Origin of the sequence: Laedolimicola ammoniilytica, assembly GCF_025567165.1 — a bacterium.
GTDB classification, from domain to species: Bacteria; Bacillota; Clostridia; order Lachnospirales; family Lachnospiraceae; genus Laedolimicola; species Laedolimicola ammoniilytica.
Window position 1 is genome coordinate 34,581 of record NZ_JAOQKC010000004.1, and the last position, 57,671, is coordinate 92,251.

The window sequence follows — 57,671 nt, forward strand, 5'->3', positions numbered from 1 at the left end:
ATACATGGACGTACTGGAGGGTAATCTTTCCGTAGGTCTGGGCGGCGGAAATCCGGCACAGTGGAGAGCCGTAGCGGAGATCGCGAAAGAGGTTAAGGCGAACCACTTCAACCAGGCGTTCTGCGCAGTTGGCTGGACCAGAGCAAATCTGGGAACCGATGAGATTCATCTAAACTCCATGTGTGCTCCCTGCGGCAAGGTTGGCTATGTAAAGATTTCCACAGGCCCGCTGTCCAAGGAGTGTGCAGAGCCGGCTATCGTCCCGGTAGACACCGCTATCGCCATGATCAAGGAGATGGGCGGCAACTCCATCAAGTACTTCCCCATGGGCGGACTGAAGTGCAAGGATGAGATGAAGGCTGTAGCTGAGGCTTGTGCAAGAAACCACTTCATCATGGAGCCGACCGGCGGTATCGACCTGGATAACTTCCGCGAGATCATGGAGACCATCCTGAACGCCGGCGTAGAGAAGGTGATTCCGCACGTATACTCCTCTATCATCGACAAGGCTACCGGCAACACCCGCATTGAGGATGTGAAGAAGCTGCTGGCTATCGTGAAAGAGCTGGTATAAAAATAGTTCCATAATAAATGACCCTACATATGAGACAGAAGAGAAGGGCAGGAGGCCGTAAGACCGACCTGCCTTTTTTATGTTCCTGAGTCTCAAAAGTATAGGAAAATCGCACAAAAACGGCTCCGTGTGTATCATGCAAAATCACGAAAAACAGAAAATAGAAGAAAAAATATTAGAAAAACAGAAAATATTCTGGTAATATAAAAATATAGTAGCTAATAAACCGTTTCGCTGACCGCGCACGGTTTTTTTGTGTAAAGGAAAGAACGAATGATGATAAGAAGGAGGTTTCTCATGTTTGAAAAAGGCGGCTATATTGTGTATGGAACGACAGGCGTGTGTCAGATAGAAGATATTACAGGAATGAAGAGTAAGGGAGCCTCCGGTGAGAAGCTGTATTATGTGCTGCGACCCTGCTTCCAGAAGGGCAATACCATCTTTACCCCGGTGGATAACGGGAAGATTGCCATGCGGGCCGCTATGACCAGGGAAGAGGCGGAAATGCTGATAAAGCGGATTCCGCAGATAGAGGAGCTGGAGGAAGCCGACGACAGGGAGCGGGAGCGCCTTTACAAAGAAGCCATCAAAAGCGGTAAGCCGGGGGAATGGATCCGGATTATCAAGACCTCCTATCTCCGGAGCCGGAAGCGTGAGGCGGAAGGCAAGCGGGCCACTACGGTGGACGATCGGTATTTCCATACGGCGGAGGAGCATCTGTATGCGGAGCTGGCTGTCGTGCTGGGAATGGAGAAGGACGATGTGCGACAGTATATCGGGCAGAAAATTGATCTGCTGGAGGTATAGATAGCGGATATGGTAGTGGGACGAAAAGCCGGAAAGGTTTTTCGTCCTTTTCAGATCCGGAAAAGAAAGAAAAACTTAAGAATTGGCAGATTGACAGGTGCAGCTGTTTATGGTAAGGTTTAATTGAATAAACCGGTTTAAAGTGATAGACTATATAACATGGAAAAGATATGGAGGTGCAAAATCTCAATGGAAGATTTAAAGTTATACGACGCGGAATACCGTCTGCTGGAAATTGTATGGGAAAAGGAGCCCTTAAGCTCCACAGAACTTTACAAGGAATGCCTGCCGAGACTGGGCTGGAAGAAATCGACCACTTACACAGTGCTTCGAAAGCTGGTAGAACGGAAAATTCTGAAAAATGAGAATGGGGCTGTGACAGCCCTGGTAAAGAAGGAGACTGTGCAGCGTTACGAGAGCCAGGCTGTGGTGGAAAAATGGTTTGACCATTCTCTGCCGGGCTTTGTGGCAGCATTCCTGGGAGAGAAGAAGCTCAGCCGGAAAGAGGCTGAGGAACTGAAGCAGCTGATTGACACTTATCAGGAAGACGGGGAGGATATGAGATGACGGACTTTATGACGGTATTGGGAAATCTGACTTTGGCTGCTTCACTGGCGGTTCTGCTGGTTCTGGCGGTGCGGGCGCTTCTTGCGCGGCTGCCCAAGCGATATCTGACATTTTTGTGGCTGCCGGTTTTCTTCCGGGCGGTGTGTCCGGTTTCATTTCAGTCATCTTTCAGTCTTTACCGGATTCTGAATGGAGTGCCGGGCTTTCACTCTACAGGTGGCAGAATGACCTTTACTCTGGCCGGATACCAGAGTGCAAGGATAACAGCAGTGCTGGAGCGCATAGGAAGCGCACTGAGCGATGGAAAGGGTGCTGCGGCTGTAAATGCGGCGACGGTAACGGAGGCAGGAGCAGAGGTTATATTGGAAAATATCCTGTTTGGAATCTGGCTGGGCGGCGTGACAGTGGTGTTGCTTTACGGTCTGTTTTCCTGGCTGCGGCTGCGCAGGAAGACTGCTCTGGCAGTGAAGCTGGAAGAGGGCGTCTATGAGTCAGATTGGATAGGCTCTGCCTTCCTGATGGGCTTTTTTCGGCCGCGGATTTATCTCCCGGCAGGACTTACGTCAGAAGAACGGATTCTGGTACTGACGCATGAGAAGACCCATAAGCGGCGTCAGGATTCCCGGGTAAAATTGTTGGCCTGGCTGGTATGTGTGGTACACTGGTTCAATCCCCTGCTGTGGCAGGCCTTTATACTGCTGGCCCGGGATATGGAGATGGCCTGCGATGAACAGGTGCTGGAACAGTTGGGGACGGAGGAAAAGAAGCGTTACAGTACCTTCTTGCTGAAACTTTCCGCACCGGGCGCGTTTCTGACTGGTACGCCGGTGGCTTTCGGAGAGAATTCCGTGAAGAGCCGGATTAAGAATATTCTCCGATATAAAAAGACCAGGGCAGGAATCGCGGCGGCAGCCGTGGCGCTGGTGGCGGGCGCAGCCTGGTTCTGCCTGTCCAATCCGGCTTCGACTTTCGACGAGGACATCATCGGCGGCGCGGACGGTCCCACTTCCATCTTTCTGGCCGGAAAACTGAGCAGCGGAGATGATACGGCTTCCTTTGTATCCGGTGAAAATTTGAAGCTGGGTGGTGATGAGGAAAAAATTTACGAGGTGGTAAAAACCTTTGCGGAAGCGGCAGGCAATCGGGACGCGGATACCGTCTGGGAATTGTTGAGCCCGGTGCTGCAGCACAGTGACGACCTGGGTATCCAGGTGCTGGAAGACGGGACCAAGACCATGGGCGTATCCAGCCCATTTCTGGCAGACGGCCCGACCATCAGCCTGAGCATTGGAGACGGCAATGCAGAGGCAGAGATTACCTATCCGTCCATGACCAGCGATCCTTTGTGGTGGTCCTGGAAGGATTATATTACACTGGAAAAGAACGGGGATACCTACCGTGTGACGGCCTGGAAAACGAAATATTATGATGATATCACCAGTGCTGCAGAATTTGAGGAGGCTTACCGGATGTGGCAGCCGGATTATCTGAAGCCCACGGACGAAACGGCGGATCTGGATTCCAGCTTCGCTTCCTATCTGGTGAAGAACGATGTGGCAGAGTCCTATTATGGGGAAGCATTTTCCACACCGGTGAAGGCACTGGAGACGACTCTGCACGTGTCCGGCGGCATAGGGAAGACGGAAGACGCGGATGGCGGCGATGTATGGGTCAATTATGAGTTCCCGGACGGACCCATCCGGGTGCGGATGACCCAGCCGGGTATCGACGAGGGCAGCCGGATCTGGGTGCCGAAGGAGATTCCCATGGGGTAAAGAGAAAGTAGCCAATGTGAAAATGAATAGCGAAAGCGTACAAAAGGAACTGGAATAGAACTTGGATACAGTTCCTTTTTGCGGCCATTCTTTATGGCTGTCTATGCAGCTTTTCATCTATATCAACCAATATAATGTCCGGCCCGATTTGCCTGATCTTACACCAGGGAATCTCACACTCATTTTCTTTCCCCAGGAAGCCCCAGAGCTTTTCGCTGGTGGTGGTAAGTAACGCCAGGATACAGCCGTTTTTTGGATCAAAGACCAGATCGGATACACAGCCCAGGCGCTTGCAGTCATGGATATTAATCACATCTTTTTCACGCAGTTCGCAGAAAGTCATGAGATGCTCCTGGAAGAAAGTTTCTTAAATTATTTTATGCAATAGAAACGGAGATGTGCAGAAGCTTAAAAATCTTTTTCCGGCGATTTCTTATCATTTCCTATGACAATGATTGACATAAAACCAGAAGATGTACTATACTGGAACCATCAAAAAACCGGAGGATAATGGAATGAAGTGCCCATTTTGCAGTCAGGAAAATACACGCGTGATTGATTCAAGACCGGCAGACGACAACAGCTCAATCCGCCGCCGCCGTCTCTGCGACGCATGCGGCAAGCGGTTTACCACCTATGAGAAGATCGAGACGATTCCGGTCATGGTAATAAAGAAGGATAACAACCGGGAGCATTATGACAGAAGTAAGATTGAGGACGGTATCTTAAGAGCCTGCCACAAGCGGCCGGTGCCCTTAAAGAACATCAATGCCATGATAGACGGCATCGAGAGTGATATTTTCAACCGGGAGGAGCGGGAGATTCCAAGCTCTGTCATCGGCGAGATGGTCATGGATCGCTTAAAGGATCTGGATTCCGTGGCCTACGTGCGCTTTGCCTCTGTATACAGGGAGTTTAAGGATGTAAATACCTTCTTAAGCGAGCTGAAGAAAATGTTAGGAAATTAGTAAGGAGAAATGATTTTGTTTCAGGCATTTTACCCGAAAGAATACGTAGATTCCACCTATGAAATTGATTTTGAAGGTCTGTATCGCAGGGGCTACCGCGGCATCCTGTTTGATGTGGACAATACCCTGGTACCTCATGGAGCTCCCGCTACCGCACAGAGCGTGGAGCTCTTTCAGCGGCTTCACGAGATGGGCTTCGCCACCTGTCTCATTTCCAATAATAAGGAACCCCGGGTGCGTCCCTTCGCGGACGCCATGGAGACGCCCTTTGTATACAAGGCAGACAAGCCCAGCCGCCGGGGATATCAGGAGGGCATGGCCCGTATGGGTACGGACCGGAGCAATACGCTGTTTATCGGCGATCAGCTGTTTACCGATGTGTGGGGAGCGAACCGGGCGGGAATGTATTCGATCCTGGTAAAGCCCATCGATCCCCATGAGGAGATTCAGATTGTGCTGAAGCGTTATCTGGAGAAGATCGTTTTATTTTTCTATAAGAGAAGGGAAGCGAAGAAATGATATCGAAGATATCAGAGCTTTTAAAAGAAAAAAAGGTGGACGGGGCCCTGGTGTCCAGCCCGGCCAATATCCGCTATCTCAGCGGCTTTGCGGGCACGGAGAGTTATCTGTACCTGACTCCGGAGCGGAAAGTGATTCTGACGGACAGCCGCTATACCCTGCAGGCGGAAGAGGAAGGAAAAGGATGTGAGGTTCAGACCATGAGCCGTGAGCGGAGCTATGGCGTGATGCTCGGCGAGCTTCTTCGGGAAGATGGTGTGGAGCGCCTGGGCTTTGAGGAAAATGCCATGCTTTACGGTACCTGGAACAGCCTCTGGAAGAAATCGGGCTTTGGGCCGAAGCACTGGTTTATGCTGGGCGACAGCCTGTCGGAGCTTCGTGTGATTAAAAATGAGCAGGAATTGCAGTGGATGGAGAAGGCAGAGAGCATCGGCGACGCGGCATTTTCCTATATTTTAAATGAACTGAAGCCGGGCGTCACCGAGCTGGAAATCGCGGCCAAGCTGGAATACTATATGCGCAGCCACGGGGCCGAGAGTACCAGCTTCGATACCATTGTGGCTTCAGGATATCATTCGGCCATGCCCCATGCGGTTCCGTCTGAGAAGAAACTGGAGCCAGGTGATTTCGTGACGATGGATTTCGGCTGCCGGTATCATGGCTACTGTTCCGATATGACCCGGACGGTGGTGATAGGTAAGGCAAGCGAGAAGCAGAAGGAGGTCTATCATGTGGTGCTGGAGGCACAGAAGACCGCGCTTGCGGGCCTGAAACCGGGCATGACCTGCGCTGAGGGCGACAGGCTGGCCAGGGACGTCATAGAGAAGGCGGGCTACGGGCAGTATTTCGGTCATTCCCTGGGCCATTCCGTCGGTCTGGAGATTCATGAGAAGCCGGCCCTGTCGCCCAAGGACGGACATGTGCTGCGTCCGGGCATGATCGAGACCGTGGAGCCCGGTGTCTACATCCCGGATTTTGGGGGCGTCCGCATCGAGGATATGGTGGTTCTTACAGAGAATGGCATCCGCAATCTGACCCATTCGCCAAAGGAATTGACAGAAGTATAAGAATGGACGCAGAAAAGTCTTGAAAAAGCGACGGTTTTATTATAGAATACAATTTAGGTAATTGTGTGCGAGCAGTTACAAGTTAAATTTTCATGCGCAGAGGGTTGCGCTTAAGACATTAGGAGGAAGTTTAAGAATGATTTCAGCAGGAGATTTTAGAAACGGCGTTACACTTGAGATTGAAGGCAACGTATATCAGATCATGGAGTTCCAGCATGTAAAGCCGGGTAAGGGCGCGGCTTTCGTAAGAACAAAGCTGAAGAACATCATCAACGGCGGCGTGGTTGAGAAGACCTTCCGTCCGACCGAGAAGTTCCCGGCAGCAAGAATCGACCGTGTAGAGATGCAGTATCTGTACAACGACGGCGACCTGTACAACTTCATGAACACAGAGAACTACGATCAGATCGCTCTGAACAAGGATGATATCGGAGATTCCCTGAAGTTCGTAAAAGAGAACGAGATGGTTAAGGTATGTTCCTACAATGGCAACGTATTTGCAGTAGAGCCGCCTCTCTTCGTAGAGCTGGAGATCACAGATACAGAGCCGGGCTTCAAGGGCGATACCGCTACAGGTGCAACCAAGCCGGCTACCGTAGAGACAGGCGCGGTTGTATATGTACCGCTGTTCGTAGAGCAGGGTGACAAGATTAAGATCGACACCCGTACAGGAGAGTACCTGTCCAGAGTATAAATTTTGAATTTGGAGGAGCATTCCGCAGGAATAAAAGCTGCGGGGTGCTCTTTTTCGCTTTATAGGAAATAATATGTTACATGAAAGTACGAAGGATTCCGATAGAGCAAAAAGCCCCTCCGGGGAATCGCGCTCGGCGCAGTGGTAGATGGTTGCCAAAGCATCGTGCAGGCAAAATAAAAAGACCTGAACCGCAGGGATTCAGGTCTTTTCGTAACTGCATCTGACTAGATTCGAACTAGCGGCACCTGGCGTCGGAGGCCAGTGCTCTATCCACTGAGCTACAGATGCATATCTGCTACCTATCTATATTACAACAAAACTTGCCGGTGTGCAAGCAAAAAATAAAAAAAGTTAAAAATGAAATTTTTATAAACTCCTTGCAAAAGGAAAACTCTCCCAGTATAATGAGAACAACTTCAAAATTTCAGCAGCGCGTCGCTGCATCCTTCCCCGGGAAAGCAAAAGGGTAACTGAGAATACAAAAGCGAAGAAAACAGGACAGAGTATAGAAAGGAAAACGATGAACTATCAGGAATTTATAGGTTCCGTGACGGGCTTTCTTCGCGAATCACTGCCCGGCGGGACGAAATTACAGCTGATCCCGCTGGAGAAAAATAACGGGGTCATCATGGACGGACTTTCCATCCGGAAGGAGGGAAAGCGGGTGGCGCCGATGATTTATCTGGACGCCTGGTACCGGGAATATCTGGATGGCAGATCGCTGCGCGGAATCTGCGATCAGATCCTGGAATGCTGCGAGGAGCCGGATTTGGAGAACCGCTTTGACGTGGATTTCTTCCGGAATCCGGAACGGGTGCGCCCTACAGTGGTGTACAAGCTGATTCACTATGAGAAAAATAAGGAATTGCTGAAGGAGATTCCCCATCTCCCCTTTCTCGATCTGGCGGTAGTCTTTTACTGCCTGCTGACCGACACGCCGGTGGGACATGCCACGGTGCTGATTCATAACAGTCATCTGGAGCTCTGGGGGAAGAACACTTCCTGGCTTTACAAGGCGGCCAGAGAGAATACGGAGCGGCTGCTGCCGGGGAAGCTGGTCAGCATGGAGGATATGATTTATGACCTGTCCGGAGGGCGGCAGGAAGCGGCCTATGCGGGCGTCCCCATGTACGTACTGACTAACAGCCGGAAATCCTACGGCGCGGCCTGCCTGCTCTATCCGGGAACTCTGGACAAATGCTTCCGACGGTTTGGGGAGAGCTACTATCTGCTGCCCAGCAGCGTCCATGAGGTAATCCTGATCCCGGTCTCTGCAGTGGCGGACAGCGGGGAGCTCTCTGCTTTGGTACGGGAAATGAACCGGACGCAGGTGCGGAATACAGAGGTCCTGTCGGACACGGTTTACTGTTATTCGGAACAGTCCGGCCGGTTGGAAATGATAGAAGTTTAAGAAATGTTATGGAATTTTCACAAATTTATCACAATTTATGGTTGCCTTTTGCTCTCAAGTTTGTTACAATCGATTTGTTACGAAATTGTTACAAACTTGAAATGGCTTGGAGGCAACGATGAAATCAGATAATATAAAAGGATTTTTTGATAAGGAGAACTTCGGCGCATGGGTGACCGGACACAAGCGTCAGGTAGCAGTGGGCTGTATCGCCGCCTGCCTGGTGATTGCGGCGGGAGGCAGTGTCATCGGCAGCAGCAGGAATAAGAGCACGGAAGGCCAGGAGGGGGCTGTTGTGACCACCAGCGCAGCTGAGGACGCGGCGGCTGCAGAGAAGCAGGCAGTCGAGGAGGCCAATCCGCTGGAGCAGGACGCTTACCCGGAGGTCAATGAACTGGTGCAGAAGTACTATGAGGATATGTCCACCGGAGACGTGGAAGGTCTGGCATCTGTAGAGGATCAGATCAGCGAGGAGGAGCAGAACCGAATCCTGCGTTCCAGGGATCTGGTGGAGGGCTATCAGAATATCTCCTGCTATACCAAAAAGGGCCTGGAGGAGAATTCCTACCTGGTATTCGTGTACTATGAATTGAAGTTTGCACAGATTGATACCCCGGCGCCGGGACTTTCTCCGCTGTACGTCTACACCAATGACGAGGGCAATCTGGTCATTTTCAACGGCGAGGCAAGCGATGAGCTGAACGCTTACGTGCAGAAGGTGGCCCAGGATGACGACGTGATGGCACTCCGCGAGGAGGTCAAGACCAAGTACGAGGAGGCCAAGGCCACAGACGAAAACCTGGCGAAGCAGGAGGAACGTTACCTGAAGATCGCCCAGGAGTCCGTTGCAAATGAGGAGACTGCGGAAGAGGAGACAAGCGCCGAGGAAACGACAGAGGAGACCCCGGAGGAGAGTACAGAGGAAACGGCGCAGGAGGAGGCTCCGGCAGAGAGTACTGGCAGCGCGACGGCCCAGAACCGTGAGACCCGCTTCAAGGAGAGCGTGCGTCTTCGCGCGGAGGCCAGCACAGACGCGGAGTATCTGGGAACCGCATATCAGGGCGAGCATGTCACCCAGATCGAGAGCTACGACAACGGTTGGAGCAAGATCAGCTACAGCGGCAAGGAGTGCTACTGCAAGACTGAGTTCCTGGAGTAAGCAGAACCGAAGCAAAAGTGAATAAATTTTAAAAATCTCCATATTCTATGAGCGAAAGCCCGGGTGGCAGACGCTCATGGAAAGGAGATTTTTTTATGCTTACGAACGCAGATTTGGCGGTGCTGAATGAGGCCTACCGCAGCAGTCGCAAAGGGGTGGAGACCATCAACACGGTCATCAGCAAGGTATACGACGATGATCTGGCCCTGGATCTGAACCGGCAGGCCGTGCATTTTCTGGCCTTTGAGAATAAGGCGGCGGAGGAGATACGAAAAGCCAGCGAACGGCCGGAGGCTGCCTCCGCAGTGGGAAAGGCGGCTGCCTGGACGGCTCTGCAGGCTGCTACCCTTATGAACACCAGCACCGGACATGTGGCCGAGCTGATGATCGAGGGCAACGCAAAGGGTATCACGGATCTGATGAAGGCGGTCAAGAAAAATCAGGAAGCGAAGCGGGAATACTGCGAGCTGGCGGAAGAGCTGATGGATTTCGAGGAGAAGAACATCGAATGTCTGAAAAATTATCTGGATGAATCGGGCAAGAAGGTGTAAAAACCTTAAAAATTTAAGTGATAAATTCCAGAAGTGAAAAATTTTTTGGATTTTTTGTAAAAAACCCTTGCAAATGGAGAAAGACCATGGCATAATAAACCACGACAAAGGCGTCAAAAGGAAGCGTGAGAACAGGATTCGCGTTTCTATTTTGAAACGCCTTTTTTTGTACCAGAAAATAAAAGGGAAATACACGAGGAGGAAACGAAAAAATGTCTTATGTTGATGAAGTGATCGAAGCAGTCGTTGCAAAAAACCCGGGTGAACCGGAGTTCCATCAGGCAGTCAAAGAGGTTCTGGAGTCCTTGCGTCCGGTAGTGGAAGCGCATGAGGAGCAGTACCGCAGAGAGGCAATTCTGGAGCGTCTGGTTGAGCCGGAGCGTCAGATTAAGTTCCGTGTTCCGTGGGTAGATGATAAAGGACAGGTTCAGGTAAACGTAGGTTACCGCGTACAGTTCAACAGCGCCATCGGACCGTACAAGGGAGGCCTTCGTCTCCATCCGTCCGTAAATGTGGGAATTATCAAGTTCCTGGGTTTTGAGCAGATCTTCAAAAATTCTCTGACCGGCCTGCCCATCGGCGGCGGCAAGGGCGGCTCTGATTTCGACCCGAAGGGCAAGTCTGACCGTGAAGTTATGGCATTCTGCCAGAGCTTTATGACAGAGCTTTACAGACATATCGGAAAGGATACCGACGTTCCGGCAGGCGATATCGGAACCGGCGCAAGAGAGATTGGATATATGTATGGCCAGTATAAGAGACTGACCGGTCTCTATGAGGGTGTGCTGACAGGAAAGGGACTTTCCTACGGCGGATCTCTGGCCAGAACCGAGGCTACCGGCTACGGACTTCTGTATTTCACACAGGAAATGCTGAAGGCCAACGGCATCGACATCGCAGGCAAGACCGCTGCAGTATCCGGTTCCGGTAACGTAGCTATCTACGCCATCGAAAAGGCGACTCAGCTGGGCGTCAAGGTTTTGACCTGCAGCGACTCCAACGGCTGGGTATACGATCCGGAAGGCATTGACGTGGCAGCCTTGAAGGAGATCAAAGAGGTAAACCGTGCCCGCCTGACTGAGTATAAGAAGTATCGTCCGAACTCCGAGTACCATGAAGGACGCGGCGTATGGAGCGTAAAGGTAGACCTGGCACTTCCGTGCGCGACCCAGAACGAGCTTCTGCTGGATGACGCAAAGGCACTGGCAGAAAATGGCTGCATCGCAGTGGCAGAGGGCGCAAATATGCCGACTACTCTGGAGGCTACACAGTACATTCAGGAGCACGGTATTCTGTTTGCACCGGGTAAGGCGTCCAACGCAGGCGGCGTAGCTACATCCGCACTGGAGATGTCCCAGAACAGCGAGCGTCTGAGCTGGACCTTCGAAGAGGTAGACGCAAAGCTTCAGAACATCATGGTAAATATCTTCCACAACGCATCCGACGCTGCAGAGCGTTACGGCTACGCAAAGAACTATGTGGTAGGCGCGAACATCGCAGGCTTCGAGAAGGTTGTAAATGCTATGCTGGCACAGGGAGTTTGCTAGTTACTGCTCACAGGCACTGTCCCGCGAGGTGTTTTGGCATGGATATGCCAAAGTCCCGAGTTGTGTAAGCGCGAATTTACGCAGAATGCGTAAATTCTGTGCATCGCGAAGCGTGTTACTGGAACGCAGTGAACAGTAACATTTGCTAATCCCGTAAGACCTGGCTTGATTCTTCCTTGCTTCTGACGGAAATATCCAGTATAATAGGCAGTGGTGAATGGATTTTAAAAATCCATTTGCCGCTGCTATTTTTTCGCGGGCAACGAGCAAAAGTCCGTGCTTGCACGGGACCTTGGTGACTGCTGCGAAAACTTGGGAAATGTGAAGAGCACATTTCTCCTAGTTTATTTGCCTGTAAAATGAGGCAGGCGGGAGGAGATTATGGAAGAAATTCGTTTGAATAAATATCTGAGCGAAGCCGGCGTATGCTCGAGGCGCGAAGCGGACAGACTCATAGAGGCAGGCAAAGTGCTGATAGACGGCGAACCAGCCCGGATGGGACAGCGCGTGCAGCCCGGACAGAAAGTCCAGGTGGGCGATACGATTCTCGGCGGAGAGAAAGAGGAGCAGATTCTGTTGGCAGTCTACAAGCCGCCTGGCGTCATCTGCACCACTGACCGGCGGGAGAAGAGCAACATCGTGGATTATGTGGGCTATCCCAGCCGTATTTATCCCATCGGAAGACTGGACAAGGATTCGGAAGGGCTGATCCTCATGACCAACGACGGCAGCCTGGTGAACCGGATGATGCGCTCCACGAACCATCATGAGAAGGAATACCTGGTGCGGGTCAATAAGCTCGTGACCGACGCCTTTTTGCAGAAGATGGCCTCCGGTGTACGGATTCGGAAGGTGGAAAAGGGAGAGGTCCTGCTGGACGCTGTGACCCGCCCTTGCGAAGTGGAAAAACTTGGAAAATGCAGCTTCCGCATCGTGCTGACGCAGGGGTTGAACCGGCAGATCCGCCGTATGTGCGAGACCCTCGGCTACCATGTGGAGCATCTGAAACGCATCCGCGTCCTGAACATCGAGCTGAAGGGCATGAAGCCCGGCACCTGGCGGAAAATCAACGACCGGGAGATGGCGGAGCTTCAGGAACTTCTGAAGGACTCTAAAAATTAGGAAGACAGAGCATGAATAAGATAGAAGAAAAAAAGAAGCGTCAGAAAGAGCTGACGGAAAAGTTAAACGCAGCCAGCCGTGCTTATTATCAGGAAGCCCGGGAAATCATGAGTAACTATGAGTACGACGCGTTGTATGACGAGTTGGCGGCCCTGGAACAGGAGACCGGCACCACCATGGCCGGAAGCCCCACCGCCCATGTGGGCTACGAGGTCTTAAGCGAGCTTCCCAAGGAGCGCCACGAGAGCCCCATGTTGTCCCTGGACAAGACCAAGGATCGGGATGTTCTGGCGGCCTGGATTGGCGAACACCGCACGCTGCTTTCCTGGAAGCTGGACGGGCTGACCATCGTGTTGACCTACCGGAACGGCGGGCTCTTCAAAGCAGTTACCCGAGGTAACGGCGAAGTGGGCGAGGTCATCACCAACAACGCGAAGGTCTTCAAAAATGTGCCCCTTCGAATTCCGTTCCAGGGAGAACTGGTGCTTCGCGGCGAGGCGGTCATCGGCTATAAAGAGTTTGAGCGGATCAACGAAGAGATCCCTGAGGCGGACGCCAAGTATAAGAACCCCCGAAACCTGTGCAGCGGTTCGGTACGGCAGCTAAATAATGAAATTACGGCAAAACGGAACGTCCATTTCTTTGCCTTTGCGCTGGTGCGGGCCGAGGGTGTGGACTTTGAGAATTCCCGGGAGAAGCAGTTCCTGTGGCTTCGTGATCAGGGCTTCGATGTGGTGGAATATAAGGTGGTCACCGGCGTTACCCTGCCGGAGAACATGGATTGGTTTGCGGAGCACATCGAGACCAGTGAATATCCTTCCGACGGTCTGGTGGCCCTGTACGACGACATTGCCTATGGCGAGTCTCTGGGCAGAACCGCCAAGTTTCCCCGCAATTCTATGGCTTTTAAATGGGCGGATGAAATCCGGGAGACCACATTAAAGGAAATCGAGTGGAGCCCGTCCAGAACAGGACTTATCAACCCGGTGGCCATCTTCGATCCGGTGGAGCTGGAGGGAACCACCGTGAGCCGCGCCAGCGTCCACAACATCAGCATCATGCGGGGCCTGGAGCTGGGCGTGGGCGATATCATTGAAGTATACAAAGCGAATATGATCATTCCGCAGATCGCGGAAAATAAGACAAGGAGCGGCGTCCGGGATATCCCTGCGGTCTGTCCGGTCTGTGGTGGAGCCACGGAGATCCGGAAGGTTGGCGACGTGGAATCCCTTTACTGCACGAACCCGGAGTGCCAGGCTAAGAAGATAAAGTCCTTCACCCTGTTTGTGAGCCGGGACGCCCTGAATATCGAGGGACTGTCCGAGGCCAGCCTGGAAAAATTCATCGGCCGAGGCTTCATTCACGAATTCGCGGACATCTTTAAGTTGAGCGCCCACAAGGCGGAGATTGTGGAAATGGAGGGCTTCGGGGAGAAGTCTTATGAGAATCTGATCGCCAGCATCGAGCGGGCCAGAACAACCACCCTTGCGAAGGTCATTTACAGCCTGGGAATCCCGAATGTGGGCTTATCCGGCGCGAAGCTGATCTGCCGCAGGTTTGGGGATGAGGTGGACGAAGTGCTGGGAGCCGACGAGGAAGCCCTGGCGGCCATCGACGGCATCGGCGCAGTCATTGCCGGTAACTTTGTGAAGTATTTTCAGGATGCCGGGAAACGGGAGCGCTTCGGCCGCCTGCTTTCCGAGCTGACCCTTGTGAAAGAGGAGACGTCGGGTGACCAGGATCTGAAGGGCAGGGTCTTCGTGGTGACCGGAAGCCTGAATTATTTCGCCAATCGGAATGAGCTGAAGGAACAGATCGAGAAGCGTGGCGGCAAGGTGACCGGAAGTGTCACCGGCAAGACAGATTATCTGATCAATAACGACACGGCTTCTTCATCGTCAAAGAATAAGAAGGCCAAAGAGCTTGGCATCCCGATTATTTCCGAGGAGGATTTTCTGAAGCTATGAGTGAGAAAAAGATTGTATTTTTTGACATAGACGGAACGATTTACGAGTTCGGGAAAGGGACGCCGGAGAGTACCCGGGAAGCCATGCAAAAGCTTCGGGAAAATGGCCATATCGTCATTATCTGCACCGGCAGGCCCGTCTCGTCCCTGTTCCCGGAGGTGCTTTCCCTGCCCCACGACGGTATCATCAGCGGCGCGGGTACCCGGGTAGAGTTTGGCGACAAGGTGCTGCGCAATGAGCTGCTCCCGAATGAACTTCTGATGCAGACCGTGCCAAGGCTGGAGAAGAACGGTTGCTGGGTGGTGCTGGAAGGACCGGAGTACTTAAGCTGCCGTCTGGAGGATGCACAGGGACGGGAGTTTTTCCGGATTGTGAAGCGCCTGCAGGAGGAATATCCGGAGCGACTGAAGGAAATAGATCCGATGAATGACCGAGCCTGTAAGATTACCGTGCGGATATCCGATATGGAGGCTTTTGAAAAGCTGGTGCCGGAGCTGTCCCGGGCTTTTGAACTGGCCCGCTATGAAGCGCAGCCCTATACGGAAATGATGCCGAAGGGCATCTCCAAGGCCGACGGCATCCGCATTCTTCTGGAGGAGCTGGAGATTCCGCTTAAGAACACCTACGCCTTCGGCGACGGCCCCAACGATGTGGAGATGCTGGAATACGTGGAGTACGGCACAGCCATGGGCAACGCAGAAAAACAGGTACTGGAAATGGCCCCCTACCGGACAGAAGGTATGTGGGAGGATGGTATTTATCATGCACTGCGAAGATACGGCCTGATCTAAAAAAAGTTCAGTACAGCCCGAAGCACTTGCTGCTGAGGGCGTAAGAAAGTGATTCAGGAGTGCAAAATCCCATCGGCGAAGCCGATTCTCATGGATTTTGCATTGTAACTGGTCAGGTACTGAACAGTTACAGGTTTTATCGCATAAGGAGGAGAAGGTTATGGACAAGAAGTTGTACGAACTGATGAACTGGCCGCGTATCGAGGCCCTGGTGTATTCGGAGGAGGACGAGCCTCAGGAGATCTTAGGTCCCCATAAGGTGAAGGGCGGCACCCTGATTCAGGCCTTTCTGCCGACAGCAGTCCGGATGGAAGTAATTTTGAAGGATACGGGAAAGGCCGTAGAAATGGAAAAGGCAGACGATGGAGGCTTCTTCGCCGCGCTGGTTCCGGGCAGAAAGATTCCGTCCTATCATTTCCGGGTTACATACGACAACGATATGGTGCAGGAGCTGGAGGATATCTACCGGTTCACGCCGCAGGTATTTACAAAAGCAGATCTGGAAGCATTTGGAAAAGGCATCCATTACACGATCTATGAGAAAATGGGCGCGCACCCCATGACCATCGACGGTGTGGAGGGCACTTATTTTGCAGTCTGGGCGCCGAACGCGGAGCGTGTCAGCGTGGTGGGCGACTTTAATATGTGGGACGGCCGCCGCAATCCGATGATTCAGATCAGAGAGGCGGGCATCCACGAGCTGTTTATCCCGGGTCTGAAAGCAGGGGCCTGCTATAAATACGAGATCAAGACGAAGCAGGGACTGCCGATGCTGAAGGCCGATCCTTACGCCAACGCGGCGGAGCTGCGGCCCAACACAGCTTCGGTGATTACCGATCTGACCGGCTTTGCCTGGACTGATGAGAAATGGCTGGAGAAGCGGAAAGCGACAGATTACAGGAAAGAGCCCCTGCTGATCTATGAGGTGCATCTGGGAAGCTGGCGGAAGCCGGATCCGGATGCGGAGGACGCGCGGGAATTCTATACCTACCGGGAACTGGCCCCGATGCTTGCTTCTTATGTGAAAGAGATGGGTTACACGCATGTGGAGATAATGCCGATCATGGAGCATCCACTGGATGAGTCCTGGGGTTATCAGGTGACCGGGTATTATGCGCCCACGGCGCGCTATGGTACGCCGGAGGACTTCATGTATTTCATGAACTATATGCATGAGCAGGGTATCGGCGTGATTCTGGACTGGGTTCCGGCCCATTTTCCCAAGGACGCCTTTGGACTGGCGGGCTTCGACGGCACCTGCCTCTATGAGCATTTTGACCCGCGGCAGGGCGAACATCCTCACTGGGGAACGCTCCTTTACAACTATGGACGTCCGGAGGTGAAAAACTTCCTGATTGCCAATGCCCTGTTCTGGACGGAAAAGTACCATGCCGACGGCATCCGCATGGACGCGGTGGCATCGATGCTGTACCTGGACTATGGAAAAAATGAGGGCGAATGGATCCCGAATCAGTATGGCGGAAAGGAGAACCTGGAGTCTATTGAGTTCCTGAAGCACCTGAATTCCATCTACAAGAAGCGAAAAGATGGAGCGCTTTTGATTGCTGAGGAATCCACCGCATGGCCCAAGGTGACCGGAGCGCTGGAGCATGACGGCCTTGGTTTTGATTTCAAATGGAACATGGGCTGGATGAATGATTTCCTGGGCTATATGCATTATGACCCGGTATTCCGCGGTTACCACCATGGCGAGCTGACCTTCAGCTTCATCTACGCCTGGAGTGAGAACTTTATCTTAAGTCTCTCCCACGACGAGGTGGTACACGGCAAGTCCCCCATGGTGGGAAAGATGCCGGGCGACCGGGATTCCGAGCTTAATAACCTGCGGGCGGCTTACGGCTTCATGGCCATGCACCCGGGCAAGAAGCTCCTTTTCATGGGACAGGAATTTGCCACCTTCGATGAATGGAACGAGAAGGAAAGCCTGGACTGGGATCTTCTGCAGTATCAGGATCACAGCGATATGCAAGGCTATGTGAAGGCTCTGAACAGCTTGATAAAGGCGCATCCGGCACTCTACGCAGACGATTGCAGACCTGAGGGCTTCCAGTGGATTAACAATATCTCCGCCAATGAAAATATGCTGGTATTCCTGCGGAAGGCTGAAGGAGAGATCCTGTTAGTGGTATGCAACTTCTCTCCGCTGGTCTATGAGAAGCATAAAATCGGCGTACCCTTCGAAGGCAAATATAAGGAGATCTTCAATAGCGACAGCGAAGAATTCGGCGGCTCCGACGTCCGCAATAAGCGGGTGAAGACGTCGAAGAAGTCCGAGTGCGACGGCTTTGAGAATTCCATCGAGATCACGGTTCCGCCCATGGGCGTGGCGGTGTTTGCCTGCACCGAGGAAAAGCTTCCGGTGAAGGAGAAAAAGACGGCTGCGAAGAAGCCGGCGGCCAAAAAGGCAGAGCCGAAAAAAAGCAGCGCCAAAAAAGAGGCTGTAAAGCCGGAAGCGAAGAAACCGGCTGCAAAAAAGGTAGTAGCGAAGAAGGCTGAAAAACCGGCTGCAAAAACTGCTTCAAGAAAGGGACGTACTGAGAAAGCATGAGGTGTTTAGCCACGGTTGCCGACTCTCCGGAGCTGGCGGCTCAGATTAACGAGAATATAGAAAATGTGACCCAGCAGATCAGCCGGACCCAGGAGTACATTGATAAGTACCTTCCGGTGGTCATAAGCTTTGGCCTCCGGCTTCTGCTGACGATTATCCTGTTTATTGTGGGCGGCAGGCTCATAAAAGTAGTCCGCAAAATCGTCCGCCGTTCCATGGAGCGAACCGGAGCCGACGTGGGCGTGATACAGTTTATGGATTCCCTGATTAAGCTGATCCTGTATTTCCTGCTGGTCCTGTTCCTGGCCGACGGCATCGGCGTGGATACCACCTCTGTCATGGCTCTGGTGGGTTCTGCAGGTCTGACCATCGGTCTGGCCTTTCAGGGCAGTCTGTCCAACTTTGCGGGCGGCGTGCTGATTCTGCTTATCAAGCCATTTAAGGTGGGCGATTATATCATCTACACCTCCGGTAACCTGGAGGGCAAGGTGACCAAGATCGAGATGTTCTACACGACCCTGTTCACGGTTGACAATAAAAAGGTCGTGATCCCCAACGGCACCCTGTCTAACAGCAGCCTGATCAACGTGACCGCCGAGGACAAGCGCCGTATCGACATTACTGTGGGCGTCAGCTACACCGCGAATCTGAAGCTGGCCAAAGAAGTCTGCCTGAACCTGCTGACCGCGCAGCCCGCCGTCCTGCAGGATCAGAACAACCTGGTCGTAGTAGACGACCTGGCTGACAGCTCCGTGAACCTGAAGATCTGTTGCTGGGTCACCCCGGACGATTACTGGAGCACCCGCTGGGATCTGATTGAGAAGATCAAGCTGGCCTTCGATGAAAATGGGATCGAGATTCCCTTCAATCAGCTGGATGTAAATCTGAAGCAGTAAAAAGCGGTCAATTCTAAAGACAGGCTCAAAAAGCAATACAACTTTTTAAAGAAAGTTGTATTGCTTTTTCTTTTCTCTCATTGACGTATTGTGCAATCTGTTGTATAAATAGAGTATAAATCTGAAGGAAAGCAACAAATAAACGAATAAATGTGGAGGGTATGACAATGAGTACAGTAAAAGATGCTATTTTAAATGGGGAAACATCCCTTGGTATTGAGCTGGGTTCCACCCGAATCAAGGCAGTGCTGGTGGACGGCAGCTACAAGGCCATCGCAGTGGGCAATTTCGACTGGGAGAACCAGCTGCACGACGGCATCTGGACCTATCCGCTGGATCTGGTCTGGAAGGGACTGCAGGGCAGCTATGCATCTCTGAAAGAGGACGTAAAGGCGAAATATGGCGTAGAGCTTACAAAGGTAGGCTCTATCGGAATCAGCGCCATGATGCACGGCTATCTGGTATTCGATAAGGATGGCAAGCAGCTGGTACCGTTCCGCACCTGGAGAAATACCATTACCGGTGAGGCGTCCAGAGAGCTTACCGAATTATTCCAGTACAACATTCCCCAGAGATGGAGCATTGCCCATCTGTATCAGGCCATGCTGAAGGGCGAGGAGCATGTGCCGGAGATTGACTTCATGACCACTCTGGCAGGTTATATTCACTGGCAGCTCACCGGCGAGAAGACCCTGGGCGTTGGCGAGGCCTCCGGTATGTTCCCCATTGACACGGCCACAAAGCAGTTCCATGCAGAGATGCTGGATAAGTTCCAGACAAAGGTGGCTGATAAGGGCTACGGCTGGAAGATCCGTGCGATTCTGCCGAAGGTACAGAACGCAGGCGAGAACGCAGGCGTGCTTACCGAAGCAGGAGCGAAGCTTCTCGATCCCACCGGCGTACTGGAAAGCGGCATTCCCATGTGTCCGCCTGAGGGAGACGCGGGTACCGGTATGGTAGCCACCAACAGCGTAGCCCAGAGAACCGGAAATGTATCCGCGGGAACCTCTGTCTTTGCCATGATCGTGCTGGAGCATGAGCTGAAGAAGGTACACCCGGAGATCGACCTGGTGACCACCCCGGACGGCAGCCTGGTGGGTATGGTACACTGCAACAACTGCACTTCCGATCTGAACGCCTGGGTAGGCCTCTTCAAAGAATTTGCCGAGAGCTTCGGCATGAAGGTGGATATGAACGAACTCTTCGGAACCCTGTACCGCAAGGCTCTGGAGGCAGACAAAGACTGCGGCGGCCTGCTGGCCTATAACTATTTCTCCGGTGAGCATCTGACCGGCTTCGAAGAGGGAAGACCGCTCTTTGTCCGTACGCCGGAAGCAAAGTTTAACCTGGCGAACTTTATGAGAGTACATCTCTACACCGCCCTGGGCGCATTGAAGACCGGCCTGGATATCCTGTTCAAGGAAGAGGGCGTGGAGGCTGACGAGGTCATGGGCCATGGCGGACTCTTCAAGACGAAAGGCGTAGGCCAGAGCATCATGGCGGCGGCCATGGACGTACCCGTGACCGTTATGGAGACCGCAGGCGAGGGCGGCGCATGGGGCATCGCGCTGCTGGCAGCTTATATGAGAGAAAAGAAGGACGGCGAGAGCCTGGGCGCTTACCTGAACAACCGGGTATTCGCAGGCGAGAAGGGCGAGACCCTTGCTCCGGATCCGGAGGATGTAAAAGGCTTTGACGCGTTCCTGGCCCGCTACACCGAGGGCCTGGCCATCGAACATGCGGCAGTGGATCATCTGAAATAAGTCAAAAGCAAAAAAGGAAAAGATTTACAATAAAAAAGAGGAGACTGCAGGTGCGAATGTCATTTAGTTAAGGCATTGGAGCCTGCAGGCTCCTTTTTACGGATCTCCCTATGATGTGAGTCTCCCTATAATTTTTGAATGCGGGAAAAATATGGGCTTGCCATTCTGATACTTTTTCGCTATAATTGAATATAATGTCCGCTGATTAAGGATAGACGTTTTCGAGAGGCAGACAACGAGGAGGATATGAAAGAATGAAGAAAGACGATGTGCTGGTAGACGAGAAGTTTAACAAACTGGTAGAATACAGCAGCCGTTCCGGTAAGATCGATATTCGGCTGTATGCGGATTATGATGTAAAGAGAGGGCTTCGTGATTCCGGTGGTAAGGGCGTCCTGACCGGTCTGACAGAGATTTCCGACGTCGTTTCCTTTGGCTATATTGACGGTGAGCGGGTACCCATCGACGGCGAACTGTATTTCCAGGGCGTGAATGTCCAGGATCTGATCCGCGGCGAGGCCAACCGCCGTTTCGCTTTTGAGGAGACGACCTATCTGCTGCTGTTCGGCAAGCTGCCCACGAGAGAGCAGCTTCGAGAGTTTATCGATCTAATTGGTATTTACCGGGAACTTCCGGAGACCTTCGTCCGTGACGTTGTCATGAAAGCCCCCAGCTCCAATATGATGAATACCCTGCAGAAATGTGTGCTGACCATGTATTCCTATGATCAGAACCCAGAGGATATCTCCATTCATAATATCCTGAAGCAGTCCCTGCAGCTGATTGCCCAGTTTCCGCTGTATTCCGTATATGGGTATCACGCGTATCGTCATTATCATCTGAATAAGAGCCTGATTATCCGGAATCCGAAGCCGGAGTTGTCCACAGCCGAGAATATCCTGCGTCTGCTCCGGAAGGACGGTCAGTATACGGAGCTGGAGGCAAAGGTACTGGATGTGGCCCTGGTGCTGCATGCGGAGCACGGCGGTGGTAATAACTCTACGTTTACGACGCACGTTGTGTCCTCCACCGGTACGGATACCTATTCCGCAGTAGCGGCGTCTCTCGGTTCCCTGAAGGGTCCGAAGCATGGTGGCGCGAACCTGAAGGTACAGGAGATGTTCAAGGATATCAAAGCCCACGTGACCAACTGGCGGGATGAGACCATGATTGAATCTTATCTGCAGAGAATTCTGAGGAAAGAAGCTTTTGACCGGGCCGGACTGATTTACGGAATGGGACACGCGGTTTATACGATGTCCGATCCCCGTGCGGTCATCCTGAAGGAATATGCAAGAAAACTTTCCGAAGAAAAGGGACTGGAGGAGGAATTCAACCTCTATGAGCGCGTGGAGCGCATCGCGGGCGAGTGCCTGATGTCCGGCCGCAGACTCTTAAAGCCTGTCTGTGCCAACGTGGATTTCTACAGCGGATTTGTATACAGCATGCTGGGCCTGCCGGAGGAGCTGTTCACTCCGATTTTCGCCATTTCCCGTATCTCTGGCTGGAGTGCCCACCGTATCGAGGAGATCGTGAACGCAGGCAAGATCATCCGTCCGGCTTACAAGTATGTGGGCCATCATGTGCCTTATCTCGATCTGGACGACCGCGCGCAGGCTTACGCGGAGGAAGAGGCTGCGACAGAGGAAGCAGAGAAGAAACAGGATACGAAGAAAAAACAGTAAATGAGATAAAAAGAGGGAACACGCAATTCACAGGATTGCGTGTTCCCTCTTTTTGCAGTGAAACGCGTCTCGCTTACGCGAGAACTACTAAAAACCAGAACGTTTGTACCCCCCCCCGATTTTTCCCTGATACTCACGTACCGCCTGGCGAATCAGATAAAGAATTTCTCCGTTGATAGAACGTCCCTCGTATTCCGCCAGCTCCTTCAGACCGGCGTGGGTCTCCTCGTCGATGCGAAGGCCGATGTGTTTATTTTTCTCCATGAGTCTCCTCCTTTAATAGTAGTTTTATTTATTATACAAAAATAATCTTAAATTGAGTGAAACATGTACTTGAATTAAGTACATAGTGTGCCTATAATGGAGATGGTTATTTGTGGAAGAGATAAACCGAATTTGTAAAATGGAGGAATGAAAAGTGAAAAGCAAATGGATGAAATGCTGTGCTGTCCTGATGGGCGTGTTGCTTGCCACAAGCCCACTGACAGCGCTGGCAGAAGAGACGCAGGAGCCGACTGCGACTGCGGTGGAGAGCAAAATGGGGGTTGGTGAAGCCGGGAATGAGCAGAAGCCTGTGGAAAATGTCGGGCTGAATGAGGAAGAGTATGAATATCCAACATTTACAGTGAGAGGAAAAAATTATACCCTCAATAGTGATACATGGGCAGAAGGCTCTGTGATAACTCTTTATATGTATAAAAGTGAATTCAAAAACTGCAATACACCGGAAGATTATGCAAGTATTCTGGAGCAATTTTTAGGATTTGTAAAAGAGAGAGCTGAAAGAGGAGATAATATTGAACATTATTGTCTGGAATGCAATCAGGGCGAAGATGTAATTGCGTCATTGAAAATTCCGGTTACAGACGCATCCTATAAGATAATAAAAGAATTGAGAGATATCTATCATATAGATTTCCAGCTGTTGGCTTGCGTAAAGAGAAGTGATGGTGATGATATGTGGACAGCAACAAGCAACATAACAGAACCGACAACGCTGGGGTTTGAAGTATATGATTGCCTTGAAAATACAAATATCTATTTCTATGGAAAGGGATATCAGATAAACATAGACGATGTACCATATACGCAGGGAGGAGATCCGATTCTCGTTTATGCAGAAAGCGGAAAACAGATAGCATCCGCCAAGGACGGTACAATGCGGTATTCTGTGGAAGGAAAATATGTCGATTTACCTATTGAAGTGAAAGACGCAGGTCTTTACTATGTTATGCCGGAAGCTTCTTTAAATGATACTTCCAAAGCAAATGTTGTTTTGAAATCGAATGGTGATACAGACAAAGTAGCTACGGTAATTTCCAGCGCTGTTGCAACAGCAGGAGATAAGGCGGACGTAAAGATAGAGATTGCTCAGAGTACCGATGAATCCGGAAAAGTAGTCAATCCCCAGATCGGAAAAGCAGTCTTCGAGCAGCTGAATAACAAAAAAGCCGCGGACGCAGCAGTGATATTTTCCTACGGTGATTTAAGCTACAAGTTCGCAGCAGCGGATATTACGAATCCGGGTGCGGTGGAGTCTATTACGCTCGGTGCGGATGAAGCTACGAGTGAGGTAAAAGCCAAGGTCGGCGATAACGTTGCCTACGCCATCGACTTCGCCCACAGCGGTAAGCTCCCCGGCAAGGCCACAGTTACCATCCCGGTAGACCTTGCAGACGGTCAGTACACCTGGTGCTATGTCAATGACGCGAACCAGCTGACCGAGGGCAAACTGGTTACTGTTAAAAATAAGACCGTAGAGGTACCGCTGGAGCACTGCTCCACCTATGCGCTGGTAGCAGGCGATGTGACCGGTACGACCAACGGAAATACAGATAATGGAAATAGCGGCAACACCAATAGCGGTAACACCAATAACGGCAATACCAATAATGGAAGCACGGACAGCAGTAACGACACCGGAAATACATCCTCCGGCAGCAGCTCCGGTTCCCATGGAAACAGCAAAATCACAAGAGTAGATGATAACAGTCCGGCCGTGAACTCCGTAAAAGAAGTGACCGGAACAGAAGTACTGTCCCATACCACCTACTGGGCATTGTCTGATTATTACAGAGATCTTCTGGTAAAACAGATTGACAAAGCCAAAGCGCCGGGAGAGGTTCTGTGGTTCTACGATATCACCGTGGATGAAGTTACATTCCCGCTGACCTTCACTGTCAATGTGAAAGGACTGAACGGCAGAAAAGACACTGTGGTACACTTCCTGGACGACGAGACCCCGGAGTACATTACCCCGACTGTCAAGGGCGATCAGGTAACCTTCACCCTGAATTCCCTGTCACCGGTAGCCATCGTAGCAGACGGCACAAAGGCAGCCGCCCTGACCAGTCCCAAAACCGGCGACAGCACCGACTTTACGGCGCCTCTGGCACTGCTCCTTCTCGCAGCAGCAGGCCTTACCGGCTGTGCAGTCTATAGCCGCAGAAAGAAGCAGGCATAACAAAAATATTTAGAAATTATACAGTGAGGAGCCGCCCATGTATATCGTGGACGGCTCTTTCTATGTAAAAAATGAAAATAGTTTCGGGTTCTGCAGATTGACAGAAATCCCAGAGTCTGTTAAAATACAGACAACAGCAATTATTTACCAAATCGGCTGTATTTCGACAGGCCGATTTCTACAAAAGATAAAATCTACAGGCTTCAGATCGAAGCCAAAGTATCCAAAGATGAAAAAGCGGAGCGAATGCGCTTTTATTGTTGTAATCAAAACTATAATATGCGGGATTTTTTTGCGCAGGGAGAAGAAAGTGGAGATCGAGCAGGCTTATAATTATAGGAAAGTTATGTTTGAAATACAAAATTTCCTAATTGCGGAAGAGATGGAAACTTATGTGGCGGAAGTGGTTCGGAAAGCAGACATCAAAGCACAGTATGATACAACCTGTAAATTATTACTTTCAGAAGCAGAGATTCTGGCATGGATTTTGAAGTGCTGTATTCCAGAATACAGGGAATTAGGTACCAGAGAAATCGCAGAAAGGTATATCTGTGGACAGGCTCAGATGGGGAAAGTACCAGTGCATCCCAATGAAATAGTTAAGGCAGGAGTTGAAGATAATACACTTTACGAAGGAAAAGTAACTTACGATGTGAAATGTGATGCGTTGTTGCCAGAGACGGAGGGAGCGATCGGAATTATCATTGATTTAGAAGGGCAGAATAAAATGAATTTGAAATATCCACTTTTAAAAAGAGAGATTTATTATGGATGTCGTTTAATTTCCGCTCAATATGGAACAGAATTTATACATTCGAATTACGGAAACATTAAACATGTATACAGTATCTGGATTTGCATGAATCCGCCGAAATATCGCCAGAATACGATAAACCGATACGAAATCACAGAAAAATGTGAAGTGGGGGATGTTCAAGAAAAAGAAAAGAATTATAATCTGCTGACGGCGATTACCATTTGTCTTGGAGAACCGGAAGATAAAGTTTTAGCAGAACAAAGTGAATTAGGAAAGAAACTGCTGCGGTTATTGGATGTATTATTCTTTGGGAAAATGAATGTAAAGGAAAAACAGAAGATACTGGAACAAGAGTATGGAATACCAATGACAGAAGAATTAAAAGAGGAGGTAATGGACATGTGTAATTTTAGTGACGGAATTGAAGAAAGAGGATTAAAGAGAGGCAGACAGGAAGCAATTTTACAGAGCATTCGAAATGCGATGAAGAATTTAGGGATACCTGCGGAAGAAGCCATGCAAATTCTGGGAGTGCCGCAAAAAGAAAATGAAAAATATTTAAAAATTCTGTCTGGAAAGATGTGGCGCGTTTAAAACTGATGTGTCGGACAGAAAATAGATTTTGTGGAGAAATTGAGAAAAATAAGGGTAATTTCTTACTGGAAAAGGTGGAAATCTTAAGAAAATGTAAAGAAAGGATTGCGGAACTCTGCTCTGATGTGCTAAAATAGCAAAATCACTGCCTTTCCGGTACTGGCGGGAGATACAGGCCGGAAAGAGAAGAAAAGGAGAGTAATTATGAGTGATAACAAGTTTAAGCCTTATATTCCGGCTGAGAAGTCTCTTCCGGAGTTTACGGCGACCTCGGTCATCCTCGGTGTTCTGCTGGCTGTTCTGTTCGGCGGCGCAAACGCATACCTGGGACTTCGAGTTGGTATGACTGTTTCCGCATCTATCCCGGCAGCGGTTATTTCCATGGGTGTCATCCGTGTCATCCTGAAGAAGGATTCTGTTCTTGAAAACAATATGGTACAGACCATCGGTTCTGCCGGTGAGTCTGTAGCGGCAGGCGCTATCTTCACCATGCCGGCCCTGTTCCTGTGGGCCAGCGAGTGGGGGACCAGCGCGCCGTCTCTGCCTGAGATCGCGATTATCGCTGCGATTGGCGGCTGCCTGGGCGTACTGTTCATGGTTCCGCTGCGTAAGGCCCTGATCGTGCAGGAGCACGGTACACTGCCGTATCCGGAAGGACAGGCCTGCGCCGAGGTTCTTCTGGCAGGCGAGGAAGGCGGAGACAAGGCCGGTATCGTATTTAAGGGTCTGGGTCTCGCGGCTCTGTACAAATTTGTAGCAGATGGACTGAAGCTGTTCCCCAGCGAGGTTCATTATGAGATTCCGGCTTATAAAGGATCCGGTTTCGGTATCGATGTACTTCCGGCGCTGCTTGGCGTAGGTTATATCTGCGGCACCAAGATTTCCTCCTACCTGTTCGCAGGTGGTGTACTGGGCTGGTTCGTACTGATGCCGCTGATCGTTCTGTTCGGTCAGAATGTAACCCTGTTCCCGGCAGAGGTAAGCGTTGCTGAGCTGTACGCAGCGGGCGGTTCCTTTGCTATCTGGAGCAACTATATCAAGTATATCGGCGCAGGTGCCGTAGCAGCAGGCGGTGTGATCAGCCTGATCAAGTCCCTGCCGCTGATCGTTCGCACTTTCCGCGACGCTATGAAGGGCTATGGCAAGGGCAATACCGGCAGCGACCTGCGTACCGATAAGGACCTTTCCATGAAGTTCATCGTTATCGGTATCGTAGCGCTTGCCCTGATTATCTGGCTGGTACCGATTGTACCGGTAAATCTGTTCAGCGCGTTCCTGATCGTCATCTTCGGTTTCTTCTTTGCAACCGTATCCTCCCGTATGGTAGGTCTGATCGGAAGCAGCAACAACCCGGTATCTGGTATGACCATTGCTACCCTGCTTATAACAGCTATGATTCTGAAGGCTATCGGCCAGGTTGGACAGGCTGGTATGACAGCAGCCATTGCGATTGGCTCCGTAATCTGTATCACAGCAGCGATTGCAGGCGATACTTCTCAGGACCTGAAGACCGGATACATCGTAGGAGCGACACCCTGGCGTCAGCAGATTGGTGAGCTGATTGGTGTTATCGCGTCTGCCATTGCCATCGGCGGTATTCTGTACCTGCTGAACGCGGCATGGGGCTACGGTTCCACAGAGCTTCCGGCTCCGCAGGCAACTCTGATGAAGATGATCGTTGAAGGCGTTATGGGCGGCAACCTGCCCTGGAATCTGGTATTCGCAGGTGCGTTCATCGGTATCGTGGTTGAGGTTCTTGGCATTCCGGTACTTCCCTTCGCGGTAGGTCTGTATCTGCCGATTCACCTGAGCACCCCGATGATGATCGGTGGTCTGGTTCGTCTCTTCCTTGAGAAGCGTAAGAACATGGACGAGAAGGCAAAGAAGGACATGATCGACAACGGCGTGCTGTACTGCTCCGGTCTGATCGCAGGCGAGGGTCTGATTGGTATTCTGCTGGCAGTTTTTGCTATCATTCCGATGGCAGACGGCTCCCTGGGTGAGTTCCTGGGTACCATTGTATCCGGTACTCCGATCAACAGCAACATTGGCGGTCTGGTATTCTTTGCGCTGCTGACTGCGACCCTGTTCAAGGTTACCATTGGTAGAAAGAAGAAATAAATGAAGAAAAAGAAAAATTATCTGGATTATGTGCCGGTCTGCGCGCCGGGCTACAACTGGAAGCTGAATGAAAAGAAGCAGGTGGAGATAGAAGTACAGAATAAGGGCTTCTATAACCGGCTGGCACAGAAGCTTTTCAAGCGGCCCAAAGTAAGCTATATCAGCCTGGACGAGTACGGCAGCTTTGTATGGCAGCAGATGGATGGACAGCGGACCATCTATGATATCAGCTTTCTGGTAAAAGAACGCTATGGGGAAAAGGCGGAACCGCTTCTTCCGCGTCTTACAAGGTTTTTCCAGATTCTGTATCAGAATCACTATATTGGATACAGTACTCCGCTGGATAAAAAGAAATGAAATAAGAGATCATAAAATCTTAAGAATTGGCAGCGGCCCTTCCTCCCGGAGGGCTGTTGCCTTTTTCTTTGGGAACGGGTACAATAAGAACTAACAAAAGGCGAAGGGACAGGACGGATGACAGGCTTTTTCAGGGAAATGGTAAAATGCATCGCAGTCAGCATTCTGGCGGTTCTTATGGCGCTTCTGGTAGGCGGAGCGCTATGGGCGGCGGAAGGCTTTCCTTTGCCTGGAAAAAGCGCGGAAGCCGTGGCTGAGGCCGGGCAGGATTCCCCGGAAAATACGGATGGGGAGAACGAAGGGAAGCTGTCGGTGGAGGTGCCGACGGTCACGGTGGTGCAGCCGAAGGTGCAGGATAACGGCGTGGGAGAAAATACACCGGAGAGCGATGTGCCGGATACTTCCATTGATTCGGAAACAGAATCAGCGAAGCCGGATGCGCAGGAGCCGAAGGAGGATGTTACTCTTTTGTTTGCAGGCGATCTGTTCCTGACGGATATCTTACAGGAAAAATACGACCGGAACGGCATTTCTGCCGCAGCTGCCCCGGAATTATTGGATGTGACCCGCGGCGCGGACATTTTCATGCTGAACCAGGAATTCCCCTTCGGCACCACAGGCGAGGCTGTGGAAGATAAGGAATATACCTTCCGGGTGGATCCGAAATACGTATCGGTACTGCCGGAGCTGGGCGCGGACATCGTGACTCTGGCTAATAATCATATGTTGGATTTTGGAAGAGAACCGCTTAGGGAGACTTTGTCTGCATTGGATGGCGCAGGGATTCTCCATGTGGGGGCCGGACTGAACCTGGAGGAGGCCAGCTCCCTGAAAACCATCGAGGCAGGAGGGTGGACCATCGGCTTTCTCGGGGCCACCCGGGTGATTCCGGATCATTCCTGGACTGCGTCTCGGAGCAATTCCGGTCTCTTTACCACCTACGATCCGACGAAGCTTCTGGAGGAGATTCAGGCTGCGAAGGAGACCTGCGATTATGTGGTAGTCTATGTCCATTGGGGCGTTGAGCGCAACACAGAGCCGGAGGATTATCAGAAAACCCTGGCCCGCCAGTACATTGACGCCGGAGCCGACGCGGTCATCGGCGCCCATCCCCATGTGCTGCAGGGCATCGAGTATTATCATGGAAAGCCCATATTCTACAGCCTGGGTAATTTCATTTTTGCGAACCGGGCTTACGAGACCATGATGGCGGAGCTGACTCTGACCGACAGCGGCGTGGATGTCCGGGTGATTCCATGCGTCAGCACGGCCAATCAGATGGGGCTGATGAACAGCGGCGAACGGGCTGGCTTTTATGACAGGCTGCAGGGGCTGTGCTTTGGCGGGATAGCGATAGATGAAGGGGGGAGGGTACCAGAGTAGAAGAGAACATGCTGACAGGGCTTTGGATAAGGAAAAGTGAAAGCTCTGACAGTCAGGAAAAGAGCGGTTCTTTTTGGTATGTTAGAAGTGAATGAATTATCAGAAAAATATAAAAAATATACGCAATATAAAGAATTTAATTTTTTTGGAAAAAACACTTGCATTTCCCCTTGTCTTATTATATACTAAACAAGTCGCAAGCGAGCGGCGCAAAAGAATAAGAAAATGGTCGATTGGTCAAGCGGTTAAGACGTCGCCCTCTCACGGCGAAAACAGGGGTTCGATTCCCCTATCGACTGCTGAAAAGCTTCTGGTTATCCAGGAGCTTTTTGTTTTATCGTACTGTGGAGAAATGGAAGAAACTGGCATGGATTAACAATATTTGATGCTTGACAAGAAAACGGAAAATATGTAATATACCTAACGGAGTGAGTGTCGGCTAACAGAAATGTTGGGCCGGTGAAAAGGAAAACAGGTGTAAATCCTGTGCGGTGCCGCCGCTGTAAGCGCGAAGTTTCAGGGCCGTTTTCCTTCACTGTCCGTAAGGTACAGGAAACGGTACGGGACGGGAAGAAGGAAGACAAAAAAGGCCAGCGTAAGTCAGAAGACCTGCTTATTCTGCTTTTGCTGTCACGGTCCATGACATTTGCGAAAGATAAAGGGCGCAGTGCGTCTGGATGCCGAATACGGGTGCATCATCTGATCAAAAGTGATTGGGTGGTGCTTTTTTTATGGACGAATCATTTTATACAACAGAGGAGAAAGAACATGAAGAAGAGAGTAGTAAGCGTATTGTTAAGTACCTGCCTTGTGGCTGGTATGCTGGCAGGCTGTGGTTCCAAGACTGCGGATACCACAACCACCACTGCGGAGGAGACTAAAGAGGATGCAGAAAGTACCGACGCAGCTGATGAGACGGTCGATGCAGACAGCGATTATGAGCCGGTCAGCATTACCCTGAACCTGGAGCGTTCCGGACTGGGCGAGAACGTAGAGTACACCATCACCAAAATGCCCTCCGCTGTGGTAGCTTCCGGCGACCAGATGGCAGACTTTTTCTTTGATCTGGGACTGCAGGACCAGATGGTAGGTTATACCAAGGGCTTCTGCTGGAGCACAGCTTCCGATTATCCGGCCCGGGATGAGGTTCCTCAGCTGATGAATCCGGGCGAGGGCCTGACCAACCTGTCCAAAGAAGAATTGCTGGCAACCGGCTGTGATTTTCTGATGGGATGGGATTCCACATTCTCAGATAAAAACTTCAACAAGGATTTCTGCGAGGAAAACGGTATCACGATGTACTTCCCGTATGTATGCACAGACAGTGCAACCTTCGAGGATCTCTATAAGGATTATGAAACTCTGGGAAATATCTTCAAGGTGCAGGAACTGGCAGCCGAGAAGGTACAGGCTATGAAAGATACTCTTCAGGAGGTACAGGATGCTCTGGGCGACGAGGCTTATGAGAATCCGGTAAAAGTATTTGCTTACGATTCCGGAGAGGATGTACCGTTTACCGCTTGCCAGGGTATGCCGGGCGACATCATCAAGAAGGCCGGCGGTATCTCCATCTTCGATGATATCGAAGCAGGCTGGGCAAAGCCCTCCTGGGAGGAAGTAGTAGAGCGTGATCCGGACGTGATTCTGATTCTGGAGTATACCGGAGACGATGTGGCTGAGAAGCGGGAGTTCCTGGAGACCAATGAATTCACCAAGGATCTGCGCGCCGTAAAGGAAGGCAGAATTTACTCCGTATGCTGCAGCGATATGCAGGGAAGCGCAGGAAGCGCCAATGCAGTGAAGACCATTGCAGAGCAGCTGTATCCGGACAAATTCTAACAGGGGGAAAGACAGGGGAGTGAAAGCTCCCCGTTTTTCTTGCTCATTCTATTTGTGTTCTCGAAGGAGGAATCTATGAAAGGAACAGTAAAATCGGGCAAAGGCCGCTTCCTTGTGACGCTGCTGCTGGTATTGCTGCTGATTGCCACGGTATTGACCATATCGGTAACCATCGGCGCAGTGAACGTCTCAGCAGGCGATATTGGAAAAATTCTGGTAAATAAAATCTTTGGGAAGGATATCTTTCGAATTGCCTGGGAGGGCAAGACGGAAAATATCATCTGGAATATCCGGTTTCCCCGCGTGCTGATGGCCTTTATCGTAGGCGCGGGACTGGCGCTGTGCGGCGTCCTGATGCAGGCGCTGACGAAAAATCCCCTGGCGGATCCCTATGTACTTGGCATCTCTTCCGGCGCTTCCGCCGGAGCAGTCTGTGCCATCTTGCTTGGCTGGTTCAGCTTCATGGGCGGGTATTCCGTTATCTTTGGCGCTACCATGGGAGCGGCTGTCTCCATTTGTCTGTCTTTAAGTATCGCCTCCATACATGGCCGGATTACCTCGACGCAGCTGGTGCTGGCGGGTATCGCGACTTCGGCCCTGTTCTCAGCCTTTACCAATCTGATGGTATACGGAATCAATACGGGATCGGATAAGACGAAGATGGCGCTCTATTGGATGGTAGGATCTTTAAGCGGAGCGACCTGGAGCAAGCTGAGATATGTGGTGGTGGTTGGCGTTGTGGTAATCGTGGTCATTTTCCTGTTCGCGAAGGAGCTGGACGTATTGCTTCTGGGCGACGATGTGGCGGAGACGCTGGGCGTGGATACGCGGAAAATGAAGTTGGTTATCATCGCGGCTTCCACGATTCTGACTGGCGTTGTGGTATCGGTCAGCGGCGTGATCGGCTTTGTGGGACTGGTTGTACCCCATATTATGCGAAGCTTTGTGGGATCCGGACACAGACGGCTGATCCCCATGGCAATTCTGGGAGGCGGTCTTTTTACAATGCTTACCGATCTGATTTCACGCACCATCATTGCTCCGTCTGAATTGCCCATCGGCGTGGTGGCGGCCTTTTTCGGCGCGCCCTTCTTCCTGTATCTGATTCGTCGGGGCAATATGGGAAAAAAGTAGAGGAGGCAGAGTATGAGTTTACAGGTAAAAAATCTGGATTATCAGATAGACGGAAAAAGCATTCTGGAACAAATCTGCCTGGAAGTGCAGGATGGCGAGTTTGTGGGCCTGGTTGGTCCAAATGGCTGCGGCAAATCTACGCTTCTCAAAAATATCTACCGGACCTACAAGCCGGGCCGGGGTACCGTTTTTCTGAATGAAAAGGATGTGCTGGATTTTTCCTTCAAAAAAATGGCCGGGGAAATGGCAGTCATGGCCCAGGAAAATCATGTGGAGTTTGATTTTGAGGTGCGGGATATGGTCATGTTCGGCCGGTACGCCAAGAAAAAATTCCTGCAGGGGGATTCGGCGGAGGACAAGAAGCTCTGTGAAAAATGCCTGAAGGAAGTGGGACTGTCCGGCTACGAGCACCGCTCCTACTTAAGCCTCTCCGGCGGCGAGAAGCAGCGTGTGCTGCTGGCCCGGGTGCTGATGCAGGAGAGTGCCTTTATTGTGCTGGATGAGCCCACGAACCATCTGGATGTGAGCTATCAGTATCAGATTATGGATATTTTAAAGGGGCAGGACGTGACGGTATTTTCGTCCATTCATGACCTGAATCTGGCGGCCCTGTACTGCGATCGGATTATTTTCATGTATCAGGGGAAGATTGTGGATTACGGTACGCCGGAAGAGGTGCTCACAAAAGAAAATATCCGGGAGTACTTTGGCATCGAGGCGCAGATTACCACAAATACGGCCACGGGAAAACGGCAGATCTATTATCTGCCGGGCTGGATAAAAAGCGGAAAAAGGGCTTGACAAAACCAGTTTCCCCTGCCTATAATAAACGCAGATTTACACATAAACCAAAAGGCTTTGACGGGAACAAGTAGAAGTCGGAGGGAGCGGACAGAAAGCAGCCGGGCGATGAGAGGCGCGCGTATCTCCTGATTTTGAATACATCCCCGAGCTTCGCACCGAACCCATTTCCGGAAGCAGTTTTCCGGGGCAGGAAGTAGGCTGTGACGGAATCCCGCACCCGTTAGCGTGCTAGAGTGTCGATAGCTGGCACTTGAAGAGGTAAGCAGCGCGAGCTGTTTATGAAAAAAGGTGGTAACACGAGCGTAGCCCTCGTCCTTTTACGGGACGGGGGTTTCTTTTGCACGTAAGCAATGAGCTGTGCGTTTGAGTCTACAGGAACATTTTTCATGCTTGCATGGGAAATGTGGATGGAGACTCGAACATAGGGCGAAGCCCGTGAGCCCTGGCTTTGAAAAAAGCCAGGGCCTGCACAGTGGAGTAACTTTAAGATTAGGAGGAAGAGAACAATGGCAGAAAACATTTATGACGTACTCATGGAGCGCGGCTTCATCGAGCAGTGTACCCATCCGGAGGAGGTAAGAGAGCTCCTCGGCAAGGAAAAAGTAACCTTTTACATCGGCTTTGACGCCACTGCAGACAGCCTGACCGCAGGACATTTCCTGACCATCATGGCTATGATGCATATGCAGCGGGCAGGACATCGTCCCATCGCCCTTTTAGGCGGCGGAACTACCATGGTGGGAGACCCCTCCGGTAAGTCCGATATGCGTAAGATTATGACAAAGGAAACCATCCAGCACAATGCAGAATGTTTCAAGAATCAGCTGTCCCGTTTCATCAACTTTGACAACGACAACGCGATTCTGGCCAATAACGCGGACTGGCTGCTGGATCTGAATTATGTGGATTTCCTGCGCGAGGTAGGAGCTCATTTCTCTGTAAACCGGATGCTGAACGCGGAGTGCTACAAGCAGAGAATGGAAAAGGGACTGACCTTCTTTGAGTTTAACTACATGATCATGCAGTCCTACGATTTCCTGAAGCTGAACCAGATGTACGGCTGCCAGATGGAGCTGGGCGGCAATGACCAGTGGTCCAATATCATCGGCGGCGTAGAGCTGATCCGCAGAAAAGAGAATAAGCCGGCATACGGTCTGACCTTCAAGCTTCTGACCACCAGCGAGGGCATCAAGATGGGCAAGACCATGAAGGGCGCCGTGTGGCTTGATCCGGAGAAAACCTCTCCCTACGAGTTTTACCAGTACTGGAGAAACATCGAAGATGTGAAGGTAGAGGAGTGTCTGGGACTTCTGACCTTCCTGCCCATGGACGAGGTTCGTCGCCTGGGAACTCTGGAGGGCGCGGAAATCAATCACGCAAAAGAGGTTCTGGCATACGAGATCACTAAGATTGTACACGGCGAGGAAGAAGCTAAGAAGGCGCAGGAGGCTGCAAGAGCCCTGTTCGCCAACGGCGGCAAGACCGACGATATGCCCACCACAACCTATGCGAAGGCCGACCTGGACGAGGGCAAGGATATCCTGACTCTTCTGGTGGAGACAAAGCTGGCTCCCACCCGTTCCGAGGCGAGACGTCTGGTACAGCAGGGCGGCGTGACGGTCAATGATGTAAAGGTAACAGATGTGTACCAGAAATTTACCACCAATGATATGGACGCCGACGGAGCGCTGGTGCTTCGCAAGGGCAAGAAGGCATACCACAAGGTAAAGGCTGATTAATATGGAAGAAAGACAGTATCTTTCCCGCGTCCGCGCCTTTCTGGAGGAAAAGGGCTGGGAATATGAATATACGGAGGAGGACGGGCTTGGCAGCATTGACTTCTCCTACCGCGGCGTTCCCTATCACATTTGGGAGTTTGAGGAAAACAGAGAGCGCGGCGCAGAGACCAACCTCTACCACGGCGGCCGCCAGGAGGAGGTTCTGGGGGATTATGAGGCAGAGCTGATTCGGGAAATGAAGCAGTGGTAATTGACAAACCCTATTCCAGAATTTATAATAAAAAAGATTTTAGAATAGAGAGAGCCTGTGTAACGAGATATGGGCTTAGGAGGGAACAAATGAAACAGTATGGCGTAAATGAACTTCGAAGAATGTTCTTGGAATTTTTTGAGAGCAAGGGACATCTGGCAATGAAGAGCTTTTCTCTTGTACCTCATAACGATAACAGTCTTCTGCTGATTAACTCTGGTATGGCTCCGCTGAAGCCATATTTCACCGGCGCGGAGATTCCGCCCCGCCGCAGAGTGACCACCTGTCAGAAATGTATCCGTACAGGCGATATTGAAAATGTAGGAAAGACCGCCCGTCACGGCACCTTCTTTGAGATGCTGGGCAACTTCTCCTTCGGCGATTACTTCAAGGACGAAGCGATTCACTGGACCTGGGAGTTCCTGACCGAGGTGGTGGGACTGGACAAGGATCGTCTGTATCCGTCCGTTTACCTGGAGGACGACGAGGCGTTCAACATCTGGAATAAGGAAATCGGGATTCCGGCAGAGCGGATCTTCCGCTTCGGCAAGGAGGATAACTTCTGGGAGCACGGCGCAGGCCCCTGCGGTCCCTGTTCCGAAGTATATTATGACAGAGGCGAGAAGTATGGCTGCGGCAAGCCGGGCTGTACCGTAGGCTGCGACTGCGACCGCTACATGGAGATCTGGAACAACGTATTTACCCAGTTTGACAACGACGGCCACAACAACTATACCGAGCTGAAGCAGAAGAACATTGATACCGGTATGGGTCTGGAGCGTCTGGCAAGCGTGGTGCAGGACGTGGATTCCATCTTTGACGTGGACACCGTAAGAGCGCTCCGGGACAAGGTTTGCGAGCTGGCTCACACCGAATACAAGAAGGACGAACAGAAGGACGTATCGATCCGTCTGATTACCGACCATATCCGTTCCGCCACCTTCATGATTTCCGACGGCATCATGCCCACCAATGAGGGCCGTGGCTATGTACTGCGCCGTCTGATCCGCCGGGCAGCGCGTCACGGACGTCTCCTTGGCATCGAGGGTAAGTTCCTGGCCAAGCTTAGCGAGACCGTCATCGAGGGCTCCAAGGACGGCTATCCGGAGCTGGACGAGAAGAGAGAGTTTATCTTCAAGGTTCTCGACCAGGAGGAAGAGAAATTCAATAAGACCATCGACCAGGGCTTAAGCATTCTGGCAGAGATGGAAGCAGAGATGGAAGCAAAGGGCGAGAAGGTGCTTTCCGGTGAGAATACCTTCAAGCTGTATGATACCTATGGCTTCCCGGTAGACCTGACCAAGGAGATCCTGGAGGAAAAGGGACTTTCCGTAGACGAGAAGGGCTTCCAGGCAGCCATGGAGGAGCAGCGTGTCAAGGCAAGAGAGGCCCGCGCAGTGACCAACTACATGGGCGCAGACGCTACCGTGTACGATCAGATCGATCCGAAGGTGACTTCTGCCTTTGTAGGCTATGACAGCCTGACCGCAGAGTCCGAGATTACCGTACTGACCACCGACAGCGAGCTGACCGAGGCGCTGACCGACGGCCAGAGCGGAACCATTTTCGTAAAGGAGACCCCGTTCTACGCTACCATGGGCGGTCAGCAGGGTGATACCGGCGTGATCCGTTCCGGGAACGGCGAGTTCGAGGTACAGGATACCATCAAGCTCCGCGGCGGCAAGATTGGCCATGTGGGACGTGTGACCAAGGGTATGTTCAAGGTATCCGATAAGGTAACCCTGGAGGTGGCAGCGAAGAAGCACGCAGACACCTGCAAGAACCATAGCGCGACCCATCTGCTGCAGAAGGCGCTGAAGACGGTGCTGGGCAGCCATGTAGAGCAGAAGGGCTCTCTGGTTACACCGGATCGTCTCCGCTTTGACTTCTCTCATTTTGAGGCTATGACACCGGAGGAGATCGAGAAGGTAGAGGCGCTGGTAAATCAGGAAATCCAGGCAGCGCTTCCGGTTGTGACGGACGTTATGGATATCGAGGAAGCGAAGAAGACCGGAGCGATGGCTTTGTTCGGCGAGAAGTACGAAGAGAAGGTACGCGTGGTATCTATGGGTGACTTCTCCAAGGAGCTTTGCGGCGGTACCCATGTGGCGAACACCTCTCAGATCATGGTATTCAAGATTGTATCCGAGGCAGGTATCGCGGCAGGCGTGCGCCGTATTGAGGCGCTGACTGGAGACGGCGTATTTGCTTATTATAAGAATGTGGAGGAGCAGCTTCAGGAGGCAGCTAAGACAGCCAAGACTACTCCGGCAAACTTAAATGAAAAGATTGAGCATCTGCTGGCAGAGATCAAAGAGCTGCACAGCGAGAACGAGGCTCTGAAGAGCAAAGCGGCGAAGGATGCCCTGGGCGACGTGATGGATCAGGTGAAAGACATAAACGGCGTCAAGGTACTGGCAGCCAAGCTGGAGGGCGTAGATATGAACGGTCTCCGGGATCTGGGCGATCAGCTGAAGGAAAAGCTGGGTGAGGGCGTGGTCGTACTGGCCAGCGCCACAGACGGCAAGGTCAGCCTGATGGCTACCGCAACCGACGGCGCGCAGAAGAAGGGCGCTCACGCAGGCAACCTGATTAAGGCTATCGCAGGTCTTGTAGGCGGTGGCGGCGGCGGACGTCCCGGCATGGCACAGGCCGGCGGCAAGAATCCGGCTGGCATCGACGAGGCCATTGCAAAGGCAGCTGAGGTGGCAGCCGAGCAGATGAAATAAAAACTACACAGATGTATATCAGAGAACCGGCAGGGGCGAAAGCAAACTGCCGGTTCTTTTTTTGGCCTGCCCCTACATATATTGTCCTAAAGAGGTGAGAGGACATGCACAACCAAATCGAAGAACTCGAAAAAATCCTGGCCTTGCCAGTAAGAGAAACCATAAAAAAGGCACATCTACAGCTCGAAGCCCTCCAGGAAATCCGCCTGGGTATCGCCCGCCCCCTGACCCTCTGGTACCGGGGCCGCGAACTCTTCCTGACCGAAGAAGGCCGCGAAACCCTGGAAAGCCATCGAGCGAAAAAAATAACCGAACAGGAAGTCCGCGAAACTCTGGAATTCGCCGGCAAATACTCCCTGTACGCCTACGAAGACGAACTCCGCCAGGGGTATCTGACCCTGCCCGGCGGTCACCGCCTGGGCATCGCCGGAAAAGTAATCCTGGAAAACGGCACAGTCAAAACCATCCGCTACGTCACCAGCCTGAACCTCCGCGTCACTCACGAAATCAAAGGCTGCGCCGACAGGATCCTCCCCTGGCTCTATGGCCCGGAGGGACTGTATCATACCTTACTGATTTCCCCGCCCCGCTGCGGCAAAACCACCCTGCTCCGGGACCTGATCCGCCAGATATCAGATGGCGGAATCGGATACCGGGGCATGCGCGCAGGCGTGGTGGACGAACGCAGCGAGCTTGGCGGCTGTAGCTTGGGCGTCCATGGCTGCGACCTGGGAAAGCGCACCGATATCCTGGACGGCTGTCCCAAGGCAGAGGGTATGATGATGCTGGTGCGCTCCATGTCCCCGGAAGTCATCGCTGTGGACGAGATAGGCTGCAGGGCCGACATGGAAGCCATGGAAAATGCCATTTACTGCGGCTGCCGTATTCTGGCCACGGTTCACGGAAGCAGCCTCAGCGATATTCAGCAAAAACCATTATTTTCCAATCTGATGCAGAAGGAAATCTTCGACCGCTACATCATTCTGGATGCCAGACGGGGCCCCGGAACCGTGCGGGAAATCCGTGACAGAAAGGGGAAGATACTGTGCTCAAACTGGCAGGAGCCTGTCTGATCCTGTGCTCCGCGGCAGGTATCGGCGCAAGCTACAGCGGCGATTTGAAACGGCGGGTCCGGGAGCTGCGCGTTATAAAGCAAATGATGTATATGCTGCAGGGAGAGATTCGCTACGCCCATCTGCCCTTGCCGGAGGCCTTTACCCACGTATCCGTGCGTCTGCCCGCGCCCTTCGGTCTCTTCCTGTCCGGGATCGCCGACGAGCTTAAAAAAGCAGATGGCCGGACCTTAAGCGAGATCTGGAAGGCAGAAGAGCAGAAGTATATCAAAAAGCTGCATCTGACGCGGACAGACCTGGAGCAGCTGGAGACTTTGGGCGAGGTGCTGGGCTATCTGGACACGGAAATGCAGCTGGCGGCCATCCGCCTCTATCTGGAGCAGCTGGAGCAGAGCCTTGCGGAGGCACAGGAGCAGATGGGCAGCCGCCAACGGCTGTACCAGAGCCTTGGGATCGCGGGCGGCGTCTTTCTGGTCATCCTGTTACTTTGACGGAGAACGGAGGAACTATGAGTGTAAACCTCATCTTTAAAATCGCGGCAGTGGGGATTCTGGTATCCGTCATCTGCCAGGTGTTGAAGCACAGTGGCCGGGAGGAGCAGGCCTTTCTCACCAGCCTGGCGGGCCTGGTGCTGGTACTGTTCTGGATTTTGCCCTACATCTTTGAACTGTTTGACACCATGAAACAGCTATTTGCGCTTTAGATTTCAGTGAGAGGGGGAAATGGGATGATTCAGGCAGTGATGATTGGAATCACCGGAGTCTTTCTGGCTTTATTTTTAAAGCAGACCAAACCGGAATACGCGGTCTGCATCAGTGTCGGCACGGGGCTTCTGCTGCTTTTGCTGGCGGCAGGCCGCCTGAGCCTGGTGGTAGAAAATATCCGTCTGATCCAGGATGCCATTTCCGTCCAGAGTGCCTACATCCAGGTGCTGCTGAAAATCATTGGCATCACCTACATCTCGGAATTCGCTGCCGACATCTGCCGGGACGCGGGCTGCTCTGCGGTGGCCGGACAGATAGGCGTCTTCGCCAAACTGTCGATTCTGGCGGTCAGCATGCCCATCGTGAGCGCACTGCTTCAGACCGTGCAGAACTTTCTGGGAGGGTGACCATGGACGCGTTTGCAGTGGAACAGCTGGATTTCTCCGAGCTTCAGGCCGCCATGGATGAGATCCTGAATCAGAGCTTTTCCTTTCAGGACACCGTGCTGGCCTTGCTGTCCGGGGAGCAGCCCTTTACGATGGAGAGCTTTCTAAGGATGGCCCTTAGTGAGGCGGGCAGGAGCTTCGCCCAGGAAAAACAGATTTTTATCTCAATACTGGTGCTGGGCATTGCGGCGGCGTTGCTTACAAATTTCACCAATCTGTTTAAAAATGACCAGATAGGAGAAATCAGCTTTGAAATGACCTATCTGTTACTGTTTTTGCTGCTGCTTCAGATTTTTACCGGGGCGGCGGAGCTGGCCGGACAGGTGCTGTCTTCGGTTCAGAGCTTCATGAAAGCTTTGCTTCCGGCCTGGTGTCTGGCTGTGACCCTGTCGGCGGGCAGCACGACGGCGCTGGTATTCTATCAGTTTATGCTCGGCCTTATTTACCTGTTGGATACGCTCATCGGGGAGGTGCTGCTGCCTGTGCTGAACCTGTACATGATGCTGGTGTTCGTCAATCATCTGACGAAGGAGGAGTACCTGTCCCAGATGACCGAGCTTACGGGAAAAGGCGTGGGCTGGCTTCTGAAAACCCTGCTGGCGGCGGTGGTGGGTTTTAACGCGATTCAGGGCATGATTACTCCTGCCCTGGATGCGCTGAAGAACACGGCCTTCACCCGGGCGCTCCGAGTACTGCCAGGCATCGGAAATGTGGCAGGCGGAGTCACCGATCTGCTGCTGGGCTCCGCTGTCCTTTTGAAAAACGGTGTGGGCGCGGCTGCTGTGCTGGTTCTGGCTCTGATTTGTCTGGGCCCCCTGGTGAAGCTGGGCGTCCTGTTCCTGCTCTTAAAGGGAACTGCAGCCCTGATTCAGCCGGTCTGCGACAAGCGCTTCGTAGGCTGCGTGGCCGGGGCAGGCGAGGGCGTAAGGCTCTTATTTCAGGCAGTTTTTACGGTGACGGTGCTCTTTGTGCTGACTATTGTGGTGGTAACTGTATCGGTGCGGCTGTAGGGAGGCATGGAGAAGCAGTTATGAAGGCATTTTTATATGGCTGGATCCGCGATATCGCGTTTTACACGATTCTGATGACGGTGGTGCTCCATCTGCTGCCGGAGGAGAGCCAGAAAAAATATGTCCGTTTTTTTATGGGAATTGTGCTGATGCTGGTGGTGCTTTCGCCCCTTTTGTCGGCGGCGGGTCTGTCCGATACCCTGGACGGGATTTACGCGGAGCAGACCTGCGACGCGGAGCTTCAGGACTTTGTGCGGCGGCAGGAGGAGCTGGAACAGGCCTACGAGCGGGAGATCGAACAGAGGGAACAGGAGCTGACCGGAGACGGTATGGAAAATCCCGCAGACGGAGAGGAGGAGCCGGATGGAATCCCAGACATCAAAGTGGAAATCGGACTGGATGAGTAAGCTTAAGAAACCAAAAAAGGAACAGCTGGTGGTGCTCCTGCTCTTTGGCGTGCTGTTGGTGGTGATTGCGATCCCGACTACGCCGGGAAAGACGACAGCGGGCGGGGAGAGTGAAACCATTTCCGGGGTGGAGGCGGCAACAGACGATATAGAAGCGGCCGGGCTGAGCTACGAAGAGCAGTTAGAAAAGCGTCTGTCCGCCATTCTAAGCCGGGTGGCGGGCGCAGGCCGGGTGGAGGTCATGGTGACCCTGGAATCCCGGGGGGAGCGGATCGTGGAAAAGGATACGCCGGAGAGCCGCAAAAACGTGGAGGAGACGGACGCAAACGGCGGCAGCCGCACCACTGACGAGCAGGATTGGGGCGAGGAGACGGTCTATTATGAGGACGGAAACGGCGGCAAAAGCCCCTATGTAGTTAAGGAGCTGGAGCCGAATATCGAGGGCATTTTGGTACTGGCCGAGGGCGGCGGCAGCGCCGTGGTGAAGCAGGAGCTTCTGGAGGCCGTGCAGGCATTATTTCCCATCGCGGCGCATAAAGTAAAAATAATGAAGTTGGAGGGTGCAAAGTGAAAAACATATTTAAAAAGAACCAGATGATCATCACCGCACTGGCTATCATGATCGCAGTGGCCGGATACTTGAACTATTCCGGCAGCAAGCTGGACAGCGCGAAGGTGCAGACCGGAGGCGACGCGGCCACGGAGGAGGCCTCCGCCGCAGAGGATATCTCCGCGGAGGATCTCTACGCCCAGACTGGCCTGGAGGAGCTGCAGTTCGAGGACGGCGATATTGCAAGCCTTGACTCTGATGGGGAAGAGACGGCGGAAGTGGAGGATGGGGAAGAACCCGGCGAGGCCGTGCTGGCCAGTTCTTCCGCAGGTACCGGTTTTGCGGCGGAGGCAAAGCTCACAAGAGAGCAGCTCCGCTCCAGAAATAAAGAGACCCTTCTGGAGGTCATCAACAACACCAATATCTCCGAGACCCAGAAGCAGGAGGCGGTGGACAGCATGGTAGAGCTGACGGACATCGCCGAGAAGGAAGCGGCGGCAGAAATTCTGCTGGCGGCCAAGGGCTTTGAAGACGTGGTGGTCAGTATCACCGACGGCCAGGCCGATGTGGTGGTCAATATGGAAAATGTGGACGATGCGGGACGGGCCCAGATCGAGGACATCGTGAAGCGGAAAACCGGGATCTCCGGAGAAAATATCGTGATTACACCGGCGGCGCAGACCGAGTAAGCGGTTGACGAATGAATGATTTTTCTGTATGATAGAAAAGACTATCGGAACTTGGGAAACTCGAAAAACGAGTTTCCCAAGTTTTCGCGGCAGTTGCCAAGTTTTCGCGCAAGCATGGACTCTGGCTCGTTGACCGTGAAATTCATCGCGTTGCGGCGGAGAGGTAGTGGGCCGTTTTTAAGCGGCCCGCCGCAGGCGGAGAATCCTGCAAAGCAGGATTCTTTCATAAGAAAAGAGGAGAATACATGGCAGGTTCATGCTTTGGAAAGCATTTTTCTGTCTCCACCTGGGGAGAATCCCATGGAAAAGGACTCGGGGTCGTCATCGACGGCTGCCCGGCGGGACTTCCTTTATGTGAAGCAGACATTCAGCGATATCTGGACCGGAGAAAGCCGGGCCAGTCTCAGTATACCACCAGCAGAAAGGAAGGGGATCAGGCGGAGATCCTGTCCGGCGTCTTCGAGGGGAAGACTACCGGAACCCCCATTTCCATTCTGGTGGCCAATACGTCTCAGCGCTCGCAGGATTACAGCGAGATCGCTTCTTACTATCGTCCGGGACATGCGGATTATACCTTTGATATGAAATATGGCTTCCGGGATTACCGGGGCGGCGGCCGCTCCTCCGGACGGGAAACCATCGGCCGCGTGGCGGCAGGCGCGGTGGCGGTAAAAATACTGGAAGAAATTGGAATTCAAATTTGCGCCTATACCCATTCCATCGGCCCGGTGGAGATTACACCGGAGCGCTTTGACGCGGCGGAGATTCCAAACAATGCCTTTTATATGCCGGACGCCAAGGCTGCTGCGGAGGCTGCGGTCTATACCAGGCAGTGCATGGAAGAGCAGGATTCCGTGGGCGGCGTCATCGAGTGTGTGGTGACCGGTATGCCTGCAGGCGTGGGCGAGCCCTGCTTTGACAAGCTGGACGCGAACCTGGCGAAGGCGGTTCTGTCCATCGGAGCCGTGAAGGGCTTTGAGATGGGCGACGGCTTTCAGGCGGCCCGGGCGCGGGGGACTGAGAACAATGACGCCTTTGTGAACCATGGAAATGGCGTGGAGAAGGAGACCAACCATGCAGGCGGCGTCCTTGGCGGTATCAGCGACGGAAGCCCCATCATTTTCCGGGCGGCAGTGAAGCCGACGCCTTCGGTGGCGGCGACCCAGCATACCGTCAATAAGAAGGGTGAAAATATCGAGATCAGCATCCACGGCCGTCACGATCCGGTGATTGTGCCCCGGGCCGTGGTGGTAGTAGAGGCCATGACAGCCCTGACCCTGGTGGACGCGCTTTTTGAAGGCATGAGCGCAAGGATGGATCAGGTACGAAAGGTTTGGGGACGATAAGATGAGACAAAATTTTCATGAATCTGTGAACGGAATCAGGAAGAAACTGGATAATTACGGAGGTTTGAAATAAGTATGTATAAAATATTGAAGAAAGACGGCCGCGCCAAGCGTGCCGAATTTACAACCGTACACGGTACGGTGCAGACGCCGGTGTTCATGAACGTGGGAACCGTGGCGGCCATTAAGGGCGCGGTAGCCACCTCCGATCTGGAGCAGATCGGAACCCAGATTGAGCTTTCCAACACCTATCACTTGCACGTGCGTCCCGGCGACCAGGTGGTGAAGAAGCTGGGCGGCCTGCACAAGTTTATGTCCTGGGACAAGCCGATTCTGACAGATTCCGGCGGATTCCAGGTATTTTCCCTGTCCTCCTTACGCAAAATAAAGGAAGAGGGCGTATATTTTAACTCCCATATTGACGGACGGAAGATTTTTATGGGACCGGAGGAGAGTATGCAGATTCAGTCTAATCTGGCCTCCACTATTGCCATGGCCTTCGACGAGTGCGCGCCGGCCCTGGCAGAGCGGGATTATGTGGAGAAATCCGTAGCCCGCACGACCCGCTGGCTTGCCCGCTGTAAGGCGGAAATGCAGCGGCTGAACAGCCTTCCGGACACCATCAACCAGAACCAGCTGCTGTTTGGAATCAACCAGGGAGCGATTTATGAGGATATCCGGATCGAGCACGCCAAGGAGATTTCCCAGATGGATCTGGACGGCTACGCCATCGGCGGCCTGGCCGTGGGAGAGACTCATGAGGATATGTACCGGATCATCGAAGCGGTGACGCCGTATCTTCCCGAGGACAAGCCCACGTACCTGATGGGCGTGGGAACGCCGGCTAATATCCTGGAGGCGGTAGACAGGGGCGTGGACTTCTTCGACTGCGTATACCCAAGTCGGAATGGACGCCACGGCCATCTGTACACGAATCTGGGAAAAATCAATCTGTTCAACGCCAAGTACGAGCTGGACGACCGGCCCATCGAGGAGGGCTGCCAGTGTCCGGCCTGCCGCCGCTACAGCAGGGCCTATATCCGCCATCTCCTGAAGGCGAAGGAGATGCTGGGCATGCGTCTGTGCGTCCTTCATAATCTGTATTTCTACAATACCATGATGACCGAGATTCGTGATGCCATCGACAGGGGCGAGTATCAGGCGTACAAGAAGCGGAAGCTGGATGGCATGATGAACGGGCAGGTATAAAATAAGTATAAAATCAGGTCAGAGTACTTGACCGGAGATCGGGAAGTATGCTAGTATAATAGAAGTGCGCAGAGGCAGGGAGAGGATCTGCCCGGACGCAGTGATTGATCAGGAGGAATGAACATGAATTTACTTGCAACAGGCAATGCAGCAATGGGATGGGGAACCATCATTCTTTATGTAGTAGTAATCGGAGCATTTATGTACTTCGCGGCTATCCGTCCGCAGAAGAAAGAGCAGAAGCGTCTGAACGCCATGCTTGCAACCATGGAAGTAGGCGATGTAGTCGTAACCACCAGCGGATTTTACGGCGTTCTTATCGATATTACAGAGGATGACGTGATCGTAGAGTTCGGCAGCAACCGCAACTGCAGAATCCCGATGAAAAAAGCAGCTATCGCAGAGGTGGAGAAGAGCAATGAGTAAGAAACCGACAGTATTGATGATTCTTGACGGCTATGGCCTCAATGAGAATCCGGAGGGCAATGCCATCGCCATGGCGAAGATTCCGGTGATGGACGGCCTGATGAAGGACTACCCCTTTGTAAAGGGCAACGCCAGCGGACTGGCAGTAGGACTTCCGGACGGACAGATGGGTAACTCTGAGGTTGGCCATATGAACATGGGTGCGGGACGCATCGTATATCAGGAGCTGACCCGTATCACAAAGGAGATCCAGGATGGAGACTTCTTTGAAAATGAAGCGCTGGTGAAGGCTGTGGAGAACGCGAAAGCGAAGAATTCCGCGCTGCACCTGTTCGGACTGGTATCCGACGGCGGCGTACACAGCCACAATACCCATATTTACGGACTGCTGGAGCTGGCAAAGCGCCACGGTCTTGAGAAAGTTTACGTACACTGCTTCCTGGACGGCCGTGACACACCGCCCACATCAGGTAAGGATTTTGTACAGGAACTGACAGACAAGATGCAGGAGATCGGCGTCGGCGAGGTGGCTTCCGTTATGGGACGTTACTACGCCATGGACCGTGACAACCGCTGGGATCGCGTGGAGAAGGCTTATCTGGCTCTGACCAGGGGCGAGGGCAACGAGGCGGCTGACGGCGTCAGCGCGATCGCGGCTTCCTACGCAGAGGGTGTGAATGATGAGTTCGTGCTTCCGGCCGTGGTAAAGAAGGATGGCAAGCCGGTGGCTACCATTCAGGACGGCGATTCCGTGATCTTCTTCAACTTCCGTCCGGACCGCGCGAGAGAGATTTCCAGAGCATTCTGCTGTGATGAATTCGATGGCTTCCCCCGTGAGAAGCGTCTGGATCTGACCTACGTATGCTTTACCGAATATGACGCGACGATTCCGAACAAGTTGGTAGCTTTCCACAAGGTGGAGCTTCACAATACCTTTGGCGAGTATTTGGCAGCTCACGATATGACACAGGTTCGTATCGCCGAGACAGAGAAGTACGCCCATGTGACTTTCTTCTTCAACGGCGGTGTCGAGGAGCCGAATAAGGGCGAGGATCGTATCCTTGTGAAGTCTCCGAAGGTAGCGACCTATGACCTGCAGCCCGAGATGAGCGCTCCGGCAGTCTGCGACAAGCTGGTAGAGGCCATCAAGTCTGATAAGTACGACGTGATTATCATCAACTTCGCGAACCCGGATATGGTAGGCCACACCGGCGTAATTCCGGCGGCTGTACAGGCAATCGAGACCGTAGACGGCTGCGTGGGACGCGCCGTGGAGGCACTGAAAGAGGTCGACGGTCAGATGTTTATCTGCGCAGACCACGGCAATGCCGAGATGATGATTGACTATAAGACAGGCGAACCCTGGACAGCGCATACGACCAATCCGGTTCCGTTCATTCTGGTAAATGCAGATCCGGTTTATAAATTAAGAGAGAATGGCTGCCTGGCAGATATCATTCCGACACTCATCGAGCTGATGGGAATGGAGCAGCCTGCTGAGATGACCGGCAAGTCTCTGCTGGTTAAGGAGGTTTAAGCATGGGAGTTATCCGAGCAATTTTAATGGTTCTGTTTGTACTGGTATGCATCGCACTGACTGTAGTGGTACTGATGCAGGAAGGCAAGTCCAACGGCCTGGGAGCCATCGCAGGCGGCAATTCTTTCTGGGAGCAGAATAAGAGCCGTTCCGCAGAGGGCAAGATTGTACTTGCAACCAAGATTCTGGCGATTGCCTTTATCGTGCTGGCACTGGTACTGAATTTGAATATTTTTTAATGTAATAGCCTGTCTATGACAGATTTTACGACAGATAAAGCACTCCCGGGATGAAAACCGAGGGTGCTTTGTGTTTTCAGGCAGAAGCCGGAGGAACTATGGCAGACAAGACATTTGAAGAGCGAAAGAAAATTATATATGATTTTATCAATGATCCGCGCTATGTGCCCATGAAGCAGAAGGAGCTGGCGATTATTCTGCAGGTGGAGAAGAAAGACCGGGAGGAGCTGAACCGGGTTCTGGATGAACTTCTCTCCGAAGGGAAAATCTCGCTGTCCAAACGGGGACGCTACGGAAAAGCAGAGATTAAGAAGGTCGTCGGCGTGTATACAAGTCATGCCAAAGGCTTTGGCTTCGTGTCCGTAGAAGGCGAAGAGCAGGATATCTTCATCGGGGAAAATGACGCCGGGGATGCATTTCTGGGCGATATGGTCGAAGTGGTCATCAAGGGCCATGCAGGCAAGCGGCCCGAGGGCGTGATTACGAAGATTCTGTCCCATGGCCTGACCGAAGTTATCGGAACCTTCGAGCGCAGCAAGAATTTCGGCTTCGTAGTACCGGATAATCAGCGCATCAATCACGACATTTTTATTCCTTTGGAGAAAATCGGGCCTGCGGTCAGCGGACAGAAGGTGGTTGCGGAGATTATCGATTATGGCAGGGGACGGAAAAATCCCGAGGGCAGGATTACCCGGATTCTGGGCGAAGCGGACGATCCGGCCACGGAGGTGCTGGCGATTATGCTGTCGTACGGTATTCCTACGGAATTTCCGGAGAGGGTGCTGAACCAGGCGGAGCGGGTAGCGAAGCCGGTGTCCGAGGCCGATCGGGCCGGACGGCTGGATCTGCGGGACGAGGTCTGCGTGACTATCGACGGCGAGGACGCGAAGGATCTGGATGACGCGGTTTCTCTGCGAAGAGATGGTGAAAATTATGTGCTGGGCGTGCATATCGCAGACGTGACCAATTATGTGCAGGAGAACAGCGCCCTCGATCATGAGGCCCTGGATCGGGGAACCAGCGTCTATCTGGCGGACCGGGTAGTTCCCATGCTGCCGCGTACTCTTTCCAACGGTATCTGCTCTCTGAATGCAGGGGAAGACCGGCTGGCCCTGAGTTGCATTATGACCATTGACAGCAAGGGAAAGATTATCAGTCATACCATCGCGGAGACTGTGATCTGCGTGAACCGCAGGCTCAGCTATACGGGCGTGCAGAAGGTGTTGGACGACGATCCGGAGGAAACGGCCCTCTATCCGGAGCTGGTTCCCATGCTGAAAGAGATGGCGGAGGTGTCGGCTCTTCTCCGGAAGCGGAGAAGGAAGCGGGGATCCATTGATTTTGACTTCCCGGAGACCAAAGTGATTCTGGATGAGAAGGGGTATCCCATTGACATCAGGCCTTACGAGCGGAATGCAGCCACGAGACTCATTGAGGACTTTATGTTGGCTGCCAATGAGACCGTGGCCGAGGACTATTACTGGCAGGCCCAGCCTTTTGTGTACCGGATTCATGAAAAGCCGGACAGCGAGAAAATGAGCCGCCTGGGCACCTTTATCCGAAACTTTGGCTACAGCCTCCATACAGCGGGAGATGAGATTCACCCGGGCGAGGTGCAGAAGCTGCTGGATAAGATTGCGGGAACGCCGGAGGAGGCCATGATCAGCCGACTGACTCTGCGATCCATGAAGCAGGCCAAGTATGCCACTGACTGTACCGGGCATTTCGGACTGGCTGCTACCCATTACTGCCATTTTACCTCCCCTATCCGGCGGTATCCGGATCTGCAGATTCACCGGATTATCAAGGAAAACCTGCGGGGACGGCTGAACGGAGAGCGAGTGGTGCATTATGAGGCCATTCTGCCGGAGGTGGCCAAACGTTCCAGCGAGCTGGAGCGGCGGGCCGAGGAGGCGGAGCGGGAGACCGTGAAGCTGAAGAAGGTGGAATATATGGAACAGCATATCGGCGAACAGTTCGATGGCGTCATTTCCGGTGTAACGGCCTACGGTCTGTACGTGGAACTGAACAACACGGTGGAGGGTCTGGTACATGTGAATTCCCTGACCGACGATTTCTATGAATACGATGAGGCCGGAAGCGAGCTTCGGGGTACACGGACCGGAAAGGTCTGGCGCATCGGCGAGCGGGTACGCATCCGGGTGAAAGGGACGGAGCGGCTGTGCAGAACGATTGATTATGAACTGATGTAACGAACCGCTTCCTTACGCACGGCAGTCGCAAGTGCTTCAGGCTGCCTGGATGGGTTTAAATACGGAAGAACAGGCGTATAACCGGTCTGATGTGACAGACAGAACGGGAGGTACGAAACAGATAAATGAGGAGAACGATATGGGGAAGGATAATTACAAGTTAGTGGCCAATAACAAGAAGGCATATCACGATTATTTCATCGACGAGACCTACGAGACCGGCATCGCCCTGGCCGGAACCGAGGTGAAGTCTGTCCGCATGGGAAAATGCAGCGTCAAGGAGGCCTTCGTTAAAGTAGAAAAGGAAGAGGTCTGGGTCTACGGCATGCACATCAGCCCCTATGAGAAGGGCAATATCTTCAACAAAGATCCCTTACGCCCCCGAAAGCTTCTGATGCACAAATACGAGATCCGGAAGATCGCGTCCAAGATGGCCGAAAAAGGCTACACCATGGTACCCTTAAAGGTCTATTTAAAAGGCAGCCTGGTCAAAGTCGAGGTGGGTCTGGCCCGTGGTAAAAAACTCTACGACAAACGACAGGACATCGCTAAAAAGGATCAGCGTCGCGAGGCGGAGAAGGAATTTAAGGTGAAGAACCTTTATTAAAAATCACTGGATTGGAGGTTTTCTGATGCTGAAGATGTTGATTCGGATGGATGAAAAGAAGATTACGGAAGAGAAAACCTATAAGCTGGAGTCGGTTTACCGGACACTGGATAATTTATTTGCCAAATACGGATTGGTTCGTATGGAAGATGCCTCAGGCGCAAGAGTTTACCGGGATAGTGGGAATGAGAATGATTTTGCGTATTTTGGGATTATCACCAATGGATTAAAACGTCAAACCTGGTTCATGGACAATGCGCTGGAATGGGTGTTTTATGAGAGTGACGACTTTCTGGATGATCCAAATGATTTTGATGAAGAAGACTTTTTGAAACACTACAGAGAAAAAATGGCTATGAGAGCGTAAGATATTGGAAAGAAAATATTTTAAGGCTCTGAATTTTGATTTGGATACACATCAATTGAAGGAACATTATCCGGGAACAGATTATCATCATGCGTATGAAGATTTGCGAAAATTTTTCGGACAGCAGGGATTCTCGCACAGACAGGGATCGGGGTATTTGTCAAATCATAAAATGGATAGTTCAGAAATTTATGATTTGATGGATCTGATAAATGAAAAAATGCCTTGGATGAAAAAATGTGTACATATCATTGATGTTACGAATGTTGGAAATCAGTATGGGCTGGTGGAATTACTGAAGAAAGGCGATAGTTTGGAAATCGAAGATTCCGGATTTCCCATAGTAGAACACTGACAGAAAAAATGGCGGGGGTTACTCCTCTGCCATTTTGAGCGCAAATAGCAGAACAATATGACGGAAAGGGAGAAAACATGAAACCAACCGAAGTCTTAAAAACCTATTTCGGCTACGACACCTTTAGGCGGGGGCAGGAGGAGATTATTGAGGCGATCTTGAGGGGCCGGGATGCGCTGGCGATTATGCCGACGGGAGCGGGAAAGTCGGTGTGTTATCAAGTGCCGGCGCTGATGCTGCCGGGGATTACGCTGGTGGTGTCGCCGCTGATTTCGCTGATGCAGGATCAGGTGAAGGCCCTGAATGACGCCGGGATTCATGCGGCGTTTATCAATTCGGCTCTGACAGAAGGGCAGATTCGAAAGGCCCTTTCGCTGGCGTCCCAGGGTGTATATAAGATTATCTACGTGGCACCGGAGCGGTTGGAAAGCTGGGAATTTCAGGACTTTGCGGCTCATACAGAGATTTCCATGGTGACCGTGGACGAGGCTCACTGTATCTCCCAGTGGGGACAGGATTTCCGGCCAAGCTACACGAAAATCGTAGACTTCATTCGGAGGCTTAAACGGCGGCCCATCGTCAGTGCTTTTACGGCGACAGCCACCGAGACGGTGAAGACGGATATCCTGCGATCGTTGCAACTGGCAAATCCGAAGGTTGTCGTGACCGGCTTTGACCGGGAAAACCTCTATTACAGTGTGGAGCATATCCGGAAAAAGGACGATTTTATCTTGGATTACATAGAAAAGCATCCGGCGGACAGCGGCATCATTTACTGCGCGACCCGGAAAAATGTGGACAAGCTCTACGAAGAATTATTCAAGCGGAGCGTGGCGGTGACGCGCTATCACGCGGGTCTCGGAGGCGTCGAACGGAAGAAAAATCAGGAGGATTTTATCTACGACCGCTCTCCGGTCATCATTGCCACCAACGCCTTTGGTATGGGCATCGACAAGTCAAACGTTCGTTATGTGATTCACTACAACATGCCTCAGAGCATGGAAAATTATTATCAGGAGGCAGGGCGCGCCGGAAGAGACGGCGAACCGGCCCGGTGTATTCTTTTATTTTCCCCTCAGGACATGATGATCAATCGATTTTTGCTGGAGCAGAAAGACTTCTCTGAATTGACTGGAGAGGAAGCCAGACTGATTCGCCAGCGGGATACGAGACGGCTTCAGACCATGGAGCAGTATTGTCGAAGCACGGAATGTCTGCGAAATTATATTTTACAGTATTTTGGAGAGGAGATGGAAGGCCCCTGTGAAAACTGCGGCAACTGCCACCGGGAATACACGGAAGTGGACATGACGGAGGAAGCGAAGCAGGTGGTGCGTTGCGTGACGGAGACCCGCGGACGCTATGGAATTCAGAGTGTCATCGGCACCCTGATGGGAGCCAACCGTGCGAGACTGCGGGAGCTGGGAACTGTGGATTATGAGTCCTACGGAAGTCTGAAGGAGAAAAACGAGGCCGATCTGCGCGCTCTGATTAGTCAGATGGTAAGCGAGGGGTATCTACATCAGACCGAGGAGCAGTACAGCGTTCTGAAGCTGGGTGATACCACGCCGCTGATGGAGGAGGACACCCGTGTCATTTTACGGACCTGGAAGGCGAAGGAGCCGGAGAAAAAGAAGAAGGCGGCCAGAAGTAAGAACACGGATGGCCAGACCAGCACCGGAAGCGAGCTGTTTGAGGTTTTGCGGAAGCTTCGTATGGAAATCGCCCGGGAAAACAGTGTGCCGCCCTATATCGTATTCAGCGATAAGACTCTGATCGACATGTGCGTGAAGCTACCTGCTACGGAGGAGGAATTTCTGGAGGTCTCCGGCGTGGGAGAAAATAAGCTGAAAAAGTACGGGAAGCAATTTCTGGAGGCGATTACGGAATTTCAACAGGAGAAAGAAGAAAAAGGCGAGAAATAGAGAGAAAAGTCATAATCGGAATTTGCAGGTCTGTCAAAGCCGGTAAAGAATGAAAATGTTATAAAATGTTATAAATTGAAAAGAACACTGTTATAAAAATGATATTTTCTGTTAAAAAAAGAAAATTACGGGTTGATTTTTATGTGAAATGTAGATAAAATAGAACTAGGTTCTTCGGGCAGAAGTGGCTTTCAAAAAGGAAAGCCTCCCGTTGACAAACACCCGAAATTTTAAGGAGAGGATATCATGATTATCACACAGAAAAAGCCCATCGATGAATTGATGGCAATGCTCGGAGACGCGCAGAAAATTGCGATTCTGGGCTGCGGAAGCTGCGCAACGGCATGTGCCACAGGCGGCGAGAAGGAAGTAGCAGAACTGAAAGCATATCTGGAGTCTAAAGGAAAGACCGTAGTAGCCACCAATATGGCAGATTACTGCTGTATGAATATGGGTGTAAAGACCGCTATGAAGAAGCTGAACGCGGCAGGACCGGACGCGGTTGTCTGTATGTCCTGCGGTGACGGCGTGCAGGTGGCGGCAGCCCACAGCCCGTCCGCACCGGTTTACCCGTCCAACAATACCATGTTCCTGGGTGAGGCTGTCCGTTTCGGTCTCTTCGAGGAAGCCTGTCATCTGTGCGGAGACTGTGTGCTGGGAACCACCGGCGGTATCTGCCCTATTTCCCGTTGTGCAAAGTCTCTGGTAAACGGCCCCTGCGGCGGTCAGAAGAACGGCAAGTGCGAGGTGAATCCGGACAACGACTGTGCATGGATTATGATTTACAAGCGTCTGGAGTCTCTGGGAAGACTGGATCTCCTGACAAAGAGAAGACCGGACAAGGGATACGCGAAGGTATCTTATCCGAGAACAATTAATATCAGGGGGAATAAATAATGGGAATGTTAGAGAAAGCGCTGGAAGGCGGTAAATTTGGTGTAACCGTTGAGATGGCTCCCCCGAAGGGATATGATTTTACAGAGCAGCTTGCGGTAGCAGAGCTTCTGAAGGGCAAGGTTCACGGCGTGAATGTAACCGATATGCAGTCTGCCTGTCTGAAGGCTTCTTCTTTAGGCCTTTGCATTAAGCTGAAGGAAGCGGGACTGGAGCCCATTGTGCAGGTCACAGGACGTGACAGAAGCCGTATGGGGATCATGGGCGATATGCTCTCCGCAGCAGCCTTTGGCATCGACACCATGTTGGCTCTGACCGGAGACCATCCGACTGTAGGCGATTGCAAGGAGTCCAAGCCCGTCTACGATCTGGATTCCGTAGGTATCCTGCATATGCTGACTTATATGGAAGCTACCGGCAAAGACTGTGGCGGTAATGATCTGGATAATGCGCCCACCTTTTACAAGGGAGCTGCGGTAACTCCGGTTTACGATCCGCTTCCGTTGCAGATTAACAAGCTGCGCCAGAAGGTAGACGCAGGCGCACAGTACATCCAGACCCAGGGTATCTTTGATATCGAAGGCCTGAAGCGTTTCATGGACGAGGTGGACAAGGCGAACATCCATACTCACATCATGGCTGGTATCATCCCGCTGAAGGCGGCTGGTATGGCGAAATATATGAACGAGAATGTACCGGGTATCGCAGTACCCCAGGATATGATCGACCGTCTCTCCGCTGCGGCAGCAGAGGGCAAGGAAAAGGGTGTTAAGGGACTGCCCACACAGCTGGGTATCGAGATGGCTGCCGAGATGATCGCGAAGATCAAGGACGAGGGCATCTGCGACGGCGTACATATCATGGCCATCGGTGCTGAGAAGAATGTGCCGAAGATTCTGGAGAAGGCCGGAATTACCATCGAGTAAGTGTCGGGATAAGATTTAAGGGAAAAAGAGAAGATAATGTGATAGAGTGTGCAGGACGGTTGGAACCGTCCTGCACATTTTTAACCCAAAAAGAATTCGGCCACAAAAACTACTGCGCAGCAGACGACTGCTACGGGCAGCAGTCCCGCGCCCATCCAGGCAGCTGCAATGCCGATGATGAGGGCCAGCGCTCCTGCAATGGGAGACTGAGTGGCGTGGATGATGGCCGGAAAGGTCATGACGGCCAAAGTTACGTAGGGCACATAGTAGAGAAAGGACTGGAGGAACTGATTTTCCAGCGGCTTTCGAATCAGGGTCAGCGGCAACACACGGATGGCGTAGGATACGGCGGCCATGATCAGGATGTAGATGTAAATATTGTGGGTCATGGGTTCGAAGCTCCTTTCTCAGCAGTGGATTTGAATTCATTCTCTTTGGAAACCGGGAACAGAATCGCGGCTCCGGCGGAAATCACGACCGTCAGGATGATGGTCCGGGTGCCGTCCGACAGGGTGCTGACCAGAGGCAGCACAGAGCAGGCGAAGCTGGCCACAAAGGACAGGGCCACCAGTCCGGCAACTACCTTATTTTTCCGGGCGGGCGGAATGATCACGGCCAGGAACATACCGAAGAGAGCCACGCTTAAGGCGCTGACCACGCGTTCCGGTAAGATATTGCCCGCGATGATGCCAAGGGATGTACCGATGGACCAGCCGGGCATGGCCATGAGCATGGCGCCGTAGGTATAATAAGGATTCAGGTACCCGGGACGGGCAATGGCGATACCGAAAAGCTCATCCGTAATATCGAAGCCCATCAAAAGCCGGTGCCCCAGAGAAAGTCCGGGCTCCAGCCGCTGGCTCATGGCACAGCTCATCAGAAGATAGCGGGCGTTGGTGATTAAAGTAACAATGGCGATTTCCGCGTAGGCGGCATTGGCGGCGATGACTGTGATGCCGGCGTATTCGCCCGCAGACGCATTATTCAAAATGCTGATTAAAAATCCCTGGAAGGCATTGAGACCGGCGTTCCGCGCAGTGATACCCAGAGAAAATGCCACAGCCAGATAACCGAGGCCAATGGGAATGCCGTCCCGCATGCCGAAGCGAAAGGCCTGCGCTTTATTATCATTCATAAAATTCTATGCTCCTCTCTCTTTCGAAACAGATAATATTGTAGCAGTTTCCAGCAGAGAAGTAAAGAGAGAAGTATAGAGAAAAGACTTGTACAGATTTACGGAAACGGATATAATAGGGTTCATATTTTGAAGACGAGAAAGAGGAATCAATAAGATGGAATGGACAGGATATGAGCTTTTGTGGCTCTTTTTTGCATATGCCTTTGCGGGCTGGATGATTGGTACGGCCGGAGCGGCGGTGCGGCAGAAGAAATTTGTGGACGTGGGTTTTCTCTATGGCCCCTGGTGTCCGGCCTACGGCTTTGGCGGCCTGGCCTTCGCTGTTTTCCTGACGGAGCTTCATGACAACCTATTTTTCCTGTTCGTGGGCGGCACGATTCTTTCCTTTGTGGTGACGTATACGACTGGCTTCGTGCTGGAGCGGATTTTCCATCGGAAATGGTGGGATTTCTCCCGGAAACGGTTCCAGTTCAGCGGCTACGTGAGCCTGCCCTGGTCGGTGGTTTGGGGCCTGCTTGGCGTACTCTGTATCCGTTTTGTGAATCCGTTTTTGCGGGATGTGCTGAAGCTTTTGCCCCATGGGGTTGGAAAAATTATTCTGCTTGTGATTGGTATCATTTTCATTTTGGATTTTGTCGGCACGCTGGTGGGAATTTTGAAGGTGAAATCCAGCGTGAGAAAGGCCTCCCTGCTCTATGGTGTAGCAGAGAATCTCCAGAAAACATCCGACGAGATGGGCGGCAGACTGACGGCCTTTGTGATTCGACGTATGGAGCGGGCGTACCCGAGACTGGCGTCGGAGGAGCTTCTGCGGGCCAGACGGGAGCAGGAGCAGGAAGCTGACGAGGCCCGGAGCCGGGCCGGCGTTTTTGCGGTGGGCTGCTGTTTTTATAAACTGGTATGCCTGTTTTTACTGGGTGCCTTCCTGGGTGATATCACGGAGACCATTTTCTGCTATGTGACCGCCGGAAAGCTCATGAGCCGCAGTAGTGTGGTGTATGGGC

General features: G+C 52.1%; 55 protein-coding genes, 2 tRNA genes and 1 riboswitch (1 of these 58 only partly in view). Of the genes, 52 read left to right on the forward strand and 5 right to left on the reverse strand.

Annotation, left to right across the window (positions count from 1 at the left end):
- The 4 genes from OCV63_RS03880 to OCV63_RS03895 all read left to right on the forward strand — a co-directional run.
- A partial coding sequence (locus tag OCV63_RS03880; RefSeq protein WP_158362453.1) for a KDGP aldolase occupies positions 1-574 on the forward strand: 574 nt, incomplete at its 5' end.
- Positions 575-871: 297 nt separating this feature from the next.
- Positions 872-1,381 (forward strand): CarD family transcriptional regulator, encoded by a 510-nt coding sequence (locus tag OCV63_RS03885; RefSeq protein WP_262670633.1) that lies wholly within the window; start codon positions 872-874, stop codon positions 1,379-1,381.
- Positions 1,382-1,570: 189 nt separating this feature from the next.
- Complete coding sequence (locus OCV63_RS03890) at positions 1,571-1,948, forward strand: BlaI/MecI/CopY family transcriptional regulator (protein WP_158362140.1); 378 nt, start codon at positions 1,571-1,573, stop codon at positions 1,946-1,948.
- Positions 1,945-3,723, forward strand: a complete 1,779-nt coding sequence (locus OCV63_RS03895) for a M56 family metallopeptidase (protein ID WP_158362142.1) — start codon at positions 1,945-1,947, stop codon at positions 3,721-3,723. The genes OCV63_RS03890 and OCV63_RS03895 overlap by 4 nt, the downstream gene beginning before the upstream one ends.
- A 91-nt stretch (positions 3,724-3,814) precedes the next feature.
- Here OCV63_RS03895 and OCV63_RS03900 read toward each other — a convergent pair whose 3' ends face one another.
- On the reverse strand, positions 3,815-4,066 hold the full coding sequence (locus tag OCV63_RS03900) for a PRC-barrel domain-containing protein (RefSeq protein ID WP_158362143.1): 252 nt from the start codon (positions 4,064-4,066) through the stop codon (positions 3,815-3,817).
- Between the two features lie 172 nt (positions 4,067-4,238).
- Here OCV63_RS03900 and nrdR point away from each other — a divergent pair, with 172 nt between their 5' ends.
- From nrdR to efp, 4 genes are all read left to right on the forward strand, one after another.
- Positions 4,239-4,691: a transcriptional regulator NrdR gene (gene nrdR, locus OCV63_RS03905; RefSeq protein WP_158362145.1), complete on the forward strand. Its 453-nt coding sequence runs from the start codon at positions 4,239-4,241 to the stop codon at positions 4,689-4,691.
- 15 nt (positions 4,692-4,706) lie between these two features.
- Entirely contained in the window at positions 4,707-5,210 is a 504-nt protein-coding gene (locus OCV63_RS03910) for a YqeG family HAD IIIA-type phosphatase (RefSeq protein ID WP_158362147.1), read from the forward strand.
- Positions 5,207-6,277, forward strand: a complete 1,071-nt coding sequence (locus tag OCV63_RS03915) for a M24 family metallopeptidase (RefSeq protein WP_158362148.1) — start codon at positions 5,207-5,209, stop codon at positions 6,275-6,277. Before OCV63_RS03910 ends, OCV63_RS03915 begins: the two co-directional genes overlap by 4 nt.
- A 136-nt stretch (positions 6,278-6,413) precedes the next feature.
- Entirely contained in the window at positions 6,414-6,971 is a 558-nt protein-coding gene (efp, locus tag OCV63_RS03920; protein WP_158362150.1) for an elongation factor P, read from the forward strand.
- Between the two features lie 218 nt (positions 6,972-7,189).
- Here efp and OCV63_RS03925 read toward each other — a convergent pair.
- Positions 7,190-7,262, reverse strand: a tRNA-Arg gene (locus OCV63_RS03925).
- 232 nt (positions 7,263-7,494) lie between these two features.
- On the opposite strand from OCV63_RS03925, the gene OCV63_RS03930 reads away from it, so the two are divergent.
- The 11 genes from OCV63_RS03930 (at position 7,495) to OCV63_RS03980 (ending at position 22,435) form a co-directional block, all read left to right on the forward strand.
- Positions 7,495-8,385 (forward strand): DUF5688 family protein, encoded by an 891-nt coding sequence (locus OCV63_RS03930; protein WP_158362152.1) that lies wholly within the window; start codon positions 7,495-7,497, stop codon positions 8,383-8,385.
- Positions 8,386-8,503: 118 nt separating this feature from the next.
- Positions 8,504-9,544, forward strand: a complete 1,041-nt coding sequence (locus tag OCV63_RS03935; protein ID WP_158362153.1) for an SH3 domain-containing protein — start codon at positions 8,504-8,506, stop codon at positions 9,542-9,544.
- Positions 9,545-9,639: 95 nt separating this feature from the next.
- Positions 9,640-10,095: a hypothetical protein gene (locus OCV63_RS03940; protein ID WP_158362155.1), complete on the forward strand. Its 456-nt coding sequence runs from the start codon at positions 9,640-9,642 to the stop codon at positions 10,093-10,095.
- Positions 10,096-10,307: 212 nt separating this feature from the next.
- Positions 10,308-11,642, forward strand: a complete 1,335-nt coding sequence (gene gdhA / locus OCV63_RS03945) for an NADP-specific glutamate dehydrogenase (protein WP_158362157.1) — start codon at positions 10,308-10,310, stop codon at positions 11,640-11,642.
- A 381-nt stretch (positions 11,643-12,023) separates the two neighbouring features.
- A complete protein-coding gene (locus tag OCV63_RS03950) occupies positions 12,024-12,764 on the forward strand; it encodes a pseudouridine synthase (protein ID WP_158362159.1) in 741 nt (246 codons plus the stop codon).
- Positions 12,765-12,775: 11 nt separating this feature from the next.
- The gene (ligA, locus tag OCV63_RS03955; protein ID WP_158362160.1) at positions 12,776-14,731 is read left to right on the forward strand and encodes an NAD-dependent DNA ligase LigA; all 1,956 of its coding nucleotides are present in this window, start codon (positions 12,776-12,778) and stop codon (positions 14,729-14,731) included.
- Complete coding sequence (locus OCV63_RS03960; RefSeq protein ID WP_158362162.1) at positions 14,728-15,522, forward strand: Cof-type HAD-IIB family hydrolase; 795 nt, start codon at positions 14,728-14,730, stop codon at positions 15,520-15,522. Before ligA ends, OCV63_RS03960 begins: the two co-directional genes overlap by 4 nt.
- A 160-nt stretch (positions 15,523-15,682) precedes the next feature.
- Positions 15,683-18,091: a 1,4-alpha-glucan branching protein GlgB gene (gene glgB / locus OCV63_RS03965; RefSeq protein ID WP_158362164.1), complete on the forward strand. Its 2,409-nt coding sequence runs from the start codon at positions 15,683-15,685 to the stop codon at positions 18,089-18,091.
- On the forward strand, positions 18,088-18,987 hold the full coding sequence (locus OCV63_RS03970) for a mechanosensitive ion channel family protein (protein ID WP_158362166.1): 900 nt from the start codon (positions 18,088-18,090) through the stop codon (positions 18,985-18,987). The genes glgB and OCV63_RS03970 overlap by 4 nt, the downstream gene beginning before the upstream one ends.
- A gap of 167 nt (positions 18,988-19,154) precedes the next feature.
- Positions 19,155-20,750 carry a xylulokinase gene (locus OCV63_RS03975; RefSeq protein WP_158362167.1) on the forward strand — a complete coding sequence of 532 codons (1,596 nt, stop codon included), beginning with the start codon at positions 19,155-19,157 and terminating at the stop codon, positions 20,748-20,750.
- A gap of 254 nt (positions 20,751-21,004) precedes the next feature.
- Positions 21,005-22,435 carry a citrate/2-methylcitrate synthase gene (locus OCV63_RS03980; RefSeq protein WP_158362169.1) on the forward strand — a complete coding sequence of 477 codons (1,431 nt, stop codon included), beginning with the start codon at positions 21,005-21,007 and terminating at the stop codon, positions 22,433-22,435.
- Between the two features lie 87 nt (positions 22,436-22,522).
- On the opposite strand, the gene OCV63_RS03985 is transcribed toward OCV63_RS03980, so the two are convergent.
- A complete protein-coding gene (locus OCV63_RS03985) occupies positions 22,523-22,699 on the reverse strand; it encodes a type II toxin-antitoxin system antitoxin (RefSeq protein WP_158362171.1) in 177 nt (58 codons plus the stop codon).
- Positions 22,700-22,853: 154 nt separating this feature from the next.
- Here OCV63_RS03985 and OCV63_RS03990 point away from each other — a divergent pair, with 154 nt between their 5' ends.
- The 32 genes from OCV63_RS03990 (at position 22,854) to OCV63_RS04145 (ending at position 55,529) form a co-directional block, all read left to right on the forward strand.
- Positions 22,854-24,899: a hypothetical protein gene (locus OCV63_RS03990; protein ID WP_158362173.1), complete on the forward strand. Its 2,046-nt coding sequence runs from the start codon at positions 22,854-22,856 to the stop codon at positions 24,897-24,899.
- 37 nt (positions 24,900-24,936) lie between these two features.
- Entirely contained in the window at positions 24,937-26,250 is a 1,314-nt protein-coding gene (locus tag OCV63_RS03995) for a hypothetical protein (RefSeq protein WP_158362174.1), read from the forward strand.
- A gap of 201 nt (positions 26,251-26,451) precedes the next feature.
- Complete coding sequence (locus tag OCV63_RS04000) at positions 26,452-28,371, forward strand: OPT family oligopeptide transporter (RefSeq protein WP_334308304.1); 1,920 nt, start codon at positions 26,452-26,454, stop codon at positions 28,369-28,371.
- Positions 28,372-28,728 (forward strand): PqqD family protein, encoded by a 357-nt coding sequence (locus tag OCV63_RS04005; RefSeq protein ID WP_158362178.1) that lies wholly within the window; start codon positions 28,372-28,374, stop codon positions 28,726-28,728. It begins immediately after the preceding gene.
- A gap of 117 nt (positions 28,729-28,845) precedes the next feature.
- A complete protein-coding gene (locus OCV63_RS04010; protein WP_158362180.1) occupies positions 28,846-30,111 on the forward strand; it encodes a CapA family protein in 1,266 nt (421 codons plus the stop codon).
- A 227-nt stretch (positions 30,112-30,338) separates the two neighbouring features.
- A tRNA-Glu gene (locus OCV63_RS04015) sits at positions 30,339-30,410 on the forward strand.
- Between the two features lie 114 nt (positions 30,411-30,524).
- Positions 30,525-30,742: riboswitch (cobalamin riboswitch) on the forward strand.
- Between the two features lie 137 nt (positions 30,743-30,879).
- Positions 30,880-31,950 carry an ABC transporter substrate-binding protein gene (locus OCV63_RS04020; protein ID WP_158362182.1) on the forward strand — a complete coding sequence of 357 codons (1,071 nt, stop codon included), beginning with the start codon at positions 30,880-30,882 and terminating at the stop codon, positions 31,948-31,950.
- Positions 31,951-32,025: 75 nt separating this feature from the next.
- On the forward strand, positions 32,026-33,084 hold the full coding sequence (locus OCV63_RS04025; protein WP_158362184.1) for a FecCD family ABC transporter permease: 1,059 nt from the start codon (positions 32,026-32,028) through the stop codon (positions 33,082-33,084).
- Positions 33,085-33,096: 12 nt separating this feature from the next.
- Complete coding sequence (locus OCV63_RS04030; protein WP_158362186.1) at positions 33,097-33,885, forward strand: ABC transporter ATP-binding protein; 789 nt, start codon at positions 33,097-33,099, stop codon at positions 33,883-33,885.
- 509 nt (positions 33,886-34,394) lie between these two features.
- Positions 34,395-35,627 carry a tyrosine--tRNA ligase gene (tyrS, locus tag OCV63_RS04035; protein ID WP_158362187.1) on the forward strand — a complete coding sequence of 411 codons (1,233 nt, stop codon included), beginning with the start codon at positions 34,395-34,397 and terminating at the stop codon, positions 35,625-35,627.
- Position 35,628: 1 nt separating this feature from the next.
- A complete protein-coding gene (locus tag OCV63_RS04040) occupies positions 35,629-35,877 on the forward strand; it encodes a thioredoxin domain-containing protein (RefSeq protein WP_158362189.1) in 249 nt (82 codons plus the stop codon).
- Between the two features lie 89 nt (positions 35,878-35,966).
- The gene (gene alaS, locus OCV63_RS04045) at positions 35,967-38,606 is read left to right on the forward strand and encodes an alanine--tRNA ligase (protein ID WP_158362191.1); all 2,640 of its coding nucleotides are present in this window, start codon (positions 35,967-35,969) and stop codon (positions 38,604-38,606) included.
- Positions 38,607-38,710: 104 nt separating this feature from the next.
- The gene (gene spoIIIAA / locus OCV63_RS04050) at positions 38,711-39,679 is read left to right on the forward strand and encodes a stage III sporulation protein AA (RefSeq protein WP_158362193.1); all 969 of its coding nucleotides are present in this window, start codon (positions 38,711-38,713) and stop codon (positions 39,677-39,679) included.
- Positions 39,652-40,170: a stage III sporulation protein AB gene (locus tag OCV63_RS04055; protein ID WP_158362195.1), complete on the forward strand. Its 519-nt coding sequence runs from the start codon at positions 39,652-39,654 to the stop codon at positions 40,168-40,170. Before spoIIIAA ends, OCV63_RS04055 begins: the two co-directional genes overlap by 28 nt.
- A gap of 17 nt (positions 40,171-40,187) precedes the next feature.
- Positions 40,188-40,382 carry a stage III sporulation protein AC gene (spoIIIAC, locus tag OCV63_RS04060; RefSeq protein WP_158362197.1) on the forward strand — a complete coding sequence of 65 codons (195 nt, stop codon included), beginning with the start codon at positions 40,188-40,190 and terminating at the stop codon, positions 40,380-40,382.
- Positions 40,383-40,406: 24 nt separating this feature from the next.
- Positions 40,407-40,790, forward strand: coding sequence for a SpoIIIAC/SpoIIIAD family protein (locus OCV63_RS04065; protein WP_158362199.1), 384 nt, complete (start codon positions 40,407-40,409; stop codon positions 40,788-40,790).
- 2 nt (positions 40,791-40,792) lie between these two features.
- Entirely contained in the window at positions 40,793-41,839 is a 1,047-nt protein-coding gene (locus tag OCV63_RS04070; RefSeq protein WP_158362201.1) for a stage III sporulation protein AE, read from the forward strand.
- 20 nt (positions 41,840-41,859) lie between these two features.
- Positions 41,860-42,246: a stage III sporulation protein AF gene (locus OCV63_RS04075; protein WP_158362202.1), complete on the forward strand. Its 387-nt coding sequence runs from the start codon at positions 41,860-41,862 to the stop codon at positions 42,244-42,246.
- Positions 42,239-42,817: a stage III sporulation protein AG gene (locus OCV63_RS04080; protein ID WP_262670634.1), complete on the forward strand. Its 579-nt coding sequence runs from the start codon at positions 42,239-42,241 to the stop codon at positions 42,815-42,817. Before OCV63_RS04075 ends, OCV63_RS04080 begins: the two co-directional genes overlap by 8 nt.
- The gene (locus OCV63_RS04085) at positions 42,814-43,485 is read left to right on the forward strand and encodes a SpoIIIAH-like family protein (protein WP_158362206.1); all 672 of its coding nucleotides are present in this window, start codon (positions 42,814-42,816) and stop codon (positions 43,483-43,485) included. Before OCV63_RS04080 ends, OCV63_RS04085 begins: the two co-directional genes overlap by 4 nt.
- Positions 43,486-43,730: 245 nt before the next feature.
- Positions 43,731-44,831, forward strand: coding sequence for a chorismate synthase (gene aroC / locus OCV63_RS04090; RefSeq protein WP_158362208.1), 1,101 nt, complete (start codon positions 43,731-43,733; stop codon positions 44,829-44,831).
- 75 nt (positions 44,832-44,906) lie between these two features.
- Positions 44,907-46,040, forward strand: a complete 1,134-nt coding sequence (gene tgt / locus OCV63_RS04095; RefSeq protein ID WP_158362210.1) for a tRNA guanosine(34) transglycosylase Tgt — start codon at positions 44,907-44,909, stop codon at positions 46,038-46,040.
- A gap of 123 nt (positions 46,041-46,163) precedes the next feature.
- Positions 46,164-46,466, forward strand: a complete 303-nt coding sequence (gene yajC / locus OCV63_RS04100; RefSeq protein WP_331485497.1) for a preprotein translocase subunit YajC — start codon at positions 46,164-46,166, stop codon at positions 46,464-46,466.
- A complete protein-coding gene (gene gpmI / locus OCV63_RS04105; RefSeq protein WP_158362214.1) occupies positions 46,459-48,003 on the forward strand; it encodes a 2,3-bisphosphoglycerate-independent phosphoglycerate mutase in 1,545 nt (514 codons plus the stop codon). Before yajC ends, gpmI begins: the two co-directional genes overlap by 8 nt.
- Before the next feature lie 2 nt (positions 48,004-48,005).
- Positions 48,006-48,242, forward strand: a complete 237-nt coding sequence (gene secG, locus OCV63_RS04110; protein ID WP_158362216.1) for a preprotein translocase subunit SecG — start codon at positions 48,006-48,008, stop codon at positions 48,240-48,242.
- 98 nt (positions 48,243-48,340) lie between these two features.
- On the forward strand, positions 48,341-50,455 hold the full coding sequence (gene rnr, locus OCV63_RS04115; RefSeq protein ID WP_158362218.1) for a ribonuclease R: 2,115 nt from the start codon (positions 48,341-48,343) through the stop codon (positions 50,453-50,455).
- Between the two features lie 139 nt (positions 50,456-50,594).
- Positions 50,595-51,062, forward strand: a complete 468-nt coding sequence (gene smpB, locus OCV63_RS04120) for an SsrA-binding protein SmpB (RefSeq protein ID WP_158362220.1) — start codon at positions 50,595-50,597, stop codon at positions 51,060-51,062.
- A gap of 25 nt (positions 51,063-51,087) precedes the next feature.
- Positions 51,088-51,429: a hypothetical protein gene (locus OCV63_RS04125; protein ID WP_158362222.1), complete on the forward strand. Its 342-nt coding sequence runs from the start codon at positions 51,088-51,090 to the stop codon at positions 51,427-51,429.
- Positions 51,430-51,433: 4 nt separating this feature from the next.
- Positions 51,434-51,784 (forward strand): VapD family protein, encoded by a 351-nt coding sequence (vapD, locus tag OCV63_RS04130; protein ID WP_158362224.1) that lies wholly within the window; start codon positions 51,434-51,436, stop codon positions 51,782-51,784.
- Positions 51,785-51,861: 77 nt separating this feature from the next.
- Complete coding sequence (gene recQ, locus OCV63_RS04135; protein ID WP_158362226.1) at positions 51,862-53,709, forward strand: DNA helicase RecQ; 1,848 nt, start codon at positions 51,862-51,864, stop codon at positions 53,707-53,709.
- Positions 53,710-53,955: 246 nt separating this feature from the next.
- Positions 53,956-54,606: a methylenetetrahydrofolate reductase C-terminal domain-containing protein gene (locus OCV63_RS04140; RefSeq protein ID WP_158362228.1), complete on the forward strand. Its 651-nt coding sequence runs from the start codon at positions 53,956-53,958 to the stop codon at positions 54,604-54,606.
- Positions 54,606-55,529: a methylenetetrahydrofolate reductase gene (locus tag OCV63_RS04145; RefSeq protein ID WP_158362230.1), complete on the forward strand. Its 924-nt coding sequence runs from the start codon at positions 54,606-54,608 to the stop codon at positions 55,527-55,529. The genes OCV63_RS04140 and OCV63_RS04145 overlap by 1 nt, the downstream gene beginning before the upstream one ends.
- 80 nt (positions 55,530-55,609) lie before the next feature.
- On the opposite strand, the gene OCV63_RS04150 is transcribed toward OCV63_RS04145, so the two are convergent.
- Together OCV63_RS04150 and OCV63_RS04155 are read right to left on the reverse strand one after the other, a co-directional pair.
- Positions 55,610-55,918, reverse strand: a complete 309-nt coding sequence (locus OCV63_RS04150; protein WP_158362232.1) for an AzlD domain-containing protein — start codon at positions 55,916-55,918, stop codon at positions 55,610-55,612.
- A complete protein-coding gene (locus tag OCV63_RS04155; protein WP_158362234.1) occupies positions 55,915-56,664 on the reverse strand; it encodes an AzlC family ABC transporter permease in 750 nt (249 codons plus the stop codon). The genes OCV63_RS04150 and OCV63_RS04155 overlap by 4 nt, the downstream gene beginning before the upstream one ends.
- A gap of 157 nt (positions 56,665-56,821) precedes the next feature.
- Here OCV63_RS04155 and OCV63_RS04160 point away from each other — a divergent pair, with 157 nt between their 5' ends.
- On the forward strand, positions 56,822-57,671 hold the 5' portion of the coding sequence (locus tag OCV63_RS04160; RefSeq protein ID WP_158362236.1) for a putative ABC transporter permease. Its footprint extends 500 nt past the window's final position; only the first 850 of its 1,350 coding nucleotides appear in the window; its start codon is at positions 56,822-56,824; its stop codon lies off the right edge, out of view.

Excerpts from the sequence above, each read along its gene's own strand:
- OCV63_RS03885 (WP_262670633.1), top strand. The coding sequence starts at position 872 with ATGTTTGAAAAAGGCGGCTATATTGTGTATGGAACGACAGGCGTGTGT.
- OCV63_RS03890 (WP_158362140.1), top strand. The coding sequence starts at position 1,571 with ATGGAAGATTTAAAGTTATACGACGCGGAATACCGTCTGCTGGAAATT.
- OCV63_RS03895 (WP_158362142.1), top strand. The coding sequence starts at position 1,945 with ATGACGGACTTTATGACGGTATTGGGAAATCTGACTTTGGCTGCTTCA.
- OCV63_RS03900 (WP_158362143.1), bottom strand. The coding sequence starts at position 4,066 with ATGACTTTCTGCGAACTGCGTGAAAAAGATGTGATTAATATCCATGAC.
- nrdR (WP_158362145.1), top strand. The coding sequence starts at position 4,239 with ATGAAGTGCCCATTTTGCAGTCAGGAAAATACACGCGTGATTGATTCA.
- OCV63_RS03915 (WP_158362148.1), top strand. The coding sequence starts at position 5,207 with ATGATATCGAAGATATCAGAGCTTTTAAAAGAAAAAAAGGTGGACGGG.
- efp (WP_158362150.1), top strand. The coding sequence starts at position 6,414 with ATGATTTCAGCAGGAGATTTTAGAAACGGCGTTACACTTGAGATTGAA.
- OCV63_RS03930 (WP_158362152.1), top strand. The coding sequence starts at position 7,495 with ATGAACTATCAGGAATTTATAGGTTCCGTGACGGGCTTTCTTCGCGAA.
- OCV63_RS03935 (WP_158362153.1), top strand. The coding sequence starts at position 8,504 with ATGAAATCAGATAATATAAAAGGATTTTTTGATAAGGAGAACTTCGGC.
- OCV63_RS03940 (WP_158362155.1), top strand. The coding sequence starts at position 9,640 with ATGCTTACGAACGCAGATTTGGCGGTGCTGAATGAGGCCTACCGCAGC.
- gdhA (WP_158362157.1), top strand. The coding sequence starts at position 10,308 with ATGTCTTATGTTGATGAAGTGATCGAAGCAGTCGTTGCAAAAAACCCG.
- OCV63_RS03950 (WP_158362159.1), top strand. The coding sequence starts at position 12,024 with ATGGAAGAAATTCGTTTGAATAAATATCTGAGCGAAGCCGGCGTATGC.
- ligA (WP_158362160.1), top strand. The coding sequence starts at position 12,776 with ATGAATAAGATAGAAGAAAAAAAGAAGCGTCAGAAAGAGCTGACGGAA.
- OCV63_RS03960 (WP_158362162.1), top strand. The coding sequence starts at position 14,728 with ATGAGTGAGAAAAAGATTGTATTTTTTGACATAGACGGAACGATTTAC.
- glgB (WP_158362164.1), top strand. The coding sequence starts at position 15,683 with ATGGACAAGAAGTTGTACGAACTGATGAACTGGCCGCGTATCGAGGCC.
- OCV63_RS03970 (WP_158362166.1), top strand. The coding sequence starts at position 18,088 with ATGAGGTGTTTAGCCACGGTTGCCGACTCTCCGGAGCTGGCGGCTCAG.
- OCV63_RS03975 (WP_158362167.1), top strand. The coding sequence starts at position 19,155 with ATGAGTACAGTAAAAGATGCTATTTTAAATGGGGAAACATCCCTTGGT.
- OCV63_RS03980 (WP_158362169.1), top strand. The coding sequence starts at position 21,005 with ATGAAGAAAGACGATGTGCTGGTAGACGAGAAGTTTAACAAACTGGTA.
- OCV63_RS03985 (WP_158362171.1), bottom strand. The coding sequence starts at position 22,699 with ATGGAGAAAAATAAACACATCGGCCTTCGCATCGACGAGGAGACCCAC.
- OCV63_RS03995 (WP_158362174.1), top strand. The coding sequence starts at position 24,937 with ATGTATATCGTGGACGGCTCTTTCTATGTAAAAAATGAAAATAGTTTC.
- OCV63_RS04005 (WP_158362178.1), top strand. The coding sequence starts at position 28,372 with ATGAAGAAAAAGAAAAATTATCTGGATTATGTGCCGGTCTGCGCGCCG.
- OCV63_RS04010 (WP_158362180.1), top strand. The coding sequence starts at position 28,846 with ATGACAGGCTTTTTCAGGGAAATGGTAAAATGCATCGCAGTCAGCATT.
- OCV63_RS04020 (WP_158362182.1), top strand. The coding sequence starts at position 30,880 with ATGAAGAAGAGAGTAGTAAGCGTATTGTTAAGTACCTGCCTTGTGGCT.
- OCV63_RS04025 (WP_158362184.1), top strand. The coding sequence starts at position 32,026 with ATGAAAGGAACAGTAAAATCGGGCAAAGGCCGCTTCCTTGTGACGCTG.
- OCV63_RS04030 (WP_158362186.1), top strand. The coding sequence starts at position 33,097 with ATGAGTTTACAGGTAAAAAATCTGGATTATCAGATAGACGGAAAAAGC.
- tyrS (WP_158362187.1), top strand. The coding sequence starts at position 34,395 with ATGGCAGAAAACATTTATGACGTACTCATGGAGCGCGGCTTCATCGAG.
- OCV63_RS04040 (WP_158362189.1), top strand. The coding sequence starts at position 35,629 with ATGGAAGAAAGACAGTATCTTTCCCGCGTCCGCGCCTTTCTGGAGGAA.
- alaS (WP_158362191.1), top strand. The coding sequence starts at position 35,967 with ATGAAACAGTATGGCGTAAATGAACTTCGAAGAATGTTCTTGGAATTT.
- spoIIIAA (WP_158362193.1), top strand. The coding sequence starts at position 38,711 with ATGCACAACCAAATCGAAGAACTCGAAAAAATCCTGGCCTTGCCAGTA.
- spoIIIAC (WP_158362197.1), top strand. The coding sequence starts at position 40,188 with ATGAGTGTAAACCTCATCTTTAAAATCGCGGCAGTGGGGATTCTGGTA.
- OCV63_RS04065 (WP_158362199.1), top strand. The coding sequence starts at position 40,407 with ATGATTCAGGCAGTGATGATTGGAATCACCGGAGTCTTTCTGGCTTTA.
- OCV63_RS04070 (WP_158362201.1), top strand. The coding sequence starts at position 40,793 with ATGGACGCGTTTGCAGTGGAACAGCTGGATTTCTCCGAGCTTCAGGCC.
- OCV63_RS04075 (WP_158362202.1), top strand. The coding sequence starts at position 41,860 with ATGAAGGCATTTTTATATGGCTGGATCCGCGATATCGCGTTTTACACG.
- OCV63_RS04080 (WP_262670634.1), top strand. The coding sequence starts at position 42,239 with ATGAGTAAGCTTAAGAAACCAAAAAAGGAACAGCTGGTGGTGCTCCTG.
- aroC (WP_158362208.1), top strand. The coding sequence starts at position 43,731 with ATGGCAGGTTCATGCTTTGGAAAGCATTTTTCTGTCTCCACCTGGGGA.
- tgt (WP_158362210.1), top strand. The coding sequence starts at position 44,907 with ATGTATAAAATATTGAAGAAAGACGGCCGCGCCAAGCGTGCCGAATTT.
- yajC (WP_331485497.1), top strand. The coding sequence starts at position 46,164 with ATGAATTTACTTGCAACAGGCAATGCAGCAATGGGATGGGGAACCATC.
- gpmI (WP_158362214.1), top strand. The coding sequence starts at position 46,459 with ATGAGTAAGAAACCGACAGTATTGATGATTCTTGACGGCTATGGCCTC.
- secG (WP_158362216.1), top strand. The coding sequence starts at position 48,006 with ATGGGAGTTATCCGAGCAATTTTAATGGTTCTGTTTGTACTGGTATGC.
- rnr (WP_158362218.1), top strand. The coding sequence starts at position 48,341 with ATGGCAGACAAGACATTTGAAGAGCGAAAGAAAATTATATATGATTTT.
- smpB (WP_158362220.1), top strand. The coding sequence starts at position 50,595 with ATGGGGAAGGATAATTACAAGTTAGTGGCCAATAACAAGAAGGCATAT.
- OCV63_RS04125 (WP_158362222.1), top strand. The coding sequence starts at position 51,088 with ATGCTGAAGATGTTGATTCGGATGGATGAAAAGAAGATTACGGAAGAG.
- recQ (WP_158362226.1), top strand. The coding sequence starts at position 51,862 with ATGAAACCAACCGAAGTCTTAAAAACCTATTTCGGCTACGACACCTTT.
- OCV63_RS04140 (WP_158362228.1), top strand. The coding sequence starts at position 53,956 with ATGATTATCACACAGAAAAAGCCCATCGATGAATTGATGGCAATGCTC.
- OCV63_RS04145 (WP_158362230.1), top strand. The coding sequence starts at position 54,606 with ATGGGAATGTTAGAGAAAGCGCTGGAAGGCGGTAAATTTGGTGTAACC.
- OCV63_RS04150 (WP_158362232.1), bottom strand. The coding sequence starts at position 55,918 with ATGACCCACAATATTTACATCTACATCCTGATCATGGCCGCCGTATCC.
- OCV63_RS04155 (WP_158362234.1), bottom strand. The coding sequence starts at position 56,664 with ATGAATGATAATAAAGCGCAGGCCTTTCGCTTCGGCATGCGGGACGGC.